The following is a 57,151-nucleotide window of genomic DNA, read 5'->3' on the forward strand; positions in this document are numbered from 1 at the left end:
ACCGCCGCGTCGCCCCACGCCTGCTCCCACCGGCTCTGCCAGTGCCTGTCGTCCGACCCGTCGATCCCGGGGATGATGACGTACGCGACCACCGCCGACCGCCCTTTCCGTCGTGACCCGGCGCTGCCCGGGTCCGTCCTGGGGGCGATTCTGCACGGACCAGTGGCGGCGGCACGGCCCGGCAAGTGATCCAGAGGAAAGTGGGGACGACGACGATGGAATCACTCGACGACATCGACCGGGCCATCCTGGAACTGCTCCAGACCGACGGCCGGCTCACCGGAGCCGAGGTCGGGCGGCGGGTCGGGCTCTCCCAGCCGGCGGCGGGCGCCCGGATCCAGCGGCTGGAGAAGAGCGGTGTCATCACCGGCTACCGGGCCGTCGTCGCCCCCGCCGCGCTCGGGCTCAACATCCACGCCGTGGTCCGGCTGCGCACCACGCACGCGCAACTGCCGATGGCGCTCGCCCTCGCCGCCCGGACCCAGGAGGTCGTCTCGACGCTCCGGGTGACCGGCGAGGACTGCCTGCTCTTCGACGTGCACTGCACCCACGCAGAACGCCTGGAGGAGGTCGTGGACTCCCTGGCCCGCCACGGTCCGGTCACCACGTCCCTCGTGCTGCGCGGCTACCCGCCCAAGACGCTGCCCACGAACCCCTAGGCGCGAACTCTCAGTAGCGCCGTTCCAGCCGGTCGAGCACCGCCTGTGCCATGGCCGCCTCGCCCTTGGCGTTGGGGTGGGCGGGGGCGGCCGGGGAGGTCGGCTGGAGGGGCTCGATCCAGCGGTCGGCGGGGGCCTTGCACATGTCGTGGCCGACGGTCGGCCCGTACGTGTCCACGTACCGGGCGCCGTTCCAGGCGGCGACCATGCGCAGCATGAGGTTCAGCCGGTTGCCGGTGTCCCGGAGATAGGGGAAGTCCTTGGCCGCGAAGGGCACCGTCGGGTAGCAGCCGCTGCCGTCGTCGGGCAGCAGGTCGGGGTAGCCGACGACCAGGATCCGGGCGTGCGGGGCCCGGGCGCGGATCGCCCGCAGCACCTTGTCGACCTTGGGCGCGGTCTGCGCGATGGTGACCGTCAGCTGGTCGGTGCCGGACGCGTTGTAGTACTGCTGGCAGGGGTTGCCCGTCAGGTCCTTGGAGCTGAGGGCCGCGCAGGTGCCGATGATCGAGCTGAACCCGATGTCGTTGCCGCCGATCTGGACGGTCACCAGGTCGGTGCTCCGCTGGACGGCGTCGAGCTGGGGGCCGTTGGTGCCCTGCGCCTTCCACATCTCGGCGGTCGTCGCGCCGGCACAGCTCACGTCCTTGAACGCGCTCACGTGCCGGGCCGCCGCCACCAGCGAGGGGTAGTTGTGGTCGGAGCGGGCGCAGTTGGCGTCCACCTGCGTCGGGATGACCGGGCCCGAGGTGTAGGAGTCGCCGAGCGCCACATAACTGGTGCCGCGGTCGTGGCCGGGGCCGTGGCCGCCGCCGTGCGCCGCGGCCGGTGTCGTGGACGCGGCCACCAGGGCGCAGCCGCCCAGCGCCGCCGCCACGGTGGCCTTCCGCCGGTGCCGTCTGGCCGGACCGTCGGACGGGATGCCGTACGCCATGGAGTTCCCCCCTGGAACCGGGACGCGCACGGAACCGGTCCCGACGGGCGGCCCGCACGCGTGTGTCGGTGGTCTGTATACCGCCCGGTAGGAGTCCGTAGCCAGAGGTCGGACGCAAGGAACTGGATCGAGTAACCCGCCCTGCCCGCAAGGGCATCCGGTCCGGGCGGCGGCCCGGCGGCGTCCCCTGCGATGGAAGTTGGAAACCGATCGGTTTACGATGGGCGGCACCGAAGGAAACCGATCGGTTTCCGATCTCTGCGCACGTCTGGGAGTGTGAGTGTCATGACCGCGATCAAGGACTCCGTCGTCCTCGTCACCGGCGGCAGCCGAGGCGTCGGAAAGGCGCTGGTGGAAGAGCTGTACGCGCGCGGCGCCGGCAAGGTCTACGCCACCGCCCGCGACCCGCGCTCCGTCACCCACCCCGACGCGGTGGCGCTGCCCCTGGAGGTCACCGACCCCGCTTCCGTGGCCGCCGTCGTCGAGCAGGCGCAGGACGTCACGGTCCTGGTCAACAACGCCGGGATCGCCCTCGGTACCGAGTTCCTGACCTCGCCGCTCGACGACATCCGTCGCGAGTTCGAGATCAACTTCTACGGCCCGCTGCTGCTCGCCCGCGCCTTCGTCCCCGTCATCGAGCGCAACGGCGGCGGCCACCTCCTGAACGTCCACTCGGTGCTGTCCTGGGTCGCCGAGGGCGGCGCCTACAGTGCCTCGAAGGCGGCGTTCTGGTCGCAGACCAACAGCCTGCGCCTCGCGCTCAAGCCGCGCGGCATCGGCGTCACCGGCCTGCACATGGGCTACGTGGACACCGACATGGCCGCGCATGCCGACGGGCCGAAGGCGAAGCCCGAGGACATCGCGGCGGCGGCGCTCGACGGCGTGGAGTCGGGTGCCTACGAGGTACTGGCCGACGATGTCACCCGCTGGGCCAAGGGCGCCCTGTCGGGCGACCTCGGCGCCATGTACGCGCAGCGCGGCCTGTGACGGGGGCCGGCGTCGGTCCCGTGGCGGTCCCCGTGACCTGCCGCGGGACCGCGGCGGCCGAAAAACCCCCGTCCGAAGGCTTGTCGCCCAGTTGCCTCACCACTTAAATCAAAACCTGAACTAAGCCGTGCGATGCGGTCGTTGTCCGCACCGTCACGTCCACCTCAGGGAGCCGCTGATGAGACGACTGAGATCCTTGGGCGTAGTGCTCGCCGCCATGGCCGCGCTGCTCGCCCTGCCCACCGCCCACGCGCCGGCCGCCCGAGCCGCCGACGCCGCGCTGTCGCAAGGGAAGACGGCCACCGCCTCCTCCGAGGAGAACGCCGGGACCACCGCCGCGAACGCGGTCGACGGCAACACCGGCACCCGCTGGTCGTCCGCGTTCACCGACGACCAGTGGCTCCTGGTCGACCTCGGCGCCACCGCCCAGGTCAACCAGGTGGTCCTCGACTGGGAGACCGCCTACGGCAAGGACTACAAGGTCCAGATCTCCTCGGACGGCAGCAACTGGACCGACCTGCAGTCCGTGACCGGCGGCGACGGCGGCACCGACACCCTCACCGTCTCCGGGCAGGGCCGCTACGTCCGGATGCTCGGCGTGCACCGCGCCACCCAGTGGGGCTACTCGCTCTGGGAGTTCCAGGTCTACGGGACCACCACCGGCACGCCCCCGGTCCAGGGCGGCGGCGACCTCGGCCCCGACGTGATCGTCGTCGACCCGTCCACGCCGAACCTCCAGGCGAAGTTCGACTCCGTCTTCGCCCAGCAGGAGTCGGCCCAGTTCGGCACCGGCCGCTACCAGTTCCTGCTCAAGCCGGGCACCTACAACGGCATCAACGCCCAGATCGGCTTCTACACCTCGATCTCCGGGCTCGGCCTCAACCCCGACGACACCCAGATCAACGGTGACGTCACGGTCGACGCCGGCTGGTTCAACGGCAACGCCACCCAGAACTTCTGGCGTTCGGCGGAGAACCTCGCCATCACGCCGTCCAACGGCACCGACCGGTGGGCCGTGGCTCAGGCGGCCCCCTTCCGCCGTATCCACGTCAAGGGCGGCCTCAACCTCGCGCCGAACGGCTACGGCTGGGCCTCCGGCGGCTACATCGCCGACTCGAAGATCGACGGCACGGTCGGCCCGTACTCCCAGCAGCAGTGGTACACCCGCGACAGCTCGGTCGGCGGCTGGACCAACGGCGTCTGGAACATGACCTTCTCCGGGGTCCAGGGCGCACCCGCGACCGACTTCGCGACCGGCTCCTACACCACGCTGGACAACACCCCGGTCTCGCGTGAGAAGCCCTTCCTGTACCTGGACGGCAGCACCTACAAGGTCTTCGTCCCCGCCAAGCGCACGAACGCCCGGGGCGTCTCCTGGCCGGCGAACGCGGGCACCTCCCTCCCGCTGGACCAGTTCTACGTCGTCAAGCCCGGCGCCACGGCCGCCACCATCAACCAGGCTCTCTCCCAGGGCCTCAACCTCCTGTTCACCCCGGGCATCTACCACCTCGACCGGACCATCGACGTCACCCGCGCCAACACGGTGGTCCTCGGCCTCGGCCTCGCCACCCTCGTCCCGGACAACGGGGTCGACGCCATGCACGTCGCCGACGTCGACGGCGTCAGGCTCGCCGGGTTCCTCATCGACGCGGGCACCGTCAACTCCGACACGCTGCTGCGGATCGGCGACCCCGGCTCCACCGCCGACCACTCCGCCAACCCCACCACCATGCAGGACGTGTTCGTCCGCATCGGCGGCGCCGGACCCGGCCTCGCCACCAACTCGGTCGTGGTCAACAGCAACAACGTGATCATCGACCACACCTGGCTGTGGCGCGCCGACCACGGCAGCGGAGTCGGCTGGACCACCAACCGCGCCGACTACGGCCTGCGCGTCAACGGCAACGACGTCCTCGCCACCGGCCTGTTCGTCGAGCACTTCAACAAGTACGACGTCTACTGGAACGGCGAACGCGGCCGCACGATCTTCTTCCAGAACGAGAAGGCGTACGACGCCCCGAACGTCGCCGCCATCACCCACGACGGCGTCGTCGGCTACGCGGCCTACAAGGTCGCCGACACCGTGACCACCCACGAGGCCTGGGGCCTGGGAAGCTACTGCAACTACACGGCCGATCCCACGATCGTGCAGTCCAACGGCTTCCAGGTGCCGACCGGTTCGGGGATCAGGATGCACGACCTGCTGGTGATCTCCCTGGGCGGCATGGGCCAGTACGCCCACGTCGTCAACACCACCGGATCGCCGACCTCGGGGACCAGTACCACCCCGTCCAAGGTGGTCCAGTTCCCGTAGCCGGGCCGGGTTCGGCAGCGCCCCGTAAGGGGCGCTGGGGGTACCCCGGCCGAAGGCTGGGGGAGGAACTGCGCGACCGGCCACGATGGCGCCGCAGTCGGCAAACGGCATGTCGCGGCACTTCCGGCGGAGCGTCTAGGCCGTCCGCCGCGGTGCCGGCCGCCGTAGCAGCAGCCGTCGTGCGGGCCGTTCCACGCCCTCGTACAGGAGCCAGGACAGGCCCAGCGCCACGGTGAACGCGGCGGCGGCGACGGCGGTGCCGGTGAGCAGGTGGAAACGCGGGCGGGTGCCGAGCAGATGGGTGCCCGCCCGCAGCACCAGCAGATGGACCATGTAGAACGCGAACGACAGTTCGCCGAGGCGGACCAGCCACCGGCGCCGCCACAGCGAGGGCAGGCCGTGCAGGTCCGCGACGGCCGCTGCCGGGATGAGCAGCGCGAAGCCCGTGAGGGTGCAGGCGGTGGCCGCGTACTCGGCGGTGACCTGCGGGACCAGGAAGTAGCCGATGATCGCCAGAGCCAGCGAGGCCTCCAGGCCCGGGCCGCGCCACCGGCCGAGCAGCACCAGCCGTGCGGTGGCCGCGCCCAGCACGAACTCGGGCAGCCGGGCGGCCGGGAAGGAACTGATCGGCTGTGCCCACCAGTGGTGCGCGTCCGTCCAGGCCAGCGCCAGCACGGTCAGGGCGGCCAGTGCGGCCAGCGCCGTGGCACCCCGTCCGCCCAGGCGGCGCAGCAACAGCGCCAGCAGCGGGAACGCGGCGTAGAAGAAGGCCTCGCACGCGAGCGACCAGCTGACCGGGTCCAGGGTCTGCCACCACGGCCGCCACCAGGAGTGCACCAGGAACACGTCGGCCAGGCCCTGCAGCAGGGTCGGCCTCGGCTGGCGGGGCAGCGTGCACACCATGACCAGCGCGACGGCGACGGTGACCAGGTGGACCGGGTAGACCCGGGCGACCCGCCGCCACCAGAAGCGCGTTGCCCGGTCGCCCGGCCGCGCGGACCACATCAGGACGAACCCGGAGAGGAGGAAGAAGAACGACACCCCCGAGGCACCGGCCTCGAACCCCCAGGACATGATGCGGCCGCCGGTGCCGCCGAAGTAGCGGAAGTTGTGCACGTGCAGGCCGAAGACCAGCAGTGCGGCCATCCATCTCAGTCCGGTCAGGGAGGGCAGCGGAGGGGAGGCGGCGGACGGCAGGGTGCGGGCGGGTGGCGCGGCGGCCGGAGCGGTCGGAGGGGCCTGGGTCGCCGTCGTCATCGAGTCACCTGCCGGAGGGTTCGCGCGTGGAGCATGAAACGGAGCGTTGCCCGTTCCACGCCTTTCATTCCGGCCTCGTACGAAACATCACACCAACGCCGAGGCGCAGCCTCGGCCATCCGGGCCGTCGCCCGCGCCGCGCCCCGCACCCGCCGGAGTGGCGCCTTGACCCGCGCCTTTGGGACGCGGGCGGCGCATCGGAAGACGGGGCACGGACGGATGACGCCCGCCGCTGCCGCGTTGACGATGCGGTTCGGCAGCGCCCCGTAAGGGGCGCTGGGGGTACCCCCGGCCGAAGGCTGGGGAAGGAACTGCGCCACCAGCCACGACGGCGCTGCAGACGACCGACGACAGCAGTCGGCACTTCCCGCTGAGCGCTCAGCGGGTGGACGCCGTGGCGACCGCGCTCGGCCGGTCCTCGGACGGGATGTCCCGGACCGCCGACGGAGTCGCCGAAGCGGGCGCGGACGATCCCCGGGTGGGAGCCTGCGTGGTCTCCCGTTGCGTCGGCGCGACACTGGGGCTCGGACTGGGAGTGGCGGGCGTCGGGGATCCCGAGGGGCGGTGCGGGGCGGGATGCGTGACGGCCGGCGGGGCCAGGGGCACCTGTGGGGAGGCCGGTGCCGCGGGTGCCGTCAGATGCAGCGACAGGGCGACGCTGACGGCGACGGCACAGGTCACCCCGGCTCCGGCCGCCGTGCGGACCAGGCGGCGGCGGCTCGCGGCGCGCCGGATCTCCTCGTAGCGGCCCGGCGGCGCACCGAGGTGGGCGGCCGGCGGCCGCAGGATGACCGCCAGCGGATCGTCGGGGCCGTCGAACCCGGGCTCGTCGTCAAAGCGTGTGGTCAAGGCTTCTCCTCAGATGACCGCGCAGCAGTTCTCGGGCCGCGTGCAGATCGGCCTTGACGGTTCCTTCCTTGCGCCCGGTCAGCTCGGACACCTCCCGGATCGGCATGTCAGCGTAGTAGTGCAGCAGGATCGGCACCCGCAGCCGCTCGGGCAGCGACTGCACCAGCAGCCGTACCGACGGGTCCGCCGGCTCGGTGTGCGGGCGGATCGCGGCCTCCGAACCGACCCGGCGCACCGCCCGGCGCTCGCGCTCCAGCTTGCGCCAGTGGTCCCGGACGAGGTTGGCCGCGGTGACGTAGAGGAAGCCGCGCGGCTCCTCCACCTTCGTCCACCGGGCCCACAGCCGGGTGAAGGCCTCCGAGGCGATCTCGTGCGCCGTCTCGTCGTCGTCGACCAGACGGCGGCACCAGCCGGCCAGGCGCGGGTACAGGGCGGCGAACAGCTCGGAGGCCGCCGTGTCACGGGACCGTTTCAACGTTCTCCAGGGTCGTGGGGGATTTGCTCGTCGGACTCGTCGGGGAGGATGCGGGACCGGTGGCGTACGTTCCACCGGTCCCGCATCCGTTCCGGCGGGTCAGGGTGTCGTGCCGGTCAGCGTGGCGAAGACGATCACGTTGTCGAGGTAGCCGTCGCCGCCCCGCGGACCGCCGCAGGTGATCAGCCGCAGCTCCGGGCGGGCCACGTCCCCGTACACCTCCTGCGTCGGGAACGCGGCCTTGGCGACCGTACGCACCTTGTCCACGGTGAACACCGCCGACCTGCCGTTCTCCAGGCGCGCCACGGCCTGCTCGCCACGGCGCAGCTCCGCGAGCCGGCGGAACACCCCGTCCCCGTACGCGCCGACCGTGACATGGCCGAGGATCACCGACGGACCGGTCTGCCCCGGGGTGGGGGAGTAGCGGTACCAGCCCGCCCGGTCGTGCGCGGTGACCGGCGGCACCTGCACCGTGCCGTCGGCGGCCAGGCCGAGCCGCAGCAGCGGGGTGTCGACCCCGATCGCCGGGATGCGCAGCCGGACCGGCGTGGACCGGCCGAGCGCGGTGGGCGCGGCGGACCCGGTCGTGGCGGTGCCCGTGGACGGCGGCGGCGAGGAGGCCGTCCGCCGGTGGGCGGCCGGGGCCGTCCGGTCCGGGGCCCGGTCCGCGCAGCCCGCCAGCAGCGAGGCGGTCGCGGCGGTGACGAAGGCGCGCCTGGAGAGCGGGGTCATGCCCCGGTCGCCCGGCGGCGACGGACGGCGAACACCACCGCGCCCGCGGCGAGCGCGGCCGCCGCACCTCCGCCGATCAGCGCGCTGTCGGAGCCGGAGTCCTTGGACGGCTCCGTCACCCCGGTGTCGGGCGCGCCCTGCGGCACCTCCGCGACCTGGCGCGAGTCCCGCGTCGGCGCGGGGGTCGCGGCCCGGGTGGGTTCGGCGGACGGCGCCTCGGACGGGACGGCGGACGGCTCGGCGGACTGCGCCACGGTGGGGACCGGGCTCGGGGTGGTGCTGTCGGCGAACGCGGGCACGGTGCCCGCCAGGACGGCGGTGCAGGCCAGTGCCGTGGCGCTCAGGACGGTTCGGCGCATGAGGACGCTCTCTTTCGTCGGCCCGCCGTGGTCGGGGCGGGCTGAGTTACGGATCGAGCGGAGAGACGAACCGGCACCGGGGCGGGTTGTAAAGAGATGGCAAAGTCGTGCGGCGGAAGTCGGCCGGAGAGGCGGCCGGGCCGGCGTCGGCCGGTTCGTCACCAGACTTGAGTGGTTTGTTTTCTTGAATCACTCGTGTTTAAGGGGATAGGTTGGTGCCATGACCGCATCCCAGCCCCCGACGACCGCCGACGAGCTGCGCGGTGCCGGCCTGCGGGTGACGGCCGCCCGCGTCGCGCTGCTGGAGACCGTCCGCCACGGCGACCACCTGGACGTCGAGGCGATCGCCTCGGGCGTCCGCGAGCGGGTGGGCCACATATCGCTTCAAGCCGTGTACGACGCGCTGCACGCGCTCACCACGGCACGACTCATACGCCGTATCGAACCGGCCGGCAGCCCGGCCCGGTTCGAGGGGCGCGTCGGCGACAACCACCACCACGTCCTGTGCCGGTCGTGCGGTGCCGTCGCCGACGTCGACTGTGCGGTCGGCGACGCCCCGTGCCTGACCGCTTCGGACGACCACGGCTTCGCGATCGACGAGGCCGAGGTCATCTACTGGGGCCTGTGCCCCGCCTGTTCCACCGTCAGCAGTTCCTGAGTACGTCGATCCGCCCCTTCCGGAAGGATTTCCCCCATGTCTGAGGCCCAGGAGAACGCGGGCAAGTGCCCGGTCGCGCACGACCGCGCACCGCACCCCACCCAGGGCGGCGGCAACCGCCAGTGGTGGCCCGAGGGGCTCAACCTGAAGATCCTTGCCAAGAACCCCGCCGTCTCGAACCCCCTCGACGAGGGTTTCGACTACGCCGAGGCCTTCCAGAACCTCGACCTCGCGGCCGTGAAACGTGACATCGCGGAGGTGCTCACCACCTCGCAGGACTGGTGGCCGGCCGACTTCGGCAACTACGGCCCGCTGATGATCCGTATGGCCTGGCACAGCGCGGGCACCTACCGCATCTCCGACGGCCGCGGCGGCGCCGGCGCCGGCCAGCAGCGCTTCGCCCCGCTCAACAGCTGGCCGGACAACGGCAACCTCGACAAGGCGCGCCGTCTGCTGTGGCCGGTCAAGAAGAAGTACGGCCAGGCCATCTCCTGGGCCGACCTCATGATCCTCACCGGCAACGTGGCCCTGGAGTCGATGGGCTTCGAGACCTTCGGCTTCGGCGGCGGCCGCGAGGACGTCTGGGAGCCGGAGGACGACGTCTACTGGGGCCCCGAGAAGGTCTGGCTCGACGACCAGCGCTACACCGGTGACCGCGACCTGGAGAGCCCTCTCGGCGCCGTCCAGATGGGCCTCATCTACGTCAACCCGGAGGGCCCCAACGGCAACCCGGACCCGATCGCCGCGGCCCGCGACATCCGCGAGACCTTCCGCCGGATGGCGATGAACGACGAGGAGACCGTCGCCCTCATCGCCGGCGGCCACACCTTCGGCAAGACCCACGGCGCCGGCCCCGCGGAGAACGTGGGAGCCGAGCCCGAGGGCGCGCCGATCGAGCAGCAGGGCCTCGGCTGGAAGAGCACCTACGGCACGGGCAAGGCCGGCGACGCGATCACCAGTGGTCTGGAGGTCACCTGGACCACCAAGCCCACCCAGTGGAGCAACGATTTCTTCGACATCCTCTTCGGCTACGAGTGGGAGCTGACCGAGTCCCCGGCCGGCGCCAAGCAGTGGGTCGCCAAGGACGCCGAGGCGATCATCCCCGACGCGCACGACGCGTCGAAGAAGAAGCTCCCGACGATGCTCACCACCGACCTGTCGCTGCGCTTCGACCCGATCTACGAGCCGATCTCGCGCCGCTTCCACGAGAACCCCGACCAGTTCGCGGACGCGTTCGCCCGCGCCTGGTTCAAGCTGACCCACCGTGACATGGGCCCGAAGTCCCTGTACCTCGGCCCGGAGGTCCCGGCGGAGACGCTGATCTGGCAGGACCCGCTGCCCGAGGCCGAGGGCGAGGCCATCGACGCGGCCGACGTCACGGCGCTCAAGGCCAAGCTCCTCGACTCCGGCCTCACGGTCTCGCAGCTCGTCTCCACCGCCTGGGCGTCGGCCTCGACGTACCGCGGCAGCGACAAGCGCGGCGGCGCCAACGGCGCCCGCATCCGCCTGGAGCCGCAGCGCGGCTGGGAGGCCAACGACCCCGACCAGCTCGCCCAGGTCCTGCGCGTCCTGGAGGGCGTCCAGCGCGACTTCAACACCGGCGCCAAGAAGGTCTCCCTGGCCGACCTGATCGTCCTCGGCGGTGCCGCCGCGGTGGAGAAGGCCGCCAAGGACGCCGGTGTCGACATCGAGGTGCCCTTCGCCCCGGGCCGGGTCGACGCGACCGACGAGCACACGGACGCCGAGTCCTTCGCGGCCCTGGAGCCGACCTCGGACGGCTTCCGCAACTACCTCGGCAAGGGCAACCGCCTCCCCGCCGAGTACCTGCTCCTCGACCGTGCCAACCTGCTCGGCCTCAGCGCCCCCGAGCTGACCGTCCTCGTCGGCGGCCTGCGCGTCCTCGGCGCCAACCAGGGCGGCTCGAAGCACGGCGTCCTCACCGAGACGCCGGGCGTGCTGACCAACGACTTCTTCGTCAACCTGCTCGACATGGGCACGACCTGGAAGTCCACCTCCGAGGACCAGTCCACCTTCGAGGGCCGCGACGCCTCCGGCGCGGTCAAGTGGACCGGCACCCGTGCCGACCTGGTCTTCGGCTCCAACTCCGAGCTGCGCGCCGTCGCCGAGGTCTACGCGAGCGACGACGCCAAGGAGAAGTTCGTGAAGGACTTCGTCGCCGCCTGGACGAAGGTTGCCAACGCGGACCGGTTCGACCTGGTCTGACCGACCGGGATCCGATGCCCGGACCGGCTCCCCGTGAGCCGGTCCGGGCATCTTTACGGCTCCTTGGTCAACTCCCCACCGGTACGCGTGCGTAGCGCGCTGCACATGAGTCGTTCTTTACCCCACCATGACCTCGACTCCCGTTGTTCATGCGACCTTCGCAGACTCTGCACGTCCTGAGCCATCCCCCGTACCGGTCGCCCGCGGGAGTTCCGAACATGAGCCACGGTCACAGCCACGACCACGGTCACGGTCACCACCACCATCACCACCACGGGGACGGCGACGCCGCCTCGTCGCTGCCGCCCGCCCTCGATCTGTCGGTCCCCGACGCGGAGCTGACGCCCGGCCAGCTCTCCCGCCGCTCGATGCTGCGCCGCACCGGCCTGCTCGGCGCCGGCCTCGCGGCGGGCAGTGTCCTCGCCGGCGCGGGTCAGGCCGCCGCCTCGGTCTCCTCCGCCCACTCCCAGAGCGGCCGTTCCGGCGGCTACCTGTGGCTGGCCGGCGACCACCACATCCACACCCAGTACAGCTCCGACGCCAAGTACCGGGTCATCGACCACGTCCGGCAGGCCAACGCGCACGGCCTGGACTGGATGGTCATCACCGACCACGGCAGCGAGACCCACGCCAAGATCGGTGTCGAGAAGGTCAACCCGGACATCGTCGCCGCCCGCGACCAGATCGACGACACGCTGGTCTTCCAGGGCCTCGAGTGGAACATCCCGGCCGCCGAGCACGGCACGGTCTTCGTCCACCCCGGCAAGAACGAGGTCGCCGTCCTCAAGGAGTTCGAGAACTCCTTCGACGGCTCGGTGAAGGGCGCCTCATCGAGCAGCCCCGCCAACGAGGCGCTGGCCATCTCCGGGCTCAACTTCCTCGCCGAGCAGGTACAGCGCCGCAACGTCAGGGACGCGCTGTTCCTCGCCAACCACCCGGCCCGCAAGGGCATCGACTCGCCGCACGAGATCCGCGCCTGGCGCGACGCCCAGCCGTCGATCGCCGTCGGCTTCGAGGGTGCCCCCGGCCACCAGGCGGGCGGCCTGCCCAAGCCGAACGGCCCCGGCTCGGCCCGCGGCATCTACGACAACAGCCCGAGCGCCGACTCCTTCGCCGGCTACCCGCTGGAGAGCTACCGCACCTGGGGCGGCTTCGACTGGATGACCGCCACCGTCGGCGGCCTGTGGGACAGCCTGCTCGCCGAGGGCAAGCCCTGGTGGATCACCGCCAACTCCGACTCCCACAACGTCTACGCCGACACCGCGGTGCGCGGCCCGAACAGCGACTTCAACGCCAACGGCCGCTACGAGGACCCGGTCTACGGCACCGGCATCAGCCTCACCGACACCGACTTCTGGCCCGGCCAGTACTCCCGCACCCACGTCGGCGCCTCCTCCTTCTCCTACAAGTCGGTCATGGACGGCATCCGGGCCGGCCGCGTCTGGGTGGACCACGGCGGCCTGATCAGCGGCCTCGACGCCCAGCTCCGCTCCGGCTCCCAGGCGGTGACCCTCGGCGACGTGCTGCACGTCCGCAAGGGCAGCAGGGTCGACCTGGTCATCGAGATCAGCCTCGCCAACGGCCCCAACTGGGCGCAGTTCGTGCCGTCGCTGGCCCGCGTCGACGTCATCCAGGGCGATGTCACCGGCAAGGTGAGCGACAAGGACACCTTCGCCACGCCCGCCACCAAGGTCGTGAAGTCCTTCGAGGTCAACAAGGCGACCGGCACGGTCAAGCTGACGTATTCCCTCGGCCGTCTCGACAAGCCGGTCTACGTCCGGCTGCGCGGCACCGACGGCAACCGCTCCGCGGTCGGCTTCAACGGTGCCGCCGTGGACCCGGCCGGCCCGGCCATCGACGTCCTCGGCGACGCCGACCCGTGGAAGGACCTGTGGTTCTACTCCAACCCGATGTGGGTCCTGCCCGCATGACCTCCCCGCACCACGCGTCCGGCGTCCGCTCCGTCATCGGGGTGGACGCCGGTACGGCGACCCTGCGCGAGGCCGACCACCTGATCCACCGGCTGCTGGACCAACTGTCCCTCGCGGACGGCGTGTTCGCCTGCACCCACCTGTTCCGTACCGACGAGCGACGGGGTACGACGGTCTCGCTGGCCGTCCCCGGCCCGGACGCGGACGCGGTCTGGCAGGAGTTGGTCCACGTGCTCCCGAAGGGCACCGGCCTCGCCCTGGCCGACCGCTCCCACGGCCCCGGCGACGCGGTGGACACCGCCCGGCTGGCCGCCGCCGCACCACCCGCCTCCGGCCGGGCCGTGGCCTACCCCGGCGTGGCGCACCTGACCGGCACCGTCACCGTCGCGGACCTGCTCGACCGCACCGCCATCGAGCACCTCGTCGTACTCGGCGCACCCGGCGTCCAACTCCCGCCAGCCGCCGAGGTGCTGACCCAGGACCATGTACGCCCGGAGTGGCGCGACGGCGTGCTCACCCTCACCCTGGTCCCGGCCGTGGGCGGCCTGCTGGCCCCCTTCGAGGTCCCCAACCCGACCCCCTGCTGTGCGGACCACATCTGACGCGAGGGTAACCCCTTAGTGACATGGCCTGGTCAAATCTGTCAGGCTTCCGACTCGCACCACTTCGTCATGCGTGAGGCCGCCACCGGCGCATCCCAGCCGGACCGGCGGCCACCGAGCAGGCCGGGATCCCGGCCTCCGCAAAGGAGTTTCGTGTGAGATCGACCCCCCACAAGGCCCTCGCCACCAGCGCGTTGGCCATCGCGGCGCTCGCCGCGGCCCTGCTCCCCGGCAGTACGGCGTCGGCCGCCGACCAGGCGGCCTGCACCCCCGCCCAGGTCGTCACCAACGGCGGCTTCGAGAGCGGCACGTCACCCTGGACCCAGTCCTCGACCAGTGTGATCACCAACCGCTCCGGCCAGTCCGCCCACGGCGGCTCCAGTTTCGCCTGGCTGGACGGCACCGGCTCCACCCACACCGACACGCTCTCGCAGAGCGTCAGCATCCCCTCCGGGTGCGCCGCGACGCTCACCTTCTGGCTGCACGTCGACACCGCCGAGACGACCTCGTCCACGGCGTACGACAAACTCACGGCGAAGATCGGCAGCACCACGCTGGCGACTTACTCGAACCTGGACAAGAACACCGGGTACGTGAAGAAGTCCTTCGACGTGTCCGCGTTCGCGGGGCAGACCGTGACCGTCGCCTTCACCGGTGCCGAGGACTCCAGCCTCCAGACCAGCTTCGTCCTGGACGACGTCGCCCTCGACACCTCGGCCGCCACCACCCCCGGCGACACCACCCGCACCCCGGCGTCGCCGTCGTACACCGTGAGCCTGACCAGCAACTCCACCGGCACCGGCTGGACCGGACACGAGAGCGTGACCTTCACCAACGCCTCCTCGACCGCTCTCAGCGAGGTCTACCTCAGGCTGTGGGACAACTACCACGGCACCTGCTCGGCCCCGCCGATCACCGTCAGCAACGTCACCGGCGGCACCGCGGGGGCGCTCTCGGTCGCCTGCACGGCGCTGGAGGTCGCCCTGCCGACACCGCTGGCGCAGGGCCAGAGCACCACGATCGGCTTCGACCTGGGCATCACCGTCCCCAGCGGCGCCGACCGCTTCGGCTACGACGGCGCCTTCAGCATGATCGGCAACGCCCTGCCCGTCCTCGCGGTCCGGGACGGCTCCGGCTGGCACCTCGACCCGTACACCAACAACGGCGAGTCGTTCTACTCCCTCGCCGCCGACTTCAAGGTGACCCTGGACCACCCCACCAGCCTCCTGGTCCCGGCGACCGGGACCTCCGTGGACACCCCCGGCACCAGCGGCCGTACCGTCACCACCGCGACCGCCTCCAAGGTCCGTGACTTCGCCTGGGCGGCCGGGCCGTTCAGCAAGATCTCCGGCACCTCACCCGGCGGAGTCCCGGTCAACATCTACTCCGTGTCGGGCATCAGCTCCTCCAGCGCCCAGTCGATGCTCACCACCGCCAAGTCGGCCGTCGACGCCCACGCCGGCCGCTTCGGGGCCTACCCCTACGGCGAGCTGGACGCGGTCATCGACAACAACTTCTGGTTCGGCGGCATGGAGTACCCGGGCTTCGTCCTCGACCTGGTCAGCACCACCGCGCTCACGCACGAGATCGGCCACCAGTGGTGGTACGGCATCGTCGGCGACGACGAGTACAACAGCCCCTGGCTGGACGAAGCGTTCACCGACTACGCCACGGACCTCGCGCAGGGACTGTCCGGCACCAACTGCTGGAACAGCGTGTCCTGGGCCTCGTCGGCGGAGAAGATCACCAACTCGATGGCGTACTGGGACGCCCACTCGTCCCGCTACTCCACCGTCGTCTACGGCTACGGCAAGTGCGCCCTGCACGACCTGCGCCGCCTGATCGGCGACACCGCGATGACCAACCTCCTGAAGAGCTACGCCAGTTCGCACTGGTACGGCGTCTCGACCACCGCCGAGTTCAAGGCGGCGGCCCAGGCGGCCACCAGCACGGACCTGACGTCGTTCTGGACCACCCACCGCATCGACGGCTGACCCCTCCGGCCCGCGGGGCCGGCGAGGCGCGCGGGACGGCCGCAGACACCGGCCGTTCCGCGCTGCTCAGGTCAGGGGATGGCCAGTTCGGCCCAGATGGTCTTCCCGGAACCGGTGTAGCGCGTGCCCCAGCGCTGCGACACCTGGGCGACGAGGAACAGGCCGCGGCCGCCCTCGTCGTCCCGGCGGGCCCGCCGCAGGTGCGGTGCCGTGTGGGCGTTGTCGGAGACCTCGCACAGCAGGCTGCGGTCCCTGATCAGCCTCAGCATCACGGGCCCGGTGGCGTACCGGATGCTGTTGGTGACCAGCTCGCTCACCACCAGCTCCGCGGTGAACGCCAGGTCGGACAGGCCCCAGGTCTCCAGCTGGCGCTCGGTGTCCGTGCGCGCCTGCGCCACCATCGCCGGGTCGGGCGGCAGCTCCAGGTCCACCACCTGGCCCGCGCCCAGCCGCCGGGTGCGGACCAGCAGCAGCGTGGCGTCGTCCGCCTGCGGCCCGGGCGGCAGCGTCGACAGCGCCCGGTCGCACAGCTCCTCCAGCGGGCACCGCTGCCAGGTGAGCACATGGGCGAGACGGTCGATGCCGCTGTCGATGTCGGTGCGCCGGTCCTCCACCACCCCGTCGGTGAAGAACGCCACCACACTGCCGTTGGACAGGCTCAGCTCCACGTTCTCGTAGGGCAGGCTGCCCAGCCCCAGGGGCGGCCCCGGCGCGAGCGCGGACAGCGCCACCGAGCCGTTCGCGTCGGCCACGATCGGCGGAGGATGACCCGCGCTCGCCCAGACACAGCGGCCGCTCACCGGGTCGTAGATCGCGTACAGGCAGGTCACCCCGAGCGCCTCGTCGCCCAGCCCGTCGTCCGCGTGGGGTTCGGAGTCCTGCGCGACCAGGCCGTCGAGGCGGGTCAGCAGCTCCGCCGGATCGAGGTCCAGCAGGGCCAGGGTCCGTACGGTGGCGCGGAGCCTGCCCATGGTCGCGGCCGCGTGCACACCGTGGCCGACCACGTCGCCGACGGTCAGCCCCACCCGGGCACCGGAGAGCGGGATCAGGTCGAACCAGTCGCCGCCCACGCCCACCCGGCTGTCGGCGGGCAGGTAGCGGTACGCCACGTCGACCGCGCTCTGCTCGGGCAGATGCTGCGGCAGCAGGCTCCGCTGGAGCACCAGGGCCGCGGCGTGCTGGCTGGTGTAGCGGCGGGCGTTGTCGATGCCGACGGCGGCCCGCTCGGTCAGCTCCACCGCAAGGGTCTGCTCCTCGGGCCCGAAGGGGTCGGGGTTGCTGCTGCGCCGGAACGTGGCGAGGCCGAGGACCGCGTCCCGGGCGAGCAGCGGGACGAACAGGCTGGAGCGCCGGTCGGCCGGTGCACGGCCGTCCGGTGACCCGGGCGGAGCGGCGTCGACGACGGGGCGGCTGGTGGCCAGGCTCAGTGCCTGCGGCGACGACGGCGGATAGGAGACGGGACTGGTCCGGAACTCCTCCGGGGTCCGGCCGTGCATCCGCAGCAGGCTGTGCCCCGGCGCCGACCCGGTCGGCGGCTGCCGGCCCTCGATGACCGCCGGCGGGAGGTCCACCAGCACCTCGTCGGCCAGCTGCGGCACCGCCACGTCGGCGAGCTCCGCGGCCGTACGGCGCACGTCCAGCGAGGCGCCGATGCGCTTGCCCGCCCGGACGAGCAGCGACAGCCGTTCCTGGGCGCGGTAGCGGTCGGTGATGTCCAGGGACTCCTCGAACAGCCCCAGCGGCTCGCCCCGGGCGTCCACCAGCCGGTGGTACGAGCAGGACCAGACGTGCTCGCGCCCCGGGTCGGCGGGGGCCCGGCCCCGATAGTGCATGCCCATGATCGGTTCGCCCGTCGTGAGCACGTGCTCCATGATCTGGTCCTCGTCCGGAGGGTGGTGGCGGGAGATGAACTCGCCCTCCGGAAAGAGGTCCGCGGCCGGACGGCCCACGTACTGGGCGACCCCCGCGAGCTCCAGATCGGTGGAGACGTTCCCCCAGACGACCCGCATGTCGGTGTCGAAGATCGTCAGTCCCACGGAGGACTCGGTGGCCAGCCCCTGCAACATGGCCAGCTGCGCCTCCCAGCAGCGCAGCGCCTCCAGCTCCGCCGCGACCACGACGGTCGCGGCCACCCCCTGGGACACCAGGGGGCTGAAGGCCACAGCCGCGCGCAGGGTGCGCCCGTCCCGGCAGGACAGGTCCAGGACCGTGCTGCGGGGCCGGTGCGCCGTGCAGAGCGAGGAGGGCCGCCGGCCGGGAGCCGTCGCCAGCAGCAGGGCCGCCGGCCGGCCGAGCACGTCCTCGGCCGGGTGTCCGAGGAGGCGCTGGGCCGAGGGGCCCCAGCCCGAGATGCGGCCGTCGGCGTCCAGCACCGCGGCCGCGGCCTTGGTGAGGTCCAGAGGACTGTGGAAATCGACGTCGGCCGCGTTCGGAAAACGATCCATGGGCACCGCTTCCCTCCGTGCCCCCTCAGCATCCCGTGCCGCACGACGGACGACAACCGCACGGACCGTCGCCGCCCCCTGGTACCCGGAGGCGGCTCCGACGGACCTCACCGCAGGACGTCGCTCGCCGGCTCCCACAGCCGCTCGACGGTCCGGGACCCGGCGCGTACGGCGCCACGCCGGGGGGCGGCACCGTCATGACCGGTTCCCCGCGGCTCCGCGCCGGCGCTCCGCCCCTCGGGCACCGGCGCGAGCCGCGTCGGCAGCGCGGGGTCGAAGTCGACCGGGACCGGGCGGGGCAGCAGCCCGCCGTCGCTGCCGATCTGGTGCAGCACGCCCGGGACCGGGTTGCCGTCCTCGTCGACGAGGACGAGCTCGTAGATGCGCGCGTTGGAGGCGTTGACGAGCCGGAAGCGGTACCAGCCGTCGGCCACCTCGGCGTACGGCCAGATGCGGCCGTTGACCGTGGTGTACGGGGTGGTGACCGGCTTGCCCGTCTCCGGGTTCCGCTGCTGGACGATCACCGTCTTGTGCAGCAGCCGGCCGTTGAGGCGGCCGTCCTCGTCGGTGTCCAGGTTCCGGTCGGCGAGCAGCAGCGGGATCTCCCGCTCCCCGCACGGCAGCCCGAGGGCGTCCTCCTCGTCGTCACGGACCAGGTAGGTGCCGTACAGGCCGGAGTGCACGTTCCACCGGGTGATGTTCATGGCGCGGTCGTGGTGCCACCACTGCACCGCCTGGTGATCGTTCGGGTACTCGGAGAGCTGGGCGTCGCCGGATCCGACGGCGTTGCCCGCCCAGCCGTCGTTGCCCCCGCCGGTCTGCGTCCCGTGCAGGTGGGTCACGGTCCAGGCGGGATCCGGTTGGTCCAGGCGATGCGGACGCGCTGCCCGCGGCGGACCTCGATGGTCGGACCCGGCACCTGCCCGTCGTACCCCCACATCAGGGTCGGCGGGAGCTGCGGGTGCAGCCGGACCCAGGTCGGGCGGAACCGGCAACGGCGCCACATGGGGCGCCAGTTCCTCGGGCGTCGGCGCCGCTTCCCCCGCGCCGCTCTCGGTGATCCTGTCGATGATGTCGGTCAAGGTCGAACACCCCCGTGTGTTCTGTGGTTCGTTCCTTTCACCCCACAGGACTCCCGAGGCAGGGCCGACGTTCCAGGAATGCCCCGTTCCGCCTGAAAGGGTGAATATTTCCGGCCAGTTCCCGGTCGGGGACACGGGCGCGAAAACGCCGCTCGGCACGGTCCGGGGAGGAGGACCATGCCGAGCGGGCCGGAGCGGGGGGCGTCAGCCGGCGGTGCGCTGCCTGCGGCGGAGCGTCAGGTACGTGCCCGTGGCGCCGGCGGCCACCAGGGCGCCCGCACCGAGGCTGACCGGAAGGGCCGGGAACCGGCCGGAGTCGGCCGTCGCGGCCGTGTTCACCATCGCCGGGCCCGGGGTGATGTGGGTGGTCACCGCGGAGACGTGGCGGATCGGGCCGATGTGCTTGACGGAGCCGTCCGAGTTCAGCAGCACCTGCTTGTCGTTCGGGTGCCGGAAGTCGAACATGTTGGTCAGCGAGCCCGCGGTGGCGTCGAAGGAGTGGTCCCCGACGCGGCCGGTGTGCCAGTTGTCCTCGATGAAGCGGGTGATCGAGGACTGGTCGGTCTGGGTGTGGTCGACCTTGTTCACCTTGCTGTACGGCGAGATGACCAGCAGCGGCTGCCGGGTGCCGGGGCCGCAGCGGTCGGCGTAGCCGCCGGACGCGGCCGGACCGGACTGGCAGGCGGCACTGTCGAGGGCCTTGCCGTTGGAGCCGACCGTGGTGTCCTCGGAGCCGTTGCGGGGCTTGGCGTACGCGTGGTCGTACCAGCCGTCGGAGTCGTCGTAGGCGACGACGATCGCGGTGGACTTCCACTGCGGCGAGCTCTGGATGGTGTTGATCTCGTTGACGAGGAAGTGCTGCTCGTCGATCGGGTCGGAGTAGCCGGCGTGGCCGTCCTGGTACTCACCGGCCTTGAGGAAGCTGACGGCCGGGAGCTTGCCCGCCTTGGCGACCGCGGTGAAGTCGGTCAGGTCGTAGTTGTGGTTCGCCCGGCCGTTGTGACCGATCTCGTTCACGTTCTTCGGCGCCACGTGGTGCGGGTTGGACGTCGACTTGTAGTACGAGAACGGGTTGTGGTGCGGGCTGTAGTCGACCACCGAGGCGCCGCCGACGTTGGTGTGCGTGGTGTCGCACTTGGCGTAGGAGCCGGAGGTGCCGTTGTAGGCCGTGGACGGACGGAAGCCGCCCTGGAACCAGCCCCAGGTCACCTTCTTGGAGTTGAGCAGGTCACCGATGTTCTTGCCCTGCAGCGACGCCAGCGCGCTGGTGCTGGTGCGGTCCTTGTCGGAGCAGTCGTCGTAGGCCGGGTCGGGGTCGTTGACGACCGTGCCGACGCCCTTCGCGTTCGGGGAGGCGATGGCGTACGAGTCCGGCGTCGACGTCTGCTTGCCGGTGACCGGGTCCACCGAGATCGCGCCGTGCGTCTGACCCGAGACCAGGTTGAGCGCGCCGGGCGTGGACGGGCCGTAGACCGAGCTGTAGGAGCGGTCGTTGAGGGCGTACTGCTGGGCGTAGTTCCACAGACCGGTGACGGTGTTGCCGTCGTAGTAGTCCATGACCAGGCCCGGCTCGCCGAACAGGCCGCCGGAGCACTTGTCGACCTCGGTGTTCTGCACGAACTGGTCGGCCTTGCCGCCGTCGTAGGCCAGCTGCTCGGGCCCGTAGGAGTGGTTCTGGTCGCAGGTCATCGCCTGCGACGAGGAGAGCCGCTTGGGCGCGTACTGGTTCGGGTTCTTCGTCAGTAGCCCGGCGTGCGCGACGGTGTCGATGTCCTTCGGGGTCTTCTTGGACGCCGTGAACTTCGTGCCGTCGGTGTTCGCGGCCTTCGGGTAGGTCGCAAAGTAGTGGTCGAAGGAGATGTTCTCGTCGAACAGCACGACCACGTGCTTGATCGGGGTAGCGGTCGACGAGCCGCCGCTGTGCCCGGCGGGTACGGCGGCCCAGCTGGGCGCGGTGCCTCCGAGGACCGTGAGCGCGGCGGCCCCCGCGAGAGCGCCGAGGCTCCTCATCGCCGTTCGTCTTCCTGTGCTGGCCATGCTGGTTCCCCTCCGGGCATGAACGTCACTGCGTCGTACAGCCAGGGATGCTTCGCCCGCTTCCCGGCGCTCCGGGGGAGCCATGATGGCGGGTGAATGAACACCGGGTCAGGGATGCTGGGGCAAACCTTGACGGTGTATTGACCGTTTGGGCTACGGAATTGCCACGGAGTTGTTCGAACAAGCTCAGGCGAGCAGAGCGCGGCCGTACCAGTCGTCGCGGTCCCGCACCCCGGGCAGGGCGAAGAAGTAGCCGCCGCCGAACGGCGAGATGTAGTCGACCAGCGGCTCCCCGGCCAGCCGCTTCTGCACGGTCTCGAACTGCCGGGCCAGGTCCTGCTGGTAGCAGCAGAACAGCAGGCCCATGTCGAGGTTGCCGTTGCTGTCCATGCCCCGGTCGTAGTTGTAGGCACGGCGCAGGAGCCGCTGGTCGGCGGTGGCCGGGGTGCGCGGGTTGGCCAGCCGGATGTGCGCGTCCAGCGGGATGACGTCCCCCTTGGGGTCGTCGGCGTAATCAGGCGTGTCGTGCTCGGCGTCGCCGTCCAGGGGTGCCCCGGACTCACGGGAACGGCCGAACATCCGCTCCTGCTCGCTGAGCGAGACCCGGTCCCAGAACTCCACCAGCATGCGGATCAGCCGGACCACCTGGTAGCTGCCGCCCACCGCCCACTCCGGTTCCCCGGAGTCCTTGCCTACCCACACCAGCCGGTTCATCTCCCGGCCGCTGCCGGTCTCCGGGTTGGCGGTGCCGTCCTTGAAGCCCAGCAGGTTGCGCGGGGTGCCGGACGGGCGGGGCGGACTGGTGAAGCCGTCCAGCCGCCAGCGGACCTGGATGCCGCCCCGGGTGTGCCGGGCGATGTCGCGCAGTGCGTGCAGCACGGTGTCGGTGTCGTCCGCGTGCAACTGCAAACTGAGGTCGCCGTGGCACCACTCGGGCCGGAGGTCGTCGTCCGGGAACGCCGGCATCGCCGTCAGCCGACGCGGTCTCAGTTTCCCGAGCCCGAACCGGTCGTCGAAGAGCGAGCCGCCGACGCCGACGGTCACCGCCAGCGCACCGGACGGCAGTCGCTCACCGAGGACACCCGAGTCGGCGGGCGGCGCGGTGACACCCACCGGGTCCGGGGTGCCGCCCGAGGTCAGGAAGCGGGCGCGGTCGGTGAGCGTGTGCAGCAGTTCGGTCAGCTCGGCGCGGCTCCCGGCGGTGACGTCGAAGGAGGTGAACACGGTCGTCCGGCGGGGCGGGGCGATCGCGGACTGCTGGCGGGCGCCGTGGAAGGGAGCGATCGTGCCGGGGGCGGTGGTGTCCGTGCTGCTGGGGGCGGCCGCGCCCGCGGCCAGCCCGGCCCCCGCGAGGGCCGCGCCGCGCAGGAACCCGCGGCGGCCCACTCCGCCCTCGCCGCCCGTCTGGTTCGCGCTCATACCGTCCTCCGCGGGTCGCACAGGGTCGCCACCGACGCCAGCCGCTCCACCAGGTCGCCGAGGACCGCGTCGACGTCCTCCCGCTGCCGGTGACCGAGCTTCCCCAGCGCTGTCCAGGTGCCGCCGTGATCGAAGCCGTCGAGCACCGTGCCCGCCTGCTTCAGCTCGCTCTCCAGACCGGCCAGATCCGCGTACCGGGTGGCCAGCAGCGGGTGCAGCCGGGACATGACCTCCACCGTGCCGTCCAGGTTGGCGCGGGCGGTGGCGAGGTTGCTGCCGCTGCCGTAGTCGGTACGGCCGGTCAGCTCGAACTGCACCGTGTTCTCCAGGATCTCGTGCGCCCGCAGCCCCAGCTGGGCGGGGTCCATCCGGGTCTGTGCCCAGTCGTCGCGCAGCGCGGTGACCGCCTTCACCAGGCCGGCGGCCGGGCCGCGCAGGCCGGCGGCGGACTCGCCGTGCCACAGGCCGTACTCGATCCGGTGGAAGCCGGTGAAGTCCTTGTCGTGCACCCCGCCGGGCAGTCCCGCGTCCGTGCCGTTGATCGCGCCGTCGGCGTCGCCGAAGGCGTCGTACGCGGCGCCCAGCCGCTCGTACTCCAGGTGCGCCGGCAGCCAGGCGGTGCGGGCGGCGGCGAGATCACCGCGGTCGATCGCGTCCCGCAGGGCGGCCGTCAGCCGTACGACGTCGGACAGGCCGCTGCCGACCCACTTCTGGTAGGCGAGGGCCGGCGGGATCAGGTCGTGCTCGGTGACCGGGGCCGCGGCCGGGCCGCTGCTGCCCCTGGCGATCCGGACGGTCGGCCCGGTGACGGCGTCGGCGTCGTCGGGCACGCACTTGAACGCGTACGCGCCCTTGCCGAGCCGGACGGTGAGCTCGCGGGTCGTTCCGGGCCCGATGTCCTCCACCTCGCCGTACACGGCCCGGCTCTTCGGGTCCTCCAGCAGCACCTCGGCGGCCCCGTCGGTCGGATTGTGCAGGTCGAAGACCTGGACACCGGAGACCGGCGCGCTCCACCCCCGGCCGCAGCGGCTGGCGGACACCTCCACGGTGGTGTGCGGCAGCGCGGCCGGGTCGGCGTGCGCGGGGCGTGAGTCGTGCGTGAGCGCCAGAATTCCGGCCACCAGGCATACGACGGCGACACCGACGACCGCCCAGGGACGCAACGACCTCCAGCTGAGGCCGGACAACACCATCCCGACCTCCCGGGGGTTCGTACCGTTCGTGATCGCCTCATGTTAGGCAGCCCTTTGTACTCGAACGGCCGTCCAGGGAAACCCATGACCAAGAGTTCCCTGCCGGTTCACCGGACCTCCAGCGGAGCCGCCCGTTCGGTACCGGGCCGGACCGGCCTGAAGAGGGCACGGGCAACGGCAGTCACCGAAGGCCCCGTCACCGCCTTCTGGAAGGTCGAGGCCGACACCGGCCGACTCCGCTTCTTCGGCGTATCTTTGTCGCCGCCGGCCGCCGCCCCTGACCACCGAGCGGCACGCCCTTCGACGGGTCGGCGTGCTGGGGGCGCGACGGACACGAGAAGATCGTCCGTGACCCACGCGTCCACCCGTCCCGGAAGGAACCGACGAGATCATGCGCCTCATCGTGGCCCGCGGCCCGGCGGAGGTGTCCGGATGACCGGCGCCGAGGAACACGTCCTGCTGCACGTCGACGGACGGGCCGCGCACCTCACGCTCAACCGGCCGAAGGCCATCAACGCGCTGACCCACGCCATGGTGCGCCGCATCGACGAGGCGCTCACGGAATGGGAGCACGACCCCGCCGTCGAGACCGTCGTCATCACCGGCGCGGGGGAACGCGGCCTGTGCGCGGGCGGGGACATCCGTGCCGTCCACGACGACGCCCGGGACGGCGACGGGTCGGCCGCGGCCGCGTTCTGGCGGGACGAGTACCGGCTCAACGCCCGCATCGCCCGGTACCCGAAGCCGTACGTCGCGCTCATGGACGGCATCGTGATGGGCGGCGGGGTCGGTGTCTCGGCGCACGGCAGCGTCCGGATCGCCACCGAGCGGTCACGGATCGCCATGCCGGAGACAGGGATCGGCTTCGTGCCCGACGTCGGCGGCACGTATCTGCTCGGCCGTGCGCCCGGCGAACTCGGCACCCATCTCGCCCTGACCGGCGGCCAGATCGGGGCCGCCGACGCCGTGCTCTGCGGCCTCGCCGACCACTGCATGCCGTCCGGCTCGATCCCCGCGTTCGTCGCCGACCTCGCCGGCCTGCCCGTACCCGAGGCGCTCGCCCGGCAGGTACGGCAGGCGCCCGACGGGGAGTTGGCCGGGCACCGGGCGTGGATCGACGCCTGCTACGCGGCCGACACCGTCGAGGAGATCGTCCAGCGGCTGTTCGCGCACGGCGACCCGGCGGCGAAGGAGACGGCGGACACCCTGCTCACCAGGTCGCCCACCGCCCTGAAGGTCACGCTGGCGGCGCTGCGCCGGGCCCGGCGACTCGGCTCGCTGGAGCGGGTCCTGGACCAGGAGTACCGCGTCTCCTGCGCAACCCTGGCGACCCACGACCTGGTGGAGGGCATCCGGGCCCAGGTCGTCGACAAGGACCGCGCCCCGCACTGGTCCCCGGCCACCCTCGCCGAGGTCGCCGACGCCGACGTCGACCGCTTCTTCGCCCCGCTCGGCGAACGCGAACTCGGCCTCGCCCCACCCGCCCGATCCGCCCCGCCGGCCGCCCACCAGGCGCGAGACGAAGATCACGCCTGGTGACGCGGTCTTGGCCGTGCCCCTGACACGCGGTACGGTCTGTCCGATATCGACGACGGCGAGACGGAAGCCGGTGGGAATCCGGAACGGTCGCGCCACTGTATGCGAGGGCCCCCGGGCTGCTCGTGAGTCAGACCCGTGGCCGTCGTCCTGTGCACCACCGAGTTGGGACGCGAACTCCCAGAGGAGGTCCTGCCATGGCGCAGACCGTCGCTCCGCCGACAGCCAACACCCCCGCCGTTCCCGCCAAGCTGCCGCTGTCCGCGATAGCTCCCTGGGCGGTCTTCTTCGGCATCCTGATGCTGATCCTGCTCTACTTCGTCGGCGCCGAGCAGGGCGCCACCTCCGTGTTCAGCGGCACGGACGTCCACGAGTGGGTGCACGACGCCCGCCACCTGCTCGGCTTCCCCTGCCACTGACGCGAGGGACGCCGTACCCCCCATGAACTCCGCAACGGTCCGGAACCTCCTGGTGCGGGGCATGCTCGCCGGCCTGGCCGCCGGCCTGCTCGCCCTCGTCGTCGCCTACCTGCTCGGTGAGCCGAACGTCGACAAGGCGATCAGCTTCGAGGACGCCCACGCGCACGAGCACGAGATGGAGGTCGTCTCCCGCTCCCTGCAGTCCACCGCAGGCCTGGCCACCGGTGTCCTCGTCTACGGGGTCGCCTTCGGCGGCATCGCCGCCCTGGCCTACTGCTTCGCCCTCGGCCGCGTCGGCCGCTTCTCGGCGCGGGGGACGGCGCTGCTGCTGTCCGGCTGCGCCCTGGTCGCCGTGTACGTGGTGCCGTTCCTGAAGTACCCGGCCAACCCGCCGTCGGTGGGCGACCCGGACACCATCGGCAAGCGGACCACGCTGTACTTCCTGATGATGCTGCTCAGCGTGCTCCTCGCGGTCGCCGCCGCCATCCTCGGCAAGCGGCTCCAGCCGCGGCTGGGCACCTGGTGGGCGACCGTGCTCGCGGTGGCCGCGTTCGCCGTCGTCATCGGGCTGGCCTACCAGTTCCTCCCCGTCGTCAACGAGGTGCCGAAGGACTTCCCGGCCACCCTGCTGTGGCGGTTCCGGCTCTCGGCGCTCGCCATCCAGGCGGTGCTGTGGGGCGGATTCGGCCTGCTGTTCGGCGAGTTGGCCGAGCGCGTCCTCAACCCGAAGCCGGCGAAGGCGCCGGCCGCCGCGCGCACGGTGGCCGCTCCGCACTGACCGGCTCCGCGCCCCACCACGGCGACACCGAACGACACGAGAGGGCCCACCGGAACCGTCCGGGGCCCTCCCGCGTTCGCTCACCTCGGCTACGAGCCGTGGACGGACGTCTTCGAACAGCGCCCGCCCGCCGCGGTACCCCTGCTGTGAACCGGTCGTGAACCCGCCGTGTCTTCGGCGCGCGGCCGGTGCCGTACTCGCGTTCGTGGCCGCTGACAAGGAAAGATGGGCGGCCAGCGATCGATCAACGACTGCGGAGGAAGTGGACTCATGCCGCATGAGCGAGCGGGCCGGCCGGCGGCTCCGGAGGACCTCGTCGACGTGGCCCGGCTGGTCACGGCCTACTACGCACTGCACCCCGACCCGTCCGACCCGGGCCAGCGGGTGGCGTTCGGCACCTCGGGACACCGCGGATCGTCGCTGACGACCGCGTTCAACGAGGACCACATCGCCGCCACCAGCCAGGCCATCTGCGAGTACCGGAGCGGCCAGGGCACCGACGGCCCCCTCTTCCTGGGCGCGGACACCCACGCCCTGTCCGAGCCCGCCAAGGTCACCGCGCTGGAGGTCTTCGCCGCCAACGGCGTCACCGTCCTCGTCGACAGCGCCGACGGCTACACCCCCACCCCCGCCGTCTCGCACGCCGTCCTCACCCACAACCGGGGCCGCACCACCGGTCTCGCGGACGGCGTCGTGGTCACCCCCTCGCACAACCCGCCCGCCGACGGCGGCTTCAAGTACAACCCGCCCAGCGGCGGCCCCGCCGCCTCCGACGCCACCTCCTGGATCCAGGACCGCGCCAACCAGATCATCGCGGGCGGGATGAAGGACGTACGGCGCATCCCGTACGAGCGCGCGCTCGCCGCACCCACCACCGGCCGCTACGACTTCATGGGCGTCTACGTCGACGACCTGCCCAGCGTCCTCGACCTCGACGCGGTCCGGGCCTCCGGGCTGCGCATCGGAGCCGACCCGCTCGGTGGCGCCTCCGTCGCCTACTGGGGCCGGATCGCCGAACGGCACAGCCTGGACCTCACCGTGGTCAACCCGTACACCGACCCCACCTGGCGGTTCATGACGCTGGACTGGGACGGCAAGATCCGTATGGACTGCTCGTCGCCGTACGCGATGGCCTCGCTGATCGAGAAGCGGGACGAGTTCCGCGTCGCCACCGGCAACGACGCCGACGCGGACCGGCACGGCATCGTCACCCGCGACGCCGGGCTGATGAACCCCAACCACTACCTCGCCGTCGCCATCTCCTACCTCTACCGCCACCGCGAGCAGTGGGCGGCGGACGCCGGCGTCGGCAAGACCCTGGTCTCCTCCTCGATGATCGACCGGGTCGCCGCCGACCTCGGCCGTCAACTGGTCGAGGTCCCGGTCGGGTTCAAGTGGTTCGTCGACGGACTCGTCAGCGGTGCCATCGGGTTCGGCGGCGAGGAGTCGGCCGGCGCCTCCTTCCTGCGCCGGGACGGCTCGGTCTGGACGACCGACAAGGACGGCATCCTGCTCGCCCTGCTCGCCTCCGAGATCACGGCCGTGACGGACAAGACCCCGTCCGAGCACTACGCCGACCTCACCGCCCGCTTCGGCGAACCCGCCTACGCCCGCATCGACGCCCCCGCCACCCGCGAGGAGAAGGCCCTCCTCGCCAAGCTCTCCCCGGCCCAGGTCACCGCCGAGACCCTGGCGGGCGAGCCGGTCACCGCCGTCCTCACGGAGGCTCCGGGCAACGGCGCGGCGATCGGCGGCATCAAGGTGACCACGGAGAACGCCTGGTTCGCCGCCCGCCCGTCCGGCACCGAGGACGTCTACAAGATCTACGCCGAGTCCTTCCATGGTCCCGGCCACCTGGCCCGGGTGCAGGAGGAGGCCAAGGCGGTGGTGGACACCGCGCTCGGCGGCTGACGACGGGGGCGGCCCGGTGCCGTGCCGGGCCGTCAGGTCGCGAAGGTGCGGCGGCGGGCCCGGGTCTCGGCCAGGTCCGCCGCGGCCCGGCGGGCGTCGGCCGCGAGGTGGGCCGAACCCCAGGCGAGCGCGGTGCGTTCGGCCAGCGCGTAGCCCTCGGCCGCCGCCCGGTCCTCGCCGAGCAGCCGGTGCAGGTCGGCGAGGGCGTGCGCGAGCGGTCGGCTCGCGTACGCCGCGCCCGCGGCGCCGGCCAGCTGCTCCCGCAGCGGCCGCAGGTGCCCGAGGAGGGCCGCCGCCGCGCCGTGGTCTTCGTGGAGCACGGCGAGCTGGGCGCGGAAGTCGAGCTCCAGGCCGTAGAGATGGTCCCGTGGCGGTTCCGCGGAGACGGGTACGGCCAGGGCCTCGTCGAGTCTGCCCTGGCGCGCCAGGACCAGCGCCCACGCCACCGCGACCTGGCCGGGCGCCGACTCGTACACCGCCCGGACCAGCGGCTCGACGTCGGCCGCACGCTCCTGGACCAGCCGCACGGTGATCAGCCCGAGCGTGCGCAGACCCGTGGCGTGGTGGGCGCCCACCCGCTGCAGCAGGGTGTCCGCCTCGGCATAGGCGGCCTCCGCCGCCTCGAAGCGCCCCGTCACGCAGGCCAGCATCGCCGAGGTCGCCGCGCTGAGCCCCTGCGCCCACACCAGCCGGTAGCGGCGGGCGAGGACCAGGCCCTCCACGGTGTGCCGGTGCACGGCGGCCGGGTCGTTGCGGGCGGCGGCCGTCATCGCGTCCAGGTTCTCGCAGACCCAGCGATAGGCGGGCAGGTCGTGGGCCTGGGCGAGGCCCCGCAGCTCGGCGGTGAGCGCCGGCCGGGTGTCGGTCCGGTTCTCGTGCGGCAGCAGCCGCGCCGAGGTCATCAACGCGGCGGCCATCAGCCGGGGTTCGCCGTCGGCACGGGCGAGGTCCAGCTGGGCGCGGGCCGCCTCCAGGGCCCGGGGCTGGTCCTCGGCGGCGACCGCGTCCACGAGGACCTGGAGGACCCGGGCCCGGGTCGGCCCGTCCAGCCCCGGATCGGCCGCGAGCCGTTCGAGGCGGGCCAGCGCGGTCCGGTCGTACGGCCCTTCGAGCCGGCTGCGCCAGGCCGCGGGCTCGGTCCAGGCCCCGTACACGGCCGCGACCAGGTCGCCGCGGTCGGCCTGCTCGGCGAGCTCCACCGCGCGCTGCCGGGTACGCCGGGCCGCGTCGGTGGCACCGGTGCGCACCTGCGCGCCCAGCAGCCGTACCAGCAGCTCGATCAGCCGGTCGGGCGGAGTGTCGTCGCCCGTGGTCGCGGTACGGGTGTCGATCGCCTGCTGGATCAGGGCGACGGCGACGTCGTGGGCGTAGCGCCGCTCGGCGGCCTCGGCGGCGCGCAGCGCGTAGTCGATGGCGAGCGGGGCGTCGGCCGTGCTGCCGGAACGGGCGAAGTGGTGGGCCAGGGCGGTGAGTTCACCAGGCCGGTGGTGGCGCAGCAGGCGCGCGACGCGGGCGTGCAGCCGGGAGCGCCGGGCGCCGGACAGGTCCGCGTAGACGGTGTCGCGGACCAGGGCGTGCACGAACCGGACGCGGCCGGGCCCGGGTTCGGCGAGCAGGTCGGCGGCGAGCGCCGCGTCGAGACCCTCCAGCACCTGCTCCTCGTCCGCCTCGGCGGCATCGACGAGCAGGGCGACCTCGGCCTCCAGACCCAGCACGGCGGTGAGCTGTACCACGGACCGGGCTGCGGCGGGCAGCAGGGCGAGGCGCCTGCGCAGCACGTCGCGCACCCCCTGGGGGACCTCGGAGACCGCGACCAGGGCGCCCTCGTCGGCCAGCAGCCGGGCGCTCTCCAGGACGTAGAACGGATTGCCGCCGGTGCGTTCGGCGAGCGCCGCCACGGTCGCCGGATCCACGGGCGCGCCGCAGACGGCGTCCACCAGGGTGGCGGTGTCCTGGAGCGGCAGGCCGCCGAGCGCGATCCGGTGCGGGGCGCCCGGGGCGAGGTGGGCGAGGGTCTTGAGGAGGTGTTCGCCGACCTCGGCGGGGCGGTAACCGGCGACCGTGAGCAGGGGCACCCCGGTGACGGCGGCCGCCGCCTCGACCAGGGCGAGGGTCTCGGCGTCCGCCCGGTGCAGGTCCTCCAGGAGGACGGCGAGGGGCGCCTGGGAGGCCGCGGCGCGCAGCCAGTCGGCGAAGGCGCGGTGCATGCGGAAGCGGCCGGCGCTGGCCTCGTCGTCCCGGCTCGGGGCCGCCGTGCCCTGCGGCTCCCGCAGCAGCACCGCCAGCTCCTCGGGGCCGGTCGGCGGCACCTCGCGGGCGAGCGCGCCGAGCGCCTCCACCCAGGCCCAGGCGGGCGGTGCGCCCTCGTACTCGGGGCAGCGCCCGACCACCACCCGCCAGCCGGCCTCGCGCAGCCGGGCCGCGGCCCGGTCGAGGAACGCGGACTTGCCGGCGCCGGCCGCGCCCGTGACCAGCACCAGTCCGCCGCCCTCGCGGGCGGCCCGGGCCGCCCCGGTCAGGGCCCGCAACTCCCGGCCCCTGCCGACGAACAGACCGGGGCCGGTGCGCGCGGGGGGCTCGGCTACGGGCTCGGGCACGGCCGCGCGCAGCACGTCGAGCCGCCCGTTGAGCACCGCGTGCTCCAACTCCCGCAGGGCGGGCCCCGGATCGCAGCCGAGTTCGTCGCGCAGGACGGCTCCGGCCCGGCGCACCGCGGCGAGGGCGTCGGCCTGCCGGTCGCAGGCCCACTGGGCGAGCGCGAGCAGCCGCCAGCCCTCCTCGCGCAGGGGGCTGTCCCGGACCAGCGACTCGGCGTCGGCCGCGGCCTGTGCCGCCCGGCCGGTCCGCAGATCCGCGGCCACGGCCAGTTCCCGGGCCTCCGCGTGCAGCCCGGTCAGCCGGGCCACCTCGGCGGCGGCCCACTCCTCGTCCGCGTGCTCGGCGAAGGCAGGCCCCCGCCACCAGCCCAGCGCCTCGGCCAGCAGCTGCCGGGCCTCCTCGGCCGGGGCGGTACGGGCCCGCCCGACCCAGGTCTCGAACCGCCAGGCGTCCACCGCGTCCGCGGCCAGCCGCAGGGCGTACCCGGGCGCCACGGTGACCAGGACGGTGGCCGGCGCCCGCGGCGGCCGTCCCGGTTCCAGCGACCGGCGCAGGTTCGACAGATAGGCGTGCAGCGACACACCGGCCTTGGCCGGCGGCTCACCCCGCCACAGCGCGTCCGTCATCCGGTCCACCGGTACGACACCGCCCCGGGCCGCGATCAGCAGGGCCAGCACGGCGCGCTGCCGCGGGGCACCCAACTCGACCGGTGTCCCGGCGACTTCGGCACCCAGCGGACCCAGGACTCGCAAACGCAGCACGCCGCCGGAATCTACCCGAGCGCCGCGTCGATCCCGTCAACAGACGTTAAACGCGGGCTGGACGCGGCCGTGCCGCCGGGCCGGCCGCCGCACCCACCGCCAAGCCGGCCGCCAAGCGGACGCCAAGAGGGGTGGGCCACGGTGGGCGGCCGACGCAGACATCAGATCGTTGGAGCAAGCAAGCGTGTCCCTCAACAGCAGCCACGGCGCCCCCACCACCGCCGATCGTCCTCACACCCACGAAATGATCGTGGTCCACCGGGTGTTCCGCCGCGAGTCGGCGCTGCTGCCCCGGCTGGTGCGCGCCGTGCCCGACGGCGACCGGGCCCGTGCGGCGCGGGTCGCCGCCGCACTGCGCGACTACACCCTCGGCCTGCACCACCATCACCACGCCGAGGACGAACTGATCTGGCCGCTGCTGCGGGACCGGGCCGACCACGACGAGGCGCTGGTGGACCGGATGACCGAGCAGCACGAGGCGATCGACCGCACCCTGACCGCCGTCGCCGAGTGGACGCCCGTGTGGGAGGGGTCCGGAGACCGGATACCCGCCGAGGAACTGGCGCTGGCCCTGGACGCGCACCGGATCGCGCTCCTTGAGCACCTCGACGAGGAGGAGCAGTCGCTGCTCCCGCTGGTCGCCGAGCACCTCACCGTCCCGGAATGGGAACTGGTGGGACAACGCGGCCTGGAAGGGCTGCCGAAGAACAAGCGCATGCTGGCCCTCGGCGCGATCCTGGAGGAGGCCACCCCCGAGGAGAGCGCCTACTTCCTGGGCAAGGCCCCGCTCATCGGCCGGCTGCTGTGGCGGGCCGTCGGCCGCCGCCAGTACGCCGCCTACCGCCGCAGCATGCGTGCCCCGCTGGACGGAGAGTAGACATGGCCCTCCTCGACTCCGCCCCGCTCGACGTCCTCGACGCCTACCGGACCTGCGAGTTCGCCACCCTGGGCCGGGACGGCACCCCGCTCGCCTGGCCGACGGCCGTGCGCCGCCGCCCGGACGGGACGCTGCTGCTCAGCACCTCCCTGGCGTTCGCGCAGAAGGCCCTGAACATCCGCCGGGACGGCCGTGTCGCGCTGCTCTTCTCCGACCCCACCGGCAGCGGCCTGGAGAGGGCCCCGCAGATTTTCGTCGGCGGCCACGCCGAGTGCCCCGACGAGATCATGACCGGGCCGGAGGGCGCCGAGGACTACTGGCGGATGCTGTTCGAGCGGCAGCCGCACAGCAGGGCGTACGTCACCGCGCCGATGCGGCTGGTGATGGACTGGTACTACCTGCGCCTGCTGATCACCGTCACGCCGCAAGAGGTCGTCGTACGGCCGCCGTTGCCGTTGTCCGCCGCGCCCGCGGCGCCGGCCGGTGAACTGGTCGGCGCCGCGCAGCTCGCCCGCTTCCCGACGGCGGTGCTCGCCGCACGCGACGCCTCCGGCGCGCCGGTACTGGCCCGGACCCGGCCGGTGCCCACCGGCGAGGGATTCGCCGTGGACGTACCGGCCGACTGCCCGGCCGCCGCGGGGCCCGCCGCCCTGCTGGTGCACCGGCACGACGAGCGCCTCAACCACATGCACAACGCGCTCGTGCGCGGCGAACTGCGGGCGGTCGGCACCGGATGGGTGCTGGCCCCGGGCAAGGTGGTGGAGCCGATGGGGTCGGGCCGCGTGAGTGACGCGGTGAGCGTGCTCCGCAGCACGAGGCGGGCCACCGACCGCTATCTGCGCCGGCGCGGCCTGCCCCGGCCCCGGGTGCGATGGGAGGAGTTCAGGGCGCTGGCACAGGACGCGCGGCGCAGGTGACGTCCGCCGCCGGCAGCCTGCCGGAGGCGAGGTACGCGTCGACCGCCGCGTCGGCGCAGGCACTGCCGTAGACCCCGAACACCGCGTGCTGGTCCGCGCCGTAGAGCGTCACCAGGCGGGAGCCGGGCCAGTCCCGGTGCACCGCCTGCGCGCCCGCGTAGACGGTGCGCGGGTCGCCGGTCGCGTTGACGAGGAGGGCCGGCAGGTCGTCTCTGATCGTGGTCGGGCGCTCGCGGGGCGGGTCCCAGAAGGCGCACGGCCCGATGTTGTTGGTCACGGGACCGAACAACGGGTCCTGTGCGCGGGCCCGTCGGACGTCACGCCAGTACGTCTCCGGGTCGCGGGGCGCGGCGACGTCCCCGCACAGGACGGCCGTCTGCACACTGCCGTACGCCGACTCGGAACCGGTCAGCGTGAAGCCGAGCGTGTCGGCGAGCCACGGACTCGGGTCGACCGTCCTGCCGCGGGCCGCGTCCCGCAGGTCGCGGACGGCCGCCGCGAGGTCGCCGTACGCCGCGTCGTCGTCCTGCGAGAGGCCGCTGAAGACGACCATCGGAGCGACGCTCTCGTCCACCCGGTAGCCGCCCACCCGGAGCGGCGCGCGCCCGGCGGCGGCCTGGATCCGGTCCACGACGGCCAGCACCGCGTCCCGGCTGCGGCCCAGGCCGTACGTCGTGTCGTGGGCGGCGGCCCAGGCGGCCCAGTCCCGCAGCGCGTGCCGGTTGGCGGGCTCCGAACCGCGCAGCAGGCGGGGGCCGTAGCGGGCGGGGTCGACCACGCCGTCCAGCACGACCCGGTCCGTGCGGTCCGGGAACATGGCGGCGTACACCTCGCCCAGGTAGGTGCCGTACGAGTAACCGAGGTAGGAGATCCGCCGCTCACCGAGCGCCGCGCGGATCACGTCCATGTCCCGCGCGGTGTTCCGGGTGGTGACGTACGGCAGCACGTCGCCCTCGTACTTCCGGCAGTCGCGGGCGAGTTCCCAGGCGAAGGCGGTGGAGCGGTCGAAGCCCGCCCGGTCGTGCCCCGGGCCGCGGATCGCCGACCCCGTGGGCCAGTGGCAGTCCATGGCCGTGCTGCGGCCGACGAAACGGGGGTCCACGCCGACCACGTCGTACCGCTTGCCGGTGTCCTTCATCGCCTCGCGCACCCATGGCGGGTCACCGAGCGTCTGCCCGCCCGGGCCACCGCTGTTGAGCAGCAGCGCGCCGACGCGGTGGGCTTTGTCGGTGGCCCTGATCCGGGAGACGGCGACCGTGATGGTACGGCCGCCCGGGTCGTCGTAGTCCAACGGCACGGTGACGTCGGCGCATCGGGCGCCCGCCTTCTCGAGGTCCTTGCCGGTGTCGTCGTCGGGGCCGAGCACGCAGCTCTTCCAGGTGAGGTGCTGGTGGTGGTAGCGGGCCAGCGGGTCCGGGGCGCTGGTGGCGGCCGGTGCGGTGCCGAGGGCGAGAGCGCTCGCCAGGGCCAGGGCGGCGGTGGCCGCGAAGCCGGTCATGCGGGGGTCCTTTCGCTGTCGCAGAGGGACGTGTCGACGAGGTCCTGGAAGTCCAGTTCGGCCTGGAGGCTGTCCGGGACCTGGTTCAGGGCGACGGCCACGCTTCGGCCACCGGGGCCGACGGCGACCAGCGCACGATGCCCGCCGGGCACGGTCCCGGCGTGCCCCCACCACACCCCGCCGCAGGACAGCGGCGACGAGATCAGCCCCAGGCCGTACCGGGCACCGGGCCACAGCCGGTCCGGATCGGCGGCCACCGTCCGCTCCATCTCGGCGAGTTGCGCCGCGGGCAGCAGCCGTCCGCCGAGCAGCGCGGTGGCGAACCGGGTGAGATCGCCCTGCGTGGAGACGAGGGCACCGCCGGCCCCGCCGAAGGACATGTTCCAGTCGGTGCCGTCGGCGCGCCGCCCGTCGCCGGACGTGAAGTAGCTGTGGGAGTAAGGCCCTCGGAGACGGGTCGCGTCCCCCGGCCAGGAGGTGTCGTGCAGCCCGAGCGGCCGGATCACCCGGCGGCTGATCTCGTCCTCGGGAGCGTGCCCGGTGACCTTCTGGACGATCAGGCCCAGGACCAGGTAGTTGGTGGTGGCGTAGTGCCAGGACCCCTCCGGGCGGGGGAGTTGCAGCGCCCGCGCGATCAACTCGGCCGCTTCGAAGTGGCGGTACCGCAGCCGCTCGGGGTGCTCCCACTCCGGTGCGTCGAGATAGTCGGCCAACCCGCTGGTGTGGCGCAGGAGGTGGCGTACGGTGATGCGCCGGCCGTCGTAGCCGTGGGCGTCGATCAGGCCGGGCAGGTAGCGGTCGACGGTGGCGTCGAGCGAGAGCCGGTGCTCGGCGGCGAGCTGCAAGACGACCGTCGCGGTGAACGTCTTGGTGACGCTTCCGACGCGCAGCCGGTCGGTGGCGTTCATCGGGCGGCCGGTGCGCAGATCGGCCGTACCGGCGGCCTCGGTCCAGCGCCCGCACGGGCCGTGGGCGAGCACCGAGGCTCCTGCGATGCGGTCGTCGGCGGTCAGCCGGGTCAGCGCCTCGCGGACGCCGTCCCGCGGACCGCAGCGCTCGGCCGCCGCCGGAGGCGACGACCGTGCGAGGGCCGCCGGGGCGGAGGCCAGCACGAGCGCCGCCACCGATAACGCCAGGGTGGATTTCAGGGAGAACGTTGCCATGGGCCATCACGCTAGGCACGGCCCGCCCCGCGATCACTCCGGTGGGCTGCCGCATCCGGCGTGGGGGCAACCCCCGGCCTGGGCCTCGGGCGAACCCCCGGGCGCCCAAGCGGGTTTGGCGAAGTCCGCGGCGGTTCGGCAGCGCCCGAAGGGGCCGAGGAACTGCGCGACCAGCCACGACGGCGCGGCAGACGGCATGTCGCGGCAAACCCGGCGGAGCGCTCAGGCCGACCGGCACTCCGCGAGCCGCTTCGCCAGGAACCGGCGCTCCGCCGCGTTCTCCGCCAACTCCAGCGCACGCGCGTACGATTCGGCCGCCTCCCGGGTACGCCCCAGGCGGCGCAGCAGGTCGGCACGGGTCGCGGGCAGCAGGTGATAGCCCCTCAGGTCGTCCTCCGCCTCCAGCTCCGCCACCAGGGCGAGCCCCGCCTCCCCGCCCTCGGCCATGCCCACGGCGACCGCGCGGTTCAGCCGGACCACGGGCGAGGGAACGTACCGCTGGAGTTCGCCGTAGAGGCCGGCGATGTCGGCCCAGTCGGTGTCGGCGGCGGCCGGCGCGGTGGTGTGGCAGGCGGCGATGGCAGCCTGGATCTGGTACGGGCCGGGGCGGCCCCTGCGCAGCGCGCCGTCCAGGAGCGCGGTGCCCTCGTCGATCTCGGCGCGGTCCCAGGCCGTGCGGTCCTGGTCCTCCAGGGTGACCAGGTCGCCCGCCGCGTCCACCCGGGTGGCCCGGCGGGCGTCGTGCAGCAGCAGAAGCGCGAGCAGCCCGACGACCTCCGGTTCGTCGGGCATCAGACGGGCGAGCAGCCGGGCCAGCCGGACCGCCTCGGCGCACAGGCCGGTGCGCAGCAGGTCGGCGCCGGCCGTGGCCGCGTACCCCTCGTTGAACAGCAGGTACAGTACGCCGAGCACGCCCGTCGTGCGCTCGGGCAGCAGGTGCGCCGGCGGCACCCGGTACGGGATGCCGGCGTTGCGGATCTTCCGCTTGGCCCGCACCAGCCGCTGCGCCATCGTCGCCTCGGGGACGAGGAAGGCGCGCGCGATCTCGGGCGTGGTCAGCCCGGCGAGGGTGCGCAGGGTCAGCGCGACCCGGGCCTCGATCGGCAGCGCCGGGTGGCAGCAGGTGAAGACCAGCCGCAGCCGGTCGTCCGCCACGCCGCTGCCGTCGCCTTCGCCGAACGGGCCGTACGGATCGTATGGATCGAACGGGTCGTACGGCTCCTCGTCCCGTGCCAGCACCGCCGCCTCCCGCAGCTTCCTGGCCCCCACCGCCTCCCGGCGCAGCACGTCCAGGGCGCGGTTGCGGGCGGTCGTGGTCAGCCAGGCGCCGGGGCGGCCCGGCACTCCGTCGCGCCGCCACCGTTCCAGCGCCTGGGCGAAGGCGTCCTGCGCGCACTCCTCGGCGAGGTCCCAGTCGCCGGTCACCCGGATCAGGGTGGCGACGACCTGGGCCCACTCCTCACGGAACGCGGCGGCGACGGCCGCCTCGACCTCGTCCGTGGTGCTCACTCCCAGACCGGCCGGACCTCTACCGAGCCGCCGGCGAGCGCCGCGGGGTGCCGTGCGGCCAGCGCGATCGCCTCGTCGAGGTCGGCGACCTCGATGACGTCGAAGCCCGCGATGTACTCCTTGGTCTCGGCGAACGGCCCGTCGCTCAGCAGTACCTCGTCGCCCTGGACCCGCACGGTGGTCGCGTCGGCGCCGGGCCGCAGCCGGGCACCGCCCCTGACGACGTCACGGCCGCGCACCTCCTGGATGTACGAGGTGAAGCGCGGGTCCTCGGCGATCTCGGCGGGGCTCAGCTCCTCGCCGCCGACGGGCGTGCAGATGAACATGACGTACTTCATGACCGCTTCGCCTCCAGGGGCACCGAGACGTGTTCATGGGCGATCAGCCAGCTGAAACCGGTGTCCCGGTAGCCGGTGGTCGCACGCACCACCCGGTCCAGGGGCTCCCCGGTCACCCGGGTGCCGTGGATCCGGACCAGGGCGTGGCTGAAGGTGCTGCCCTCCCCGGGCCGCACGCGGAGTTCGAGCACCTCGCGGTGGACCGGCCCGGCCAGCCTCGCGAACCACGCCTCGACCGCCTTGCGCAGCGCGCCGATCCCCGACTGCACCTCCGCACCGGCCGGCCCGAAGACCTCCGCGTCGGGCGCGTAGCAGGCCACCATCCGGTCGACGTCCCGGTCGTGGGCGGCCGCGGTCAGTTCGGCGTCGAGACGGCGGACGGCCGTCTCCGCGTCCTCCATGAGCCCCTCGTCCCAGAACGGGCGCACCTCCATGGCCCCGATGGTGGCCACGGGGTGTGTGGCGGCGATCCGCACGGCCTCCTCCAGGCTGTCGCAGTCGACGACGTCGAACCCGGCCACGTACTCCTTGGTCTCCGCGAACGGCCCGTCGGTCCGCAGCACCTCGCCGTCCCGCACCCGCACGGTGACGGCCCGGTCCGGCAGCTGCAGCCGGTGGCCGTACAGCCGGGCCCCGCTCCGGACGCCGTGCTCCTCCACCCAGGGTTCGACCGGCGCCATCCCGGACGCGTCGGCGGTGTCGTCGCCGCAGACCAGCAGCATGTACTTCATCGTTCCTCCCGGTCCTCAAGAGCTTCCTACACCCCACCGACGAACGGCACCCCGCGCAATCGACACCCCGGGGCACGGAATTTCCGCGACGCCGTTCACCAGCCCATGCCGTGCCCCCGGCCCAGGACGTCCTGCGGGTCGTGGCGGCGCTTCGCCTCGGCCAGGGCACTCCACCGGGTGCCGTAGTGCTCCCGCCAGTCACCGGGGGACATCGGCAGCGCGTTGGCCGGATACGCGATCGCGCCCTTCGCCCGCGCGTACTCGTACGCCGTGCGGTTGGCGGCCACCATCGGGTCGGCCGTGCCCGGGGCGGCGGTGCGCAGCAGGGCGAGGAGATGGACGACCTCGCCGCGCGGGCGGCGGAACAGCGGGGCCCGCAGGGTGCGGGTGAGCAGGGGGTAGAGCAGGACCAGGCCGTTGTCGCGCAGGTCCCGGAAGCCCGGGGCGGCGAGGACGTCGGTCACGACGGACGCCGCGGTGTCCTCGGCGAGCAGGAGGTTCAGCCACGGGTGCGGGTGCAGCCACTCGCCGGTCGCGCGCAGGACCTCCTCGTCGGTGGCGACCCGGTTCGCGAACTCGGCGTATCCGAGGTCCTCGACCTCGGAGGCGACGAAGGAGAGGCCACCGAGGAGGGTCCGGTCGTCGGGCGGGGTCGCTCCTTCGTGGGCGGCCACCGCCTCCACCATGTACGTCCAGTCGTCGGCGGTGTCCTCGGTCGGGCGGGCCTGGCCTTCGAGGTGGGCGAAGCGCCGGTCCGTCGCCAGCAGGCGCTGGTCGGCCAGGTAGGCGTCGAGGCCGGGGTAGTACAGGCAGTAGCGGCGGACCAGGGCGGGCGCGGGCACCAGGCGCAGGGTGGCCCGGACGATGACGGCCACCTGCCCCAGGCCGGCCAGGACCGCGTGGAAGAGGGCGCCGTGCCGTTCCGGCGAACAGACCAGGTGCTCGCCGGCGCCGGTCACCACCTCCAGCTCCAGCACCGAGTCCGCGACCAGGCCGTGCCGGTGACTCGCGCCGCCCAGCCCGCCGACGCTCAGCACACCGCCGACACCGGCACCGAGGTAGTCGGTGAGGACGGGGGGCGCGAGCCCGTACGGCAGGGTCGCCGCGAGCACGTCCCGCCACAGCGCACCCGCCTGCACCTCCACCCGGTCCCCGGTCACCGGACCCACCGTGCCCAGCTCGCGCAGGTCGAGGACGATCCCGCCGCGCGCCTGCCCCTGGCCGTACATCGAATGACCGCCGGCCCGCGCCGCCACCGGGATCCCGCGCGGCCCGGCATACGCCAGCGCCTCCCCGACCCCGGCCGCCGACCGGGGCCGCAGCACGCCCAGCGGCGGTGCGCACACCAGGTGGCCGAAGTCCTCCGCGGCCTCCCGCAGGATCTCCGGGCGGGTGTCCAGCAGTTCCCGGAATCGTTCGGAGTCACGGTCCGACGACGTCACGCGGCACGCTCCAAAGAGGGATCGGTCGGCACGGGCGCCCCCCATCCTCGCGTCACGTGCCCCGCGGACGGTCCCTGTTTCCCGCTCCGACGCCTGAACATCACGACGGGTTTACCCGGCCGGATTCCGGAGAGCAGCGTGACCGGAGTACCGCCCCGTCCCCGCCGCTCCCCGAAGCGCATGCCCCATGAGAGGTGTTCCGGTCTGTCCGGCTCCCGCGCCACAGCAGCCACGGCCGTCACGTCGTCGCCCGTCGACACGGCCCCCGAGTCCACCGCGGACCGCACATCGGTCCCGCCACCCCGCCCGGAGCCTCCCCGCCCGGCCCCGGCCATCCGCAGCGGCCCCCCGGCGGCACGCCGGGACGCCTACTTCGACAACGCGAAGTACCTGGCGATCGTGCTGGTGGCCGTCGGGCACGCCTGGGAGCCGCTGCGCTCGGACAGCCGTACCGTCACCGCGCTCTACACGTTCGTGTACGCCTTCCACATGCCGGTGTTCATCGTCATCGCCGGGTACTTCTCCCGCAGCTTCGACGCGAGCCCGGACCGGATCAGGCGGCTGGTCACCTCGGTCGCCGTGCCCTACGTGGTGTTCGAGGTCGCCTACACCCTCTTCACCCGCTGGAGCGACCACGCCCCGGACCGCGAGATCAGCCTGCTGAACCCGCTGTACCTGACCTGGTTCCTGGCGGCCCTGTTCATCTGGCGGCTGACCACGCCGATCTGGCGGCAGCTGCGGTGGCCGCTGCCCGTCGCGCTCGCCACAGCGATGCTCGCGAGCCTGTCGTCGTCCATCGGCACCGACCTCGACCTGCAGCGGGTCCTGCAGTTCCTGCCGTACTTCGTGCTCGGCCTGTACCTGCGGCCGGAGCACTTCAGCCTGGTGCGCCGCTGGAGCGTGCGGCTGTGCGCCGTGCCCGTCGTCTGCTGCGCCCTCGCCGTGGCGTACTGGTCGGTGCCGCACCTGGGCTACCGCTGGTTCTTCCACCGCGACAGCGCCGAGCAGCTCGGCGTGCCCGCCTGGTACGGGCCCGTCATGACCCTCGCCACCTTCGGCTGCTCCCTGGTGCTGGCCGCCTGCTTCCTCGCCTGGGTCCCGGGCCGCCGCACCTGGTTCACCGCCCTCGGCGCCGGCACCCTCTACGGCTACCTGCTGCACGGCTTCGTCGCGCAGAGCGCCAAGCCCGCCCACTGGTACGACCCGGCCTGGATGCGCGGCCCGCTGGGCGCGGTGACCGCCACCGTCGTCGCCGCCGTGGTGGTGACCCTGCTGTGCACGCCGCCCGTGCGCCGGGTCTTCCGGTGGGTGATGGAGCCCGGGATGGAGTGGGCGTTCCGGACGCGGGAAGGGCGCCCGGAACGGGCGGGGGAGCACCGCGCGGCGCAGGACGGCCGGCGAAACGCCGCGCGGGTCCTTCCCGGGAGCCGCTGAAGCGGCGAATATGCCGCACCATGGACATTCTGCTCGTCGCAAGCGCGTTCAACAGCCTGTCCCAACGGGTCCACGCCGAACTCTCCGACCTCGGCCACCGGGTGGACGTCGTCCTGGCCGGCCAGGGCCCCGACGCCGTCCGCCGCGCCGTACGGGACCGGTGCCCGGACCTGATCGTCGCGCCGATGCTCAGGACGGCACTCCCGGAGGACGTCTGGCAGCTGCACACCTGCCTGATCGTCCATCCGGGACCGCTCGGCGACCGGGGCCCCTCCTCCCTCGACTGGGCCGTCGCCGAACAGGCTGCCGAGTGGGGGGTGACCGTCCTCCAGGCCGAGGCGGCCATGGACGCGGGCGCGGTCTGGGCGAGCGAGACCTTCCCGGTGGCGCCGGTCGGCAAGAGCGACCTCTACCGCAACGAGGCCGCCGACGCCGCCCTCACCGCCGTCCACCGGGCCGTACGACGGTACGCGGACGGCTCGTACAAGCCGCGCCCGCAGAGCGATCCCGCGATCCACGCCAAGGTCGTCTGGCGGGACGTCTTCCGGCAGGAGCGGCGGCGGATCGACTGGGCGGCCGACGACACCGCGACGGTGCTGCGCAAGCTGCGCGGGGCCGACTCGCAGCCGGGGGTGCTGGACGAACTCCGCGGCCGTGAGGTGTTCCTGCACGGCGGCCACCCGGAGGACGAACTGCGCGGAGAACCCGGCGAGTTGCTGGCGGCGCGGGCGGGCGCGGTCTGCCGGGCCACCCGCGACGGCGCCGTCTGGATCCCCGAGCTGCGCCCGCGCAGGAACTCCGGCGACCCGGCCCCCTTCCGCCGCCCCGCCACCGACGTCCTCGCCGCCCCGGACCTCCCCGAGAGCCCCGCCCCGCTGGAACTGCCCCCGCACCGCCGCACCTGGTCCGACATCCGCTACCGGCAGCACGGCGACGTCGGTCTCGTCAGCTTCTCCTTCCCCGGCGGCGCGATGAGCACCGACCACTGCCGGCGCGTGCTCACCGCCTACCGGTACGCCCTCGCCCGGCCCACCCGGGTCCTGGTGCTCGGCGGCCGGCGCGACTTCTTCTCCAACGGCATCCACCTCAACGTCATCGAGGCCGCCCCGGACCCCGCCGAGGAGTCCTGGACCAACCTCGACGCCATGGACGACCTGGTCGAGGCCGTGCTGCGGACCACCGACCGGCTCGTCGTGGCCGCGCTCGGCGGCAACGCGGCGGCCGGCGGCGTCATGCTCGCCCTCGCCGCCGACGAGGTCTGGTGCAGGGCCGGTGCGGTCCTCAACCCGCACTACCGGCGGATGGGCCTGTACGGCTCGGAGTTCTGGACGTACTCGCTGCCCCGCCGCGTCGGCGCCGGCACCGCCCGGCGGCTGACGGAGGAGGCCCGGCCGGTCAGCGCCGCGGCCGCCGCCCGGACCGGGCTCGTCGACCGGCTGCTGCCGGTCCCCGCGCAGGGCTTCAGCGCCGAGGTCGAACGGCTGGCGGCCGAGCTCGCCGGCACCGCGGATCTCGACCGCCGGATCGCCGCCAAGGCCGCGGCGCGCCGGGCCGACGAGGACGAACGGCCGCTCGCCGCGTACCGGAGGGACGAACTCGCCCGGATGCACGCCCTGTTCTTCGACCCGGACGCCGCCTACCACTCGCTGCGCTCCGACTTCGTGCGCAAGGTCCCGGGCGGTGTCCGGTGACGCGGCTGCTGGTGGCGGGCGTCGGCAACATCTTCCTCGGCGACGACGCGTTCGGCCCGGAGGTGATCCGCGCCCTGGAGCGGCGCCCGCTGCCGCCCGAGGCGCAGGTCCGGGACTACGGCATCCGGGGCATGGACCTCGCCTACGCGCTGCTCGACGGCTGGCCGGTGGTCGTGCTCGTGGACGCGGCGGCCCGCGGCGAGCGCCCCGGCACCCTCACCCTCGTCGAGCCCGAACTCCCCGACGGCCGCCCCGCGGCCCCGCCCGAGGCGCACGGCATGGACCCGGCGAAGGTCCTCGCCCTCGCCGCCCACCTCGGCGAGGAGGCCCTGCCCCGTGTCCTGGTGCTCGCCTGTGAGCCCGGGGAGCTGCCGCGCGGCGACGAGGACATCGCCCCCGGGCTGAGCGCACCCGTCCGGGACGCGGTCGGCCGGGCCGTCACGGCGCTGCACACCCTGGTCCCGGCGCTGCTCGCGGACCCCCTGGCGACGCCCGCGTTGGACCGCCCGGAGGAATCCGCGGCCCCCGCCGCGGCCGGTCGCCCGCCGACAGCCGCCACCGGCGCGGAGGATCGCTGAGCGGACCCGGTGAAGCCGGCTGCGGAACCGCGCCCCGTCGGGGGTGCGGGGCCGAGCCGATGTGCGGCTACCGCCGCGCGGGCGCGACCGGCCCGCACCGGCCCGCGGCAGACGAACGGCATCACCAGAGCGGAGTCCCCATGTGTCAGTCCGAGGAGGTCACCCGGGCCGTCCTGGCCAGGAACGACGGCCTGGCCGCGAGCCTGCGCAGCGACCTGGCCGCGCGCGGCGTCGGGGTGGTGAACCTGCTCTCCAGCCCCGGCAGCGGCAAGACCGAACTGCTCGGCCGGGTGCTGGCCCGGGCGGGGGAGCGGGGCGTGTCCGTCGCCGCCTTCACCGCCGACCTCGCCACCGAGAACGACGCGAAGCGCCTGGCCCGTTCGGGAGCGCCGGTGAAACAACTGCTCACCGACGGGCTGTGTCACCTGGAGGCCCGGCAGGTCCGCGGCCACCTGGAGGGCTGGCTGCCGGCGGACACCGCGCTGCTGTTCGTGGAGAACGTCGGCAACCTGGTCTGCCCGGCCTCCTACGACCTCGGCGAGCACCTGCGGATCGTGCTGATGGCGGTGACCGAGGGCGAGGACAAGCCCGCCAAGTACCCCACCGCCTTCGGCTCCGCGCACCTGGTCGTGCTCACCAAGACCGACCTCGCCGGACCGGCCGGCTTCGACGGGACCGCCTTCGCCGAGCAGGTGCGGCGGGTCAACCCCGGGGTGGAGATCGTGCGCTCCTGCGCCCGCACCGGGGAAGGCGTCGACACGATCCTGGAGCGGGTGCTCGCCGTACGGGACGGCGCCCCGGCGCACCGGCCGCCGCTCGCCCCGCACCCGCACGGCCACGTCCACGCCCCGACCGCCTCGTGACGGCGCCCACGACGACGGCGGCGGTCCGCCGACGCGTCACGGTGCGCGGGACCGTACAGGGCGTGGGTTTCCGCCCGTACGTCCACCGGCTGGCCGCCGACCTGGCGCTCACCGGGTTCGTCAGCAACACGGCCGGCGGGGTGCTCATCGAGGTCGAGGGCGCGGCGGCCGGCGTCGAGCGGTTCTGCGCGCGGCTCGCCGGTGAGCCGCCGCCGCTGGCCACCGTGACGGCCGTGGCTGTCGAGGAGGTACCGGCCACCGGGGCCGAGGACGGTTTCACCATCCGCGCCACCGAGCAGTCCGCGCCGGGCCGCACCCTCCTCCCGCCCGACACCGCGACCTGCGCCGACTGCCTGCGTGAACTGGCCGATCCGGCCGACCGCCGGCACCGCCACCCCTTCATCACCTGCACCCACTGCGGCCCCCGCTTCACCATCGCCACCGGCATGCCGTACGACCGCGCGGTCACCACCATGTCCGGCTTCCCCATGTGCCCCGCCTGCACCCGGGAGTACGACGCCCCGGCCGACCGCCGCTTCCACGCCCAGCCGGTGGCCTGCCCGGAGTGCGGCCCCCGGCTGCGGCTGGTGCCCGCCGCCGGCAGCGGGGTGAGAGCCGCTCGCGACGGTGACGCCCTCTCACGGGCGCGAGAACTGCTCGCCGACGGACGGGTCGTCGCCGTGAAGGGCGTCGGCGGCTACCACCTGGCCTGCGACGCCTCCGACGCCCGGGCCGTGGACACGCTGCGCACCCGCAAGGCGCGCGGCGACAAGCCGTTCGCGGTGATGTGCGCGGACCTCGCCGAGGCGGAGCGGATCGCCGAGGTCGGGACGGCCGAGCGGGCCGCGCTCACCAGCCCCCGGCGCCCCATCGTCCTGCTCCGCCCCCGCCCCGCCGCCGGGCTCGCCCCCGGCGTCTGCCCCGGCAGCCCGCACCTCGGCGTCATGCTGCCGTACACGCCGGTCCACACCCTCCTCTTCGGCCTCCCCGGCGACCCGCCCGGCCCCCACGTCCTGGTCATGACCAGCGGCAACCGCTCGGGGGAGCCCATCGTCACGGACGACGACGAGGCGCTGACCCGGCTGTTCGGACTGGCCGACGCCTGGCTCGCCCACGACCGGCCCATCGCCTCGCCGTGCGACGACTCGCTGCTGCGGGTCCGCGCCGACGGCACCGAGCAGGTCCTGCGCCGCTCCCGCGGATACGCGCCGCGCCCGCTGCGCCTGCCGGTCCCGGTGCGGCCCGCACTCGCGGTCGGCGGCGACCTCAAGAACGCGCTGTGCGTCGGCGAGGGCGACCTGGCCTGGTTCGGGCCGCACATCGGCGACATGGGCGACCTGGCCACCCTGGAGGCGGCCGTCCGGGCGGAACGGCACGTGCGCCGGCTGACCGGGATCCGCCCCGAAACCGTCGCCGCGGACCGCCACCCCGGCTACCACTCGACCGCCTGGGCCCGCCGCCGAGCCACCCGACTGGCGCTCGGCAGACCGGTGCTCGTCCAGCACCACCACGCCCACATCGCCTCCGCCATGGCCGAGGCGGGTCTCGACGGCACCACACCCGTCATCGGCGTCGCCTTCGACGGCACCGGCTACGGCGAGGACGGCACCGTCTGGGGCGGTGAGGTGCTCCTCGCCGACTACACCGGCTTCCGGCGCCTCGCCCACCTCGCCCCGGCACCGCTGCCCGGCGGGGACGCGGGCGTCGCCAACCCGTGCCGGACGGCACTGGCCCGGCTGTGGGCGGCAGGCCTGCCCTGGGACGCCGACCTGCCCAGTGTCGCCGCCTGCTCCCTTGACGAACTCCGTTTGCTGGAAGGGCAGTTGACGAGCCAGGTCGGCTGCGTGGCCACCTCCAGCATGGGGCGCCTCTTCGACGCCGTGTCCTCCCTCGCGGGCGTGTGCCACCGCGCCGGGTACGAGGCCCAGGCCGCCCTGGAGCTGGAGGCGCAGGCCTGCGCGGCCTGGGGCACGGAGCCGGCCGCGTACCCCTTCGGCGACCGCTTCGACCCGGCCCCGGCGCTGCGCGCGATCGTCGCCGACCTGCGGCGCGGCACTCCGGTGCCGGTGATCGCGGCCCGCTTTCACCGCGGGGTGGCCCGCGCCGTCCTGGACCTGTGCCGCGGGGCGCGCCGGGCCACCGGGCTGACCACCGTCGCCCTCACCGGAGGCGTGTTCGCCAACGCGCTCCTCGAAGACGCGAGCGCGGACCTGCTGCACGGCGCCGGATTCACGGTCCTGCGGCACGGCGAAGTCCCGCCGAACGACGGCGGACTGGCGCTCGGGCAACTGGTGGTCGCGGCCCACGGGCAGCGACCCGACGACGACCGACGCAAGGCAGTCAGCGACGAGACGGAGTGACCCATGTGTTTGGCAGTGCCCGGCAGAGTCGTGAGCATCGACGACACCGCCGATCCGCTCACCGGCCTGATCGACTTCGGCGGGGTGCAGAAGCAGGCGTGTCTGGAGTACGTGTCGGACGTCAAGGTCGGCGAGTACGTCATCGTCCACGTGGGCTTCGCCCTGCAGCGCCTCGACGAGGAGTCGGCCCTGGCCTCCCTCCGGCTCTTCGAGGAACTGGGGCTCCTGGAGGAGGAGTTCGGCGACGCCTGGCAGCAGGCGGCCCGCCAGGCGGCCGAGGAGACCGAGGGGAGCGAGGCCCGGTGAAGTACCTCGACGAGTTCAACGACCCCAAGCTGGCCCGCCGGCTGCTGGACGAGATCCGGGCCACCGCCACCCGGCCCTGGGCCCTGATGGAGGTGTGCGGCGGCCAGACGCACTCCATCATCCGGCACGGCATCGACCAACTCCTCCCGGAACAGGTCGAGTTGATCCACGGGCCGGGCTGCCCGGTCTGCGTGACCCCGCTGGAGTGCATCGACAAGGCACTGGAGATCGCCGCCCGCCCCGACGTGATCTTCTGCTCGTTCGGCGACATGCTCCGCGTCCCCGGCACCGACCGGGACCTGTTCCGGGTCAAGGGCGAGGGCGGTGACGTCCGCGTGGTCTACTCGCCGCTCGACGCGCTCCAGCTCGCCCGCCGCCACCCGGACAGGCAGGTGGTGTTCTTCGCCATCGGCTTCGAGACCACCGCCCCCGCCAACGCCATGGCCGTCCACCAGGCCAAGCGCCTCGGCCTGGCCAACTTCACCCTCCTGGTCTCCCATGTCCGGGTCCCCCCGGCCATCGAGGCCATCATGACCGCCCCCGCCTGCCGGGTGCAGGGCTTCCTGGCCGCCGGACACGTGTGCAGCGTGATGGGCATGGCCGAGTACCCCGAACTCGCCGAACGGCACCGGGTCCCCATCGTCGTCACCGGGTTCGAACCCCTCGACATCCTGGAGGGCATCCGCCGCACGGTGGGCCAGCTGGAGCGCGGTGAGCACCGGGTGGAGAACGCCTACGCCCGTGCCGTGCGCGCCGACGGCAACCAGGCCGCCGTCCGCATGATCGAGGAGGTCTTCGAGGTCACCGACCGCTCCTGGCGCGGCATCGGCCGCATCCCCGCCAGCGGCTGGCGGCTGAGCGAGGCCTACCGCGACTTCGACGCCGAGCACCGCTTCGACGTCACCGGCATCCGCACCGAGGAACCCGCCGAGTGCCGGGCCGGCGAAGTCCTGCAGGGGCTCATCAAACCCACCGACTGCGCGGCCTTCGGCACCACCTGCACCCCGCGCACCCCGCTCGGCGCCACCATGGTCTCCAGCGAGGGCGCCTGCGCCGCCTACTACCTCTACCGCCGGATGAACGAACCGGCGCTCCCGCGCGAGGAGATGAACCCCGTTGGCTGAGCAGACCGTCGTCGACCCCGCGAACTGGAGCTGCCCGGCGCCGATCCGCGACCAGCCGGTCGTGGTCATGGGCCACGGCGGAGGCGGCGCCCTCTCCGCCGAACTGATCGAGCAGATCTTCGCCCCCGCCTACGGCAACGCCCTTCTCGCCGGGATGACCGACTCCGCCGTCCTCCACCTCGGCGGCGCCCGCCTCGCGCTCTCCACCGACTCCTACGTCGTACGGCCGCTGTTCTTCCCCGGCGGCTGCCTCGGCGACCTCGCCGTCAACGGCACCGTCAACGACCTGGCGATGAGCGGCGCCCGGCCCGCCTACCTCTCCGCCGCCTTCGTCCTGGAGGAGGGCGTCGAGCTGGCCGTCGTCGAACGCATCGCGCGCGCCATGGGCGCGGCCGCCGAGACGGCCGGAGTCACCATCGCCACCGGCGACACCAAGGTCGTCGAGAGCGGCCACGGGGACGGGGTGTACGTCACCACCGCCGGCGTCGGCCTCGTCCCCGAGCGGGTCGACATCCGGCCGCAGCGGGCCCGGCCCGGCGACGCCGTCATCGTCAGCGGACCGATCGGCCTGCACGGCGTCGCCGTGCTCAGCGTGCGCGAGGGGCTGGAGTTCGGCGTCGAGATCGCCAGCGACACCGCGCCGCTGGCCGACCTGGTCGCGACCATGCTGGACGTCACCCCCGACGTCCACGTCCTGCGCGACCCGACCCGCGGCGGCCTGGCCGCCTCCCTGAACGAGATCGCCCGCGCCTCGGGAACCGGCGTACGGCTCACCGAGCGCGCCCTGCCGGTACCGGAGGCGGTCGCGAACGCCTGCGGGTTCCTCGGCCTGGACCCGCTCTACGTCGCCAACGAGGGCAGGCTCGTGGCCTTCGTCCCGCCGACGGACGCCGACGCGGTGCTGGAGGCGATGCGCGCCCATCCGCAGGGGGCCGGCGCGACCCGGATCGGGGAGTGCGTGACCGAGCACCCCGGAATGGTGGTGGTGGCGACCGGGCTCGGCGGCACGCGGGTCGTGGACCTCCCGCTCGGAGAGCAACTGCCCCGTATCTGCTGACGGCATCTCCCGACGACAGAGCGATGACCTCCGGTGCCCGGGGTGTCCCGGGCACCGGAGGCGTCATTCGACCGCGGTGATCTCCAGCTCCCGGCCGCTGCGCAGCTCGGCGGAGGGACGGTCGCAGCGCGGGCACCAGAAGAACGGCGGCATACCCACCGCGAACTCCTCGGCGCACGGCCCGCACCAGGCCCGCGCGGTCACCTGCTCGACCACCAGCCGGGCGCCGGCGAGCGCGGTGCCGTCGCGGGCCACCTCGAAGGCGAAGTCCAGGGCGTCGGGGACGACCCCGGACAGTTCGCCGACCCGGACGGTCACCGCACAGACGCGGTCCGCGCCGTCCGCCCGGGCCCACTCGTCGGCCTGCTCCACGATCGCGGTCGCGATCGACAGCTCGTGCACGACCGGCTCACGGATACCGGTGACCGGCGCGCAGCCCGCCGGCGATCCGCCAGATCCTCATCTCGCGCATCATGCTGGGGATCTCGGTGACGAACAGCGCCACCAGCAGCGCGCCCACCACGGCGACCTCGGCGGTCAGCACGCGCTGGGCCGCCGTACCTGTTCTCTTGCGTTGCATCTTCATGTGGTCCATTCGGTTCATGCGGGGGACTCCCTGTCGCTCTGGGTCATCCGGGCGGGATGTTCGGCATCACGTCGAGCAGCACGTCGTGCCGCTTCCAGTGGATGTTGGTCGAGCGCCGCGCGTCGGCGGTGCCGTCCGGGTGGTGTCCTGTCTGCTTCGTGTAGGGGCCCCTGTTGCCCTGGTGCATGCCGGGCACGTGGGACGGCGTGTCGGGCCTCGCCTGGGCGCGGCCGACTCTGATGCTGCCCATGGGGTTCTCCTTCCTGAGCCTTCCTGTGCTGCCGTTCCTCGAGGCCGTCCGGCTCAGGGCCGCTCGGTGAGCTCCTCGAAGAAACGCTCCACGGCCGGCCACATCCGGCCACCGCCGGACAGGCCGCGCCACTCCCGGCGGACGACCGCGAGCATGCGGAAGCAGTCGTCGACCGGGACGATCCAGTGGTGGTCGAGGCCGTGCACCGTGTTGACCAGCAGCGCCTCGACATCGGGGGTCATGCCGGCCAGCGGAGGACAGCCGGCCACCGCCCGCTGCCAGGCCGCCGCCGCCACCTCCCAGCGCATGGCCCCGGCCGGGCTCGGCCCCTCCGCGGTGACCGAGCCGTCGGCGCGCGGCACGAAGAAGACCAGGCCGACCGGGACCCCGAGGGCCGCGGTGTCGACCTTCGGGAGGCGGACCCGGCGGGTCGGGATCAGCCGGAACTGGCCGTCGCCCGCGCCGGTGCCCTGCCGGGTGTCGGCGAACAGCACCGAGCAGGCGCGGCACGCGCAGCGGACCTCGGCCTGCCCGGTGTCGTAGAGATGCGGGTGGTCCTCGGACAGCGGCTCGGCGCACAGGTCGCACACCTCCGCCCCGGCCGCCGGCTGCCGGTCGGCCGAGGAACGGATGAGGCGGGCCAGGGCTCCGCCGGTCGGTGTCCGGGTGGTCACCGGGCCTCCTGCGGCCGGCGCAGGGAGTCCAGGGGGACGAAGGCGGGCGCCGGGGTCTCGGGCACCGGCTGCACGTCGGCGAGCTCGGGGGCCGCGGCGAGCACCGCCTCCCGGACGGCGTCGGTCACCTCCGTGGCACCTCCGCCGCACCCCGAGCCGCAACCGCCGCCCGTGGCCAGCCGCACCCGGCCCACCGCGCCCTCCACCCCGGCCCACTCGACGTCACCGCCGCGCTCCCGCACGGCGGGACGCAGCCGCTCGACCGCCCGGGCGGCCCGGCGCTCGGGCGAGTCCGGGTGGATGTCGTGCAGGACCATGAGGTGGTCGAGCAGCTCGTCGTCGGCGAGCCGCTCGGCCAGGGGCGCGTCCGCGTGGTCGAGGACGCGGGCGAGCGCCTCGCCGTAGACCTCGGTCAGCAGCCGTACCGCCTCCACCGCCGAGCCGCCGGTCGGCCCCGGAGCGGACTCCAGGCTCTCCAGCAGCCCGTCGAGCCGGGCCAGCCGGGACTCGACCGCCGGGCCGTCGAGCCGTCCGTCAGCCATGGTTCGCCCCGTAGACCGGCGAGTGGGTGACGCTCAGCGTCTTGCCCTTGCCCGTGTACATGTGGACACCGCACGGCAGGCAGGGGTCGAAGCTGCGGACCGTGCGCATGATGTCGACGCCCTTGAAGTCGTCCGGGCCGTTCTCCTCGAAGATCGGCTGGCCCATGACGGCGTCCTCGTACGGGCCCGGGGTGCCGAACTTGTCCCGCGGGCTGGCGTTCCACGGGGTCGGCGGGTACGGGTGGTAGTTGGCGATCTTCTTGTCCTTGATCACCAGGTGGTGCGAGAGGACCCCGCGCACGGCCTCGTGGAAGCCGCAGCCGATCGCCTCGTCCGGCACCTCGAAGTCCTCGAACACCTTGGTGTCGCCGGACCGGACCAGGCCCATCGCCTCGTCCAGGAACTGCAGGGCCATGGCGGCCGCGTACGCGACGAAGTACGGCCGGGCACGGTCGCGTTCGAGGGTGTTCGACCACTTCGGGATCTTCCACTCCAGCGTGGTCTCCGGCAGGCTCGCCCCCTTGGGCAGCGAGATCCGGACGCTGGTGCCGGTGGCCTTGATGTACGGCGTGTCGACGATGCCGCTCAGCGCGGTCGACCAGAGCCGGGCCAGCGGGCCGCCGCCGGTGTCCAGGGCCAGGTGGTCGCCGGTGCGCTGGTCGTACCAGCGGGGGCTCATCACCCAGCTGTAGTTGCCCTCGAAGTCCCGCTTCTGCGGCACCGGGAGCGTCGTCTGGTTCCACGGGTGCCGCATGTCGACGGGGTTGCCGAGCGGGTCGTGGGTGACGAAGGGGTCCTCGTTCACCCAGTCCTCGTAGAAGGAGCTGCCCAGCATGATCCTCAGGCCCAGGTTGATGTCGACCAGGCTGTTGGTGACCAGCTCGCCGTCGACCACGATGCCCGGGGTGACGTACATCGCCCGGCCCCAGCGCTCCATGTTCTCGTAGCGGTAGTCGACGACCTTCGGGTCCTGCCAGGCGCCCCAGCAGCCCAGGAGGATACGGCGCTTGCCGACCTCCTCGTAGCCGGGCAGCGCCTCGTAGAAGAAGTCGAAGACGTCGTCGTTCATGGCGACGGCCTTCTTCACGAAGTCGATGACGTGCATCAGCCGGCTCAGGTAGTCGGTGAACGCGGTCGGCGACGGCATGGTGCCGACACCGCCCGGATAGAGGGTGGAGGGGTGGACGTGCCGGCCCTCCATCAGGCAGAACATCTCGCGAGTGGTACGGGAGACCTTCAGGGCCTCCTTGTAGACCTCGCCCTCGAAGGGGTTGAAGGCCTTCATGATGTCGGCGATGGTCCGGTAGCCGTGGATGTCACCGCGCGGCGCGTTGGTCTTCTGCGCGCGGGCCAGGACGCTCGGGTTGGTGGCCTTGACCATCTGCTCGCAGAAGTCCACGAAGACCAGGTTGTCCTGGAAGATCGTGTGGTCGAACATGTACTCGGCCGCTTCGCCGAGGTTGACGATGTGCTCGGCGAGCGGCGGCGGCTTCACGCCGTACGCCATCTGCTGGGCGTAGTCCGAGCACGTCGTGTGGTTGTCGCCGCAGATGCCGCAGATGCGGGAGGTGATGAACCCGGCGTCGCGCGGGTCCTTCCCCTTCATGAAGACGGAGTAGCCGCGGAAGAGGGAGGAGGTGCTGTGACACTCCACCACCTCCCGGTTGGCGAAGTCGATCTTCGTGTAGATGCCCAGGTTTCCGATGATCCGGGTGATCGGATCCCAGGACATGTCCACGATCTGCGCGGGCTTGCGCCCCTTTTGCCGGGCCTCGGTTGTCATCGGCGTTCGCTGACCTTTGCTGTGGGGGGACGGGGGTGGGGGGACTGGCCGTGGCGCGTCAGGGGCGCCAGCGCGGGGCGTAGCCGCTGGTGAGCTTGCGCTTGTTGTGGCGCCACTTCGGCTCGTGGTTGACCAGGTCGTTGGTGAAGCCGCGCAGCCTGCGGATGACCGCCCCGTACGGCTTGATCGCGAGCGAGGAGAGGGTGCCGCCGGGCGGCTCGTCCATGAACGGCATGAACGCGTCCGGGAAGCCCGGCATGGTGCAGCCGATGCAGATACCGCCGACGTTCGGGCAGCCGCCGATGCCGGCCATCCAGCCCCGCTTGGGCACGTTGCAGTTCACGACCGGACCCCAGCAGCCCGTCTTGACCAGGCACTTGGGCGAGTTGTAGTCCGTCGCGAAGGACGCCTGCTCGTAGTACGAGCCTCGGTCGCAGCCCTCGTGCACCGTGCGCCCGAACAGCCACTGCGGCCGCAGCATGTGGTCCAGCGGCGGCGGGGGAGCGGTGCCGGCGGCGTGGTAGAGCACCCAGACCAGGGTCTCCATGAAGTTCTCCGGCTGCACCGGGCAGCCCGGGATGTTCACCACCGGCAGCCCGGCCTGCGACTTGAAGTCCCAGCCGAGGTAGTCCGCGAGGCCCATGGCGCCGGTCGGGTTGCCGGCCATCGCGTGGATGCCGCCGAAGGTGGCGCAGGTGCCGACGGCCACCACCGCCCAGGCCCGGGGCGCCAGTTCGTCGATCCAGTCGTTGAGGGTCTGCGGCTGACCCGTCTCCGGGTCGTTGCCGAAGGACGTCCAGTAGCCCTCGCCCTCGATGATGTTCTGGTTCGGGATGGAGCCCTCGATGACGAGGATGAACGGCTCCAGCTCGCCCCGCGCCGCCTTCCGGTAGGGAGCGAGGAAGTCCTCGCCGCCCAGGCTCGGCGAGAGCACCTTGTTCACCAGGTTGACCTTCGGGATCCCCGGGATCAGGCCCAGGACCAGGTCCTCGATGGAGGGCTGGTCGGCGGCCGTCACGGAGACGGTGTCGCCGTCGCAGCTCATGCCTTCGGAGATCCAGAGGATGGTGATCTCGTCGAACCCCTGGTGTTCGCCGGCTCGGCCGGCCTCGCCGGCGACGGCCGTGGTGCCGTTCTTGCTGGTGCTCATGTGCTAGGCCTCCGATGGAGTGGGTCCCGGGGACGGCTCTTCAGCCGCCGCTGGGTCCGGGACGTCGGTGCCCCCGAGCGGCTCGACTTCGTCGGGCCGGAAGTAGTGGAAACGCCCGTACCAGCCGTGCAGTTCGGCCGCCGGGTCGTCGTCCACGGTGACGGCGAGATGGGTGCTGCCGTCCACGTCGTGGAAGACGGCGGCCACGGTCGCGGTCCGGCCGGCCAGGAACATGTCCTGGGCGTCGGCACCCGTGCCGCGCGGGCGCAGCCGCACGGGGCTGCCGCCACCGACCCGCACGCCGTCGACGAGGACCGTTTCGGTGGCCGGGGAGAGCCCGTCGTCGCCGCCCTCCTGCCACCAGGCCGGACGCCCGTCGGGGGAGGCCTCGCCGGCCGGCCCGAGCGAGCGGATGGCACCGTGCAGGCGCTCGAAGACCTCCGGCGGCATGGTGTCGACCCGGTCGAGGATCTCGGCGGCCCGCGGGTCGGTGGCCCGGGCCTCCCGCTTCTCCTCGTCCGTCAGCAGCATGGTCCGCAGGGTGAGGATCTCGTCGATCTCACCGGCGTCGTGCAGGTCACCGGGGCTCTCCGGCGCCACCTGCGGATGGTCGGGGAGGATGATCGGCGACGAGAGCAGCAGGGCGGAGGCCGAGCCGTCCTCGGGGGCGGTGGCAGGTGGAGCACCGCCGAGCACCGGGAAGGTGAAGTCGTTGCGGCAGCTCCGGGTGGGCTCCTGGAGGGCCCGGCCCGGGTCGATCAGGGAGACGAACTCCGCGCCCTCGACGCCGAGGAGGGTGTGGGTGGCGATGAGCGCGTGCCGCAGGGCCAGGTCGCGCGGGGCGTGCGGATCCCCCACGTGCCCGTCGTTCGTGGTGCGCACCCGGAGCCGGAAGAGGTCCTCGCCGAGCCGCTCGGCCTCCAGGACGGCGCTCGCCCGCACCTCCGTCCGGCGACGTACGATCCGCCCGGCGCCGGAGGGCAGTTCCTCGGTGCCGGTCGCGGCCGGGGAGCCCACCGCGAACCTGTGCTCGCCCTCCTCCAGCGCGACCGTGAGGTCGGCCGCGCGGGCCACCGCCTCCTCGAAGGTCAGCTGCACGGTTCCGTCGTCACAGGTCAGCGACTCGACGGGCCGCCCGTTGGCGTCCTCGACCTGTTTGTGCTGCAGGTGCAGATACCGCACCCGTACCCGCAGCCGCACGGCCGCATCCGGCCGGCGCACCCGCAGCAGACACTCCGTCCGCTGGTACCAGGAGTCCGCCGCACCCGACATGCCCGCTCCGACCGGACCGTCGGCCTCCACCCAGTCGCGGGGGAAGAGGACCCCGAACTGCCAGCGGGCACGATTCTTCGGCGAGGACCGCCGATAGGGGTACAGGAGATAACCCTCGTAGAGCACGGCATCGGCGACGGCACTCATCGCTTCGAAGGTCGGCGCGGGGCGGCCGGAGCCGTCCACCAGGGCAGTGCGGGGCGCTCTGCCGTCGACCAGTCCCTCGGCCATGCAGCCTCCTCGGATCCGCGGGCGCGCCCATACCTTCCACCACGGTCACACCGGTCACGCCCGCGCGCCTCTTCTGGCCGAGCGGGGTTGGGCCGGACGGGGGGTGCCCGGGGGTGCGCCGGATCGGCGGGCGGAGGCGGCCCTGGCGGGACGGCCCTGTCGGACGGAGTGCGGTCCGGGCGGACGGAGGCGGTCCGGGCGGCCGGACGGCTTGGGCCGACCGGGACCGTCTGGGCGGACCGTCTGCGCGGACCGAGAAGTCGATGCCGCAGGCCTGGGCAGACGGACGCGAGGTCGCAGTGGCGGCGGCCGGGGCGGTGTCAGGGGGCGACGAAAAGGGCGGGGAAGCGGGGCCCGAGCCAGGGCTTGCGTCCGTAGGCGAGCACCTGGCCCCGGGCCATGGCGAGCCACGGGTTGCGGCGGCCGAGGGCGATGAGCAGGAAGGCGACCGGATCGATGAGGATCGTGCAGTCCGCGTGGTCCGACGGCTCCGGGGCCACCTGCACGGCACCGTCGGACAGGGTGACGCCGAAGGCGCCGCCGCCACCGCGCAGCCGGATCGTGTAGCGGGCGGTCAGACCGGCGGTGGCCGTGCCGTCCGCCACGGCCGGCATCACCGAGAGCAG

General features: G+C 73.0%; 49 protein-coding genes and 1 pseudogene (2 of these 50 only partly in view). 22 read left to right on the plus strand and 28 right to left on the minus strand.

Going from position 1 to position 57,151, the window contains the following annotated elements:
• Positions 1–92 carry the beginning of an RBBP9/YdeN family alpha/beta hydrolase gene (locus ACZ4UV_RS30715; RefSeq protein ID WP_390035900.1) on the minus strand. The gene continues 454 nt to the left of window position 1, outside the view, so only the first 92 of its 546 coding nucleotides appear in the window; its start codon is at positions 90–92; its stop codon lies beyond the left edge, outside the window.
• A 123-nt stretch (positions 93–215) separates the two neighbouring features.
• On the opposite strand from ACZ4UV_RS30715, the gene ACZ4UV_RS30720 reads away from it, so the two are divergent.
• Positions 216–659 (plus strand): Lrp/AsnC family transcriptional regulator, encoded by a 444-nt coding sequence (locus tag ACZ4UV_RS30720; RefSeq protein WP_451022641.1) that lies wholly within the window; start codon positions 216–218, stop codon positions 657–659.
• Positions 660–669: 10 nt separating this feature from the next.
• Here the strand turns inward: ACZ4UV_RS30720 and ACZ4UV_RS30725 are convergent, their stop codons facing one another.
• Complete coding sequence (locus ACZ4UV_RS30725; RefSeq protein ID WP_451022642.1) at positions 670–1,590, minus strand: SGNH/GDSL hydrolase family protein; 921 nt, start codon at positions 1,588–1,590, stop codon at positions 670–672.
• Between the two features lie 285 nt (positions 1,591–1,875).
• Here ACZ4UV_RS30725 and ACZ4UV_RS30730 point away from each other — a divergent pair, with 285 nt between their 5' ends.
• Positions 1,876–2,577, plus strand: a complete 702-nt coding sequence (locus ACZ4UV_RS30730; RefSeq protein WP_451022643.1) for an SDR family oxidoreductase — start codon at positions 1,876–1,878, stop codon at positions 2,575–2,577.
• 178 nt (positions 2,578–2,755) lie between these two features.
• Positions 2,756–4,891, plus strand: a complete 2,136-nt coding sequence (locus tag ACZ4UV_RS30735) for a discoidin domain-containing protein (RefSeq protein WP_451022644.1) — start codon at positions 2,756–2,758, stop codon at positions 4,889–4,891.
• A 135-nt stretch (positions 4,892–5,026) separates the two neighbouring features.
• On the opposite strand, the gene ACZ4UV_RS30740 is transcribed toward ACZ4UV_RS30735, so the two are convergent.
• The 5 genes from ACZ4UV_RS30740 to ACZ4UV_RS30760 all read right to left on the minus strand — a co-directional run bounded on the left by ACZ4UV_RS30740 (position 5,027) and on the right by ACZ4UV_RS30760 (position 8,563).
• A complete protein-coding gene (locus ACZ4UV_RS30740) occupies positions 5,027–6,148 on the minus strand; it encodes an acyltransferase family protein (protein WP_451022645.1) in 1,122 nt (373 codons plus the stop codon).
• A gap of 378 nt (positions 6,149–6,526) precedes the next feature.
• The gene (locus tag ACZ4UV_RS30745) at positions 6,527–6,997 is read right to left on the minus strand and encodes a hypothetical protein (RefSeq protein WP_451023322.1); all 471 of its coding nucleotides are present in this window, start codon (positions 6,995–6,997) and stop codon (positions 6,527–6,529) included.
• Complete coding sequence (locus ACZ4UV_RS30750; protein WP_351499761.1) at positions 6,981–7,472, minus strand: RNA polymerase sigma factor; 492 nt, start codon at positions 7,470–7,472, stop codon at positions 6,981–6,983. The genes ACZ4UV_RS30745 and ACZ4UV_RS30750 overlap by 17 nt, the downstream gene beginning before the upstream one ends.
• 99 nt (positions 7,473–7,571) lie before the next feature.
• Positions 7,572–8,204, minus strand: coding sequence for a class F sortase (locus ACZ4UV_RS30755; protein WP_451023323.1), 633 nt, complete (start codon positions 8,202–8,204; stop codon positions 7,572–7,574).
• Positions 8,201–8,563 carry a sortase-dependent protein gene (locus ACZ4UV_RS30760; protein ID WP_467842248.1) on the minus strand — a complete coding sequence of 121 codons (363 nt, stop codon included), beginning with the start codon at positions 8,561–8,563 and terminating at the stop codon, positions 8,201–8,203. Before ACZ4UV_RS30760 ends, ACZ4UV_RS30755 begins: the two co-directional genes overlap by 4 nt.
• A 220-nt stretch (positions 8,564–8,783) precedes the next feature.
• Here ACZ4UV_RS30760 and ACZ4UV_RS30765 point away from each other — a divergent pair, with 220 nt between their 5' ends.
• The 5 genes from ACZ4UV_RS30765 to ACZ4UV_RS30785 all read left to right on the plus strand — a co-directional run bounded on the left by ACZ4UV_RS30765 (position 8,784) and on the right by ACZ4UV_RS30785 (position 15,971).
• Positions 8,784–9,221, plus strand: coding sequence for a Fur family transcriptional regulator (locus ACZ4UV_RS30765; protein WP_351714790.1), 438 nt, complete (start codon positions 8,784–8,786; stop codon positions 9,219–9,221).
• A 36-nt stretch (positions 9,222–9,257) separates the two neighbouring features.
• Entirely contained in the window at positions 9,258–11,444 is a 2,187-nt protein-coding gene (gene katG, locus ACZ4UV_RS30770) for a catalase/peroxidase HPI (RefSeq protein WP_451019226.1), read from the plus strand.
• Positions 11,445–11,662: 218 nt separating this feature from the next.
• On the plus strand, positions 11,663–13,375 hold the full coding sequence (locus tag ACZ4UV_RS30775) for a PHP domain-containing protein (protein ID WP_451019227.1): 1,713 nt from the start codon (positions 11,663–11,665) through the stop codon (positions 13,373–13,375).
• Positions 13,372–13,977, plus strand: coding sequence for a hypothetical protein (locus ACZ4UV_RS30780; RefSeq protein ID WP_451019228.1), 606 nt, complete (start codon positions 13,372–13,374; stop codon positions 13,975–13,977). The genes ACZ4UV_RS30775 and ACZ4UV_RS30780 overlap by 4 nt, the downstream gene beginning before the upstream one ends.
• A 155-nt stretch (positions 13,978–14,132) precedes the next feature.
• Positions 14,133–15,971 carry a M1 family metallopeptidase gene (locus ACZ4UV_RS30785; RefSeq protein WP_451019229.1) on the plus strand — a complete coding sequence of 613 codons (1,839 nt, stop codon included), beginning with the start codon at positions 14,133–14,135 and terminating at the stop codon, positions 15,969–15,971.
• A 71-nt stretch (positions 15,972–16,042) separates the two neighbouring features.
• On the opposite strand, the gene ACZ4UV_RS30790 is transcribed toward ACZ4UV_RS30785, so the two are convergent.
• The 5 genes and pseudogenes from ACZ4UV_RS30790 to ACZ4UV_RS30810 form a co-directional block, all read right to left on the minus strand.
• Positions 16,043–18,415, minus strand: a complete 2,373-nt coding sequence (locus ACZ4UV_RS30790) for a SpoIIE family protein phosphatase (RefSeq protein WP_451019230.1) — start codon at positions 18,413–18,415, stop codon at positions 16,043–16,045.
• Between the two features lie 236 nt (positions 18,416–18,651).
• Positions 18,652–19,497, minus strand: a pseudogene (locus ACZ4UV_RS30795) (multicopper oxidase family protein); the annotation flags it as partial.
• 204 nt (positions 19,498–19,701) lie between these two features.
• Complete coding sequence (locus ACZ4UV_RS30800; protein WP_467842898.1) at positions 19,702–21,507, minus strand: phospholipase C; 1,806 nt, start codon at positions 21,505–21,507, stop codon at positions 19,702–19,704.
• A 213-nt stretch (positions 21,508–21,720) separates the two neighbouring features.
• Positions 21,721–22,953, minus strand: a complete 1,233-nt coding sequence (efeB, locus tag ACZ4UV_RS30805) for an iron uptake transporter deferrochelatase/peroxidase subunit (protein ID WP_467842255.1) — start codon at positions 22,951–22,953, stop codon at positions 21,721–21,723.
• Positions 22,950–24,146: an EfeM/EfeO family lipoprotein gene (locus ACZ4UV_RS30810; protein WP_467842258.1), complete on the minus strand. Its 1,197-nt coding sequence runs from the start codon at positions 24,144–24,146 to the stop codon at positions 22,950–22,952. Before ACZ4UV_RS30810 ends, efeB begins: the two co-directional genes overlap by 4 nt.
• Before the next feature lie 432 nt (positions 24,147–24,578).
• Between ACZ4UV_RS30810 and ACZ4UV_RS30815 the strand changes: the two genes are divergently transcribed.
• The 4 genes from ACZ4UV_RS30815 to pgm all read left to right on the plus strand — a co-directional run bounded on the left by ACZ4UV_RS30815 (position 24,579) and on the right by pgm (position 28,790).
• Positions 24,579–25,685 carry an enoyl-CoA hydratase/isomerase family protein gene (locus ACZ4UV_RS30815; RefSeq protein WP_467842262.1) on the plus strand — a complete coding sequence of 369 codons (1,107 nt, stop codon included), beginning with the start codon at positions 24,579–24,581 and terminating at the stop codon, positions 25,683–25,685.
• A gap of 194 nt (positions 25,686–25,879) precedes the next feature.
• The gene (locus ACZ4UV_RS30820; RefSeq protein ID WP_293990680.1) at positions 25,880–26,101 is read left to right on the plus strand and encodes a CbtB domain-containing protein; all 222 of its coding nucleotides are present in this window, start codon (positions 25,880–25,882) and stop codon (positions 26,099–26,101) included.
• Positions 26,102–26,123: 22 nt separating this feature from the next.
• Entirely contained in the window at positions 26,124–26,879 is a 756-nt protein-coding gene (locus ACZ4UV_RS30825; RefSeq protein ID WP_451019235.1) for a CbtA family protein, read from the plus strand.
• Between the two features lie 270 nt (positions 26,880–27,149).
• Positions 27,150–28,790, plus strand: a complete 1,641-nt coding sequence (pgm, locus tag ACZ4UV_RS30830) for a phosphoglucomutase (alpha-D-glucose-1,6-bisphosphate-dependent) (RefSeq protein WP_451019236.1) — start codon at positions 27,150–27,152, stop codon at positions 28,788–28,790.
• Positions 28,791–28,822: 32 nt separating this feature from the next.
• On the opposite strand, the gene ACZ4UV_RS30835 is transcribed toward pgm, so the two are convergent.
• Positions 28,823–32,149, minus strand: coding sequence for a BTAD domain-containing putative transcriptional regulator (locus tag ACZ4UV_RS30835; RefSeq protein WP_467842268.1), 3,327 nt, complete (start codon positions 32,147–32,149; stop codon positions 28,823–28,825).
• 184 nt (positions 32,150–32,333) lie between these two features.
• On the opposite strand from ACZ4UV_RS30835, the gene ACZ4UV_RS30840 reads away from it, so the two are divergent.
• Together ACZ4UV_RS30840 and ACZ4UV_RS30845 are read left to right on the plus strand one after the other, a co-directional pair.
• Positions 32,334–33,026 (plus strand): hemerythrin domain-containing protein, encoded by a 693-nt coding sequence (locus tag ACZ4UV_RS30840; RefSeq protein WP_451018212.1) that lies wholly within the window; start codon positions 32,334–32,336, stop codon positions 33,024–33,026.
• 2 nt (positions 33,027–33,028) lie between these two features.
• Complete coding sequence (locus ACZ4UV_RS30845; protein ID WP_451018213.1) at positions 33,029–33,943, plus strand: pyridoxamine 5'-phosphate oxidase family protein; 915 nt, start codon at positions 33,029–33,031, stop codon at positions 33,941–33,943.
• Here the strand turns inward: ACZ4UV_RS30845 and ACZ4UV_RS30850 are convergent.
• From ACZ4UV_RS30850 to ACZ4UV_RS30875, 6 genes are all read right to left on the minus strand, one after another.
• A complete protein-coding gene (locus tag ACZ4UV_RS30850) occupies positions 33,909–35,441 on the minus strand; it encodes an alpha/beta hydrolase (RefSeq protein ID WP_467842273.1) in 1,533 nt (510 codons plus the stop codon). The genes ACZ4UV_RS30845 and ACZ4UV_RS30850 overlap by 35 nt on opposite strands.
• Complete coding sequence (locus ACZ4UV_RS30855; RefSeq protein WP_451018215.1) at positions 35,438–36,604, minus strand: serine hydrolase domain-containing protein; 1,167 nt, start codon at positions 36,602–36,604, stop codon at positions 35,438–35,440. The genes ACZ4UV_RS30850 and ACZ4UV_RS30855 overlap by 4 nt, the downstream gene beginning before the upstream one ends.
• Before the next feature lie 222 nt (positions 36,605–36,826).
• Positions 36,827–38,113, minus strand: coding sequence for an RNA polymerase sigma factor (locus tag ACZ4UV_RS30860; protein WP_467842276.1), 1,287 nt, complete (start codon positions 38,111–38,113; stop codon positions 36,827–36,829).
• Entirely contained in the window at positions 38,110–38,451 is a 342-nt protein-coding gene (locus ACZ4UV_RS30865; protein WP_451018217.1) for a YciI family protein, read from the minus strand. The genes ACZ4UV_RS30860 and ACZ4UV_RS30865 overlap by 4 nt, the downstream gene beginning before the upstream one ends.
• Positions 38,448–39,182: a nuclear transport factor 2 family protein gene (locus tag ACZ4UV_RS30870; protein WP_451018218.1), complete on the minus strand. Its 735-nt coding sequence runs from the start codon at positions 39,180–39,182 to the stop codon at positions 38,448–38,450. The genes ACZ4UV_RS30865 and ACZ4UV_RS30870 overlap by 4 nt, the downstream gene beginning before the upstream one ends.
• A gap of 95 nt (positions 39,183–39,277) precedes the next feature.
• Positions 39,278–40,624 (minus strand): FAD-binding protein, encoded by a 1,347-nt coding sequence (locus ACZ4UV_RS30875; protein ID WP_467842279.1) that lies wholly within the window; start codon positions 40,622–40,624, stop codon positions 39,278–39,280.
• Between the two features lie 138 nt (positions 40,625–40,762).
• Here ACZ4UV_RS30875 and ACZ4UV_RS30880 point away from each other — a divergent pair, with 138 nt between their 5' ends.
• From ACZ4UV_RS30880 to hypE, 8 genes are all read left to right on the plus strand, one after another.
• Positions 40,763–42,058, plus strand: coding sequence for an acyltransferase family protein (locus ACZ4UV_RS30880; RefSeq protein ID WP_451018220.1), 1,296 nt, complete (start codon positions 40,763–40,765; stop codon positions 42,056–42,058).
• 20 nt (positions 42,059–42,078) lie between these two features.
• Positions 42,079–43,749, plus strand: coding sequence for an enoyl-CoA hydratase-related protein (locus tag ACZ4UV_RS30885; RefSeq protein ID WP_451018221.1), 1,671 nt, complete (start codon positions 42,079–42,081; stop codon positions 43,747–43,749).
• Positions 43,746–44,327 (plus strand): hydrogenase maturation protease, encoded by a 582-nt coding sequence (locus ACZ4UV_RS30890; RefSeq protein WP_451018222.1) that lies wholly within the window; start codon positions 43,746–43,748, stop codon positions 44,325–44,327. Before ACZ4UV_RS30885 ends, ACZ4UV_RS30890 begins: the two co-directional genes overlap by 4 nt.
• Positions 44,328–44,467: 140 nt before the next feature.
• Positions 44,468–45,190, plus strand: a complete 723-nt coding sequence (hypB, locus tag ACZ4UV_RS30895) for a hydrogenase nickel incorporation protein HypB (protein ID WP_451018223.1) — start codon at positions 44,468–44,470, stop codon at positions 45,188–45,190.
• Complete coding sequence (hypF, locus tag ACZ4UV_RS30900) at positions 45,187–47,550, plus strand: carbamoyltransferase HypF (protein ID WP_451018224.1); 2,364 nt, start codon at positions 45,187–45,189, stop codon at positions 47,548–47,550. The genes hypB and hypF overlap by 4 nt, the downstream gene beginning before the upstream one ends.
• Positions 47,551–47,553: 3 nt before the next feature.
• Positions 47,554–47,856, plus strand: coding sequence for a HypC/HybG/HupF family hydrogenase formation chaperone (locus tag ACZ4UV_RS30905; RefSeq protein ID WP_390035836.1), 303 nt, complete (start codon positions 47,554–47,556; stop codon positions 47,854–47,856).
• Complete coding sequence (gene hypD / locus ACZ4UV_RS30910) at positions 47,853–48,980, plus strand: hydrogenase formation protein HypD (RefSeq protein ID WP_390035834.1); 1,128 nt, start codon at positions 47,853–47,855, stop codon at positions 48,978–48,980. The genes ACZ4UV_RS30905 and hypD overlap by 4 nt, the downstream gene beginning before the upstream one ends.
• 67 nt (positions 48,981–49,047) lie before the next feature.
• The gene (gene hypE, locus ACZ4UV_RS30915; RefSeq protein ID WP_351501800.1) at positions 49,048–50,037 is read left to right on the plus strand and encodes a hydrogenase expression/formation protein HypE; all 990 of its coding nucleotides are present in this window, start codon (positions 49,048–49,050) and stop codon (positions 50,035–50,037) included.
• 63 nt (positions 50,038–50,100) lie between these two features.
• Here the strand turns inward: hypE and hypA are convergent, their stop codons facing one another.
• From hypA to ACZ4UV_RS30960, 9 genes are all read right to left on the minus strand, one after another.
• Positions 50,101–50,439, minus strand: coding sequence for a hydrogenase maturation nickel metallochaperone HypA (hypA, locus tag ACZ4UV_RS30920; RefSeq protein ID WP_451018225.1), 339 nt, complete (start codon positions 50,437–50,439; stop codon positions 50,101–50,103).
• 7 nt (positions 50,440–50,446) lie between these two features.
• Positions 50,447–50,641, minus strand: a complete 195-nt coding sequence (locus ACZ4UV_RS30925; protein WP_451018226.1) for a hypothetical protein — start codon at positions 50,639–50,641, stop codon at positions 50,447–50,449.
• Positions 50,642–50,666: 25 nt separating this feature from the next.
• Complete coding sequence (locus ACZ4UV_RS30930) at positions 50,667–50,873, minus strand: hypothetical protein (RefSeq protein WP_093506980.1); 207 nt, start codon at positions 50,871–50,873, stop codon at positions 50,667–50,669.
• 53 nt (positions 50,874–50,926) lie between these two features.
• On the minus strand, positions 50,927–51,547 hold the full coding sequence (locus ACZ4UV_RS30935) for a DUF5947 family protein (protein WP_451018227.1): 621 nt from the start codon (positions 51,545–51,547) through the stop codon (positions 50,927–50,929).
• Positions 51,544–52,089: a NifU family protein gene (locus ACZ4UV_RS30940; RefSeq protein WP_467842288.1), complete on the minus strand. Its 546-nt coding sequence runs from the start codon at positions 52,087–52,089 to the stop codon at positions 51,544–51,546. The genes ACZ4UV_RS30935 and ACZ4UV_RS30940 overlap by 4 nt, the downstream gene beginning before the upstream one ends.
• Positions 52,082–53,872, minus strand: coding sequence for a nickel-dependent hydrogenase large subunit (locus ACZ4UV_RS30945; protein WP_390035825.1), 1,791 nt, complete (start codon positions 53,870–53,872; stop codon positions 52,082–52,084). Before ACZ4UV_RS30945 ends, ACZ4UV_RS30940 begins: the two co-directional genes overlap by 8 nt.
• A 58-nt stretch (positions 53,873–53,930) precedes the next feature.
• Positions 53,931–55,022: an NADH-quinone oxidoreductase subunit B family protein gene (locus tag ACZ4UV_RS30950; RefSeq protein WP_390035823.1), complete on the minus strand. Its 1,092-nt coding sequence runs from the start codon at positions 55,020–55,022 to the stop codon at positions 53,931–53,933.
• Positions 55,023–55,025: 3 nt separating this feature from the next.
• Positions 55,026–56,525, minus strand: a complete 1,500-nt coding sequence (locus tag ACZ4UV_RS30955) for a hypothetical protein (RefSeq protein ID WP_467842292.1) — start codon at positions 56,523–56,525, stop codon at positions 55,026–55,028.
• Between the two features lie 320 nt (positions 56,526–56,845).
• Positions 56,846–57,151 carry the end of a maleylpyruvate isomerase family mycothiol-dependent enzyme gene (locus ACZ4UV_RS30960; protein WP_451018232.1) on the minus strand. It continues 519 nt past the right edge of the window, so only the last 306 of its 825 coding nucleotides appear in the window; its start codon lies beyond the right edge, outside the window — the gene reads right to left on this strand; its stop codon occupies positions 56,846–56,848.

It is taken from the genome of Streptomyces sp. NPDC028289, from assembly GCF_055565975.1.

Excerpts from the sequence above, each read along its gene's own strand:
- ACZ4UV_RS30720 (WP_451022641.1), top strand. The coding sequence starts at position 216 with ATGGAATCACTCGACGACATCGACCGGGCCATCCTGGAACTGCTCCAG.
- ACZ4UV_RS30725 (WP_451022642.1), bottom strand. The coding sequence starts at position 1,590 with ATGGCGTACGGCATCCCGTCCGACGGTCCGGCCAGACGGCACCGGCGG.
- ACZ4UV_RS30730 (WP_451022643.1), top strand. The coding sequence starts at position 1,876 with ATGACCGCGATCAAGGACTCCGTCGTCCTCGTCACCGGCGGCAGCCGA.
- ACZ4UV_RS30735 (WP_451022644.1), top strand. The coding sequence starts at position 2,756 with ATGAGACGACTGAGATCCTTGGGCGTAGTGCTCGCCGCCATGGCCGCG.
- ACZ4UV_RS30740 (WP_451022645.1), bottom strand. The coding sequence starts at position 6,148 with ATGACGACGGCGACCCAGGCCCCTCCGACCGCTCCGGCCGCCGCGCCA.
- ACZ4UV_RS30755 (WP_451023323.1), bottom strand. The coding sequence starts at position 8,204 with ATGACCCCGCTCTCCAGGCGCGCCTTCGTCACCGCCGCGACCGCCTCG.
- ACZ4UV_RS30760 (WP_467842248.1), bottom strand. The coding sequence starts at position 8,563 with ATGCGCCGAACCGTCCTGAGCGCCACGGCACTGGCCTGCACCGCCGTC.
- ACZ4UV_RS30765 (WP_351714790.1), top strand. The coding sequence starts at position 8,784 with ATGACCGCATCCCAGCCCCCGACGACCGCCGACGAGCTGCGCGGTGCC.
- katG (WP_451019226.1), top strand. The coding sequence starts at position 9,258 with ATGTCTGAGGCCCAGGAGAACGCGGGCAAGTGCCCGGTCGCGCACGAC.
- ACZ4UV_RS30775 (WP_451019227.1), top strand. The coding sequence starts at position 11,663 with ATGAGCCACGGTCACAGCCACGACCACGGTCACGGTCACCACCACCAT.
- ACZ4UV_RS30780 (WP_451019228.1), top strand. The coding sequence starts at position 13,372 with ATGACCTCCCCGCACCACGCGTCCGGCGTCCGCTCCGTCATCGGGGTG.
- ACZ4UV_RS30790 (WP_451019230.1), bottom strand. The coding sequence starts at position 18,415 with ATGGATCGTTTTCCGAACGCGGCCGACGTCGATTTCCACAGTCCTCTG.
- ACZ4UV_RS30800 (WP_467842898.1), bottom strand. The coding sequence starts at position 21,507 with ATGAGGAGCCTCGGCGCTCTCGCGGGGGCCGCCGCGCTCACGGTCCTC.
- efeB (WP_467842255.1), bottom strand. The coding sequence starts at position 22,953 with ATGAGCGCGAACCAGACGGGCGGCGAGGGCGGAGTGGGCCGCCGCGGG.
- ACZ4UV_RS30810 (WP_467842258.1), bottom strand. The coding sequence starts at position 24,146 with ATGGTGTTGTCCGGCCTCAGCTGGAGGTCGTTGCGTCCCTGGGCGGTC.
- ACZ4UV_RS30815 (WP_467842262.1), top strand. The coding sequence starts at position 24,579 with ATGACCGGCGCCGAGGAACACGTCCTGCTGCACGTCGACGGACGGGCC.
- ACZ4UV_RS30820 (WP_293990680.1), top strand. The coding sequence starts at position 25,880 with ATGGCGCAGACCGTCGCTCCGCCGACAGCCAACACCCCCGCCGTTCCC.
- ACZ4UV_RS30825 (WP_451019235.1), top strand. The coding sequence starts at position 26,124 with ATGAACTCCGCAACGGTCCGGAACCTCCTGGTGCGGGGCATGCTCGCC.
- pgm (WP_451019236.1), top strand. The coding sequence starts at position 27,150 with ATGCCGCATGAGCGAGCGGGCCGGCCGGCGGCTCCGGAGGACCTCGTC.
- ACZ4UV_RS30845 (WP_451018213.1), top strand. The coding sequence starts at position 33,029 with ATGGCCCTCCTCGACTCCGCCCCGCTCGACGTCCTCGACGCCTACCGG.
- ACZ4UV_RS30850 (WP_467842273.1), bottom strand. The coding sequence starts at position 35,441 with ATGACCGGCTTCGCGGCCACCGCCGCCCTGGCCCTGGCGAGCGCTCTC.
- ACZ4UV_RS30855 (WP_451018215.1), bottom strand. The coding sequence starts at position 36,604 with ATGGCAACGTTCTCCCTGAAATCCACCCTGGCGTTATCGGTGGCGGCG.
- ACZ4UV_RS30865 (WP_451018217.1), bottom strand. The coding sequence starts at position 38,451 with ATGAAGTACGTCATGTTCATCTGCACGCCCGTCGGCGGCGAGGAGCTG.
- ACZ4UV_RS30870 (WP_451018218.1), bottom strand. The coding sequence starts at position 39,182 with ATGAAGTACATGCTGCTGGTCTGCGGCGACGACACCGCCGACGCGTCC.
- ACZ4UV_RS30885 (WP_451018221.1), top strand. The coding sequence starts at position 42,079 with ATGGACATTCTGCTCGTCGCAAGCGCGTTCAACAGCCTGTCCCAACGG.
- hypB (WP_451018223.1), top strand. The coding sequence starts at position 44,468 with ATGTGTCAGTCCGAGGAGGTCACCCGGGCCGTCCTGGCCAGGAACGAC.
- ACZ4UV_RS30905 (WP_390035836.1), top strand. The coding sequence starts at position 47,554 with ATGTGTTTGGCAGTGCCCGGCAGAGTCGTGAGCATCGACGACACCGCC.
- hypE (WP_351501800.1), top strand. The coding sequence starts at position 49,048 with ATGGGCCACGGCGGAGGCGGCGCCCTCTCCGCCGAACTGATCGAGCAG.
- ACZ4UV_RS30925 (WP_451018226.1), bottom strand. The coding sequence starts at position 50,641 with ATGAACCGAATGGACCACATGAAGATGCAACGCAAGAGAACAGGTACG.
- ACZ4UV_RS30930 (WP_093506980.1), bottom strand. The coding sequence starts at position 50,873 with ATGGGCAGCATCAGAGTCGGCCGCGCCCAGGCGAGGCCCGACACGCCG.
- ACZ4UV_RS30940 (WP_467842288.1), bottom strand. The coding sequence starts at position 52,089 with ATGGCTGACGGACGGCTCGACGGCCCGGCGGTCGAGTCCCGGCTGGCC.
- ACZ4UV_RS30945 (WP_390035825.1), bottom strand. The coding sequence starts at position 53,872 with ATGACAACCGAGGCCCGGCAAAAGGGGCGCAAGCCCGCGCAGATCGTG.
- ACZ4UV_RS30950 (WP_390035823.1), bottom strand. The coding sequence starts at position 55,022 with ATGAGCACCAGCAAGAACGGCACCACGGCCGTCGCCGGCGAGGCCGGC.
- ACZ4UV_RS30955 (WP_467842292.1), bottom strand. The coding sequence starts at position 56,525 with ATGGCCGAGGGACTGGTCGACGGCAGAGCGCCCCGCACTGCCCTGGTG.